Below are 56,077 nucleotides of genomic sequence, written 5' to 3'. Positions count from 1 at the left end.
CCCGTGCGCTGCCGCGCACGGGGGCTTGGGGTTCGATGAACTACGTGCCTCCGGCGACCTTGAAGCGGCCGGCAATCCGTCGTTCTATATATATGGCGAGTTTACTTGCCGCCAGCCACGGCCTGCAGCTGCTCCACCGGCACCGCGTCGGCCATCGCCGTGTAACCGGCGTCGCTCGGGTGAATGCCGTCGCCGCTGTCGTAGCGGCGCTGCAGCACACTCGGGCGCGCCGGATCGCGCAGTACCGCGTCGAAGTCGACCACACCATCGAACCCGCCGCCGCTTCGGATCCACCGGTTCACCTCGAGCCGGATCGCCTCGCGCCCGGCCGGCAACGCCGCGGGCGTGAGCGTCGCACCGAAGATCTTCACCCCCTGGCGGTGTGCAGCCTCGATCAACCGGCGATAGCCGTCGATCAACGATGCCGCCGTGACCTGCGTATGCGGGTTGTCGCAATCCAGCCCCGCGCGCGGCGGCATCGCCGCAAAGTTGATGTCGTTGATACCGATCAGCACGATCGCCGCCTTCACCCCCGCGCGCGACAGCGCATCGCGCTCGAACCGCGACGCCAGCGACGTGCCGTAGCACGCCGAATCGCTCAGCAGACGATTGCCGCTGATCCCGAGATTCACGACGCCAAGCGAATCCGAACCTGCCGCGGACAGCCGGCGCGCCAGCGCGTCGGGCCAGCGACGGTTGCGGTTCAGGCTCGAGCGCAGCCCGTCGGTGATCGAGTCGCCGATCGCGGCGACGCTCGCCCGCGCGGCCCCGGCCTCGACGGCCAGTTCGGTCACCCACGCATACTGGGTAAAGCGCGCACGGAAGGCACCGCCGCCCGGATCGTTCACGTGATCACCCGGCGCCGATACGAAATTGAGCTGGTTCGACACGCGGTGCCACACGGTCATCCGCTGGTTCGCGCCCATCCGCAGACTGATCGCATACGGCTGCCCGGCCATCACGTCGATCGCCACCGCGTCGCTTTCGAGTTCCTGGCCCGGCGCGAGCGTCACCGACGCCTTGCCGCCGAAGCGCACGGCAGCACTCGCCCCGTCGGCAAGCGCCGCGCCGTCACCCGCGCGCGCAAGACCGGCGCCCTCGATCACCAGCGGCGCGCGACCGTACGCATTGCTCACGCGAATCCGCGCGGCATGCCCCGATACCGTCGGGTAGACGATCTGACGGACGGTCCGTCCGCCCACGTCGGGCGCGCGATAGAGCGGCGGCGGCGCAGCCAGGTCGGGAATCGGCTGCAATGCGGTCGCCCACGCGGCGACCCACCCGGCCGGTGCGGCCGAGGCGGCAAGCGGCGACAGGAACACGGACGCGCCCAGTACGGTCGCGACGAAACTGCTTCGAAATGACATCGGCGAAATCCTTATCGGAAAGCGGGCATTGTGCCGCAGAAGCGGCCCGTCTCACGCGCCGGACCGTCTTCCTGCCCTGGCGATCGCGCCCCGACGCCCCACGTTTACCCGAATCTCCCCGCAAATCCGCGAGAAATTTATTAACCGACCGGTCGGTTGGTTTATACTTCGCACACATTCAACCGGACGAGATCCTCCGCCATGTACACGCAATCCCTCGACATCCCCGGCAACGTCGCATCGCTCGACGCCGCAGCCGAGTCGCCCGAGCAGGCGCGGTTCGACGCGGTCATGGCCGCGGACGGCAAGATCGAACCGCAGGACTGGATGCCCGACGCCTATCGCAAGACGCTGGTGCGCCAGATTTCGCAGCACGCGCACTCGGAAGTCGTCGGCATGCTGCCGGAAGGCAACTGGATCTCGCGCGCGCCGAGCCTGAAGCGCAAGGCGATCCTGCTCGCGAAGGTCCAGGACGAAGCCGGTCACGGCCTCTATCTATATAGCGCGGCGGAAACGCTCGGCGTCTCGCGCGATTCGCTGATCGACGCGCTGCACGCCGGCAAGGCGAAATACTCGAGCATCTTCAACTACCCGACGCCGACCTGGGCCGACGTCGGCGTGATCGGCTGGCTCGTCGACGGCGCCGCGATCATGAACCAGATCCCGCTGTGCCGCTGCACGTATGGCCCGTACGCGCGCGCGATGATCCGCGTCTGCAAGGAAGAGTCGTTCCACCAGCGCCAAGGCTTCGATGCGCTGCTGTCGATGATGAAGGGCACCGACGCGCAGCGTGCGATGGTCCAGCAGGCGGTGAACCGCTGGTGGTGGCCGGTGCTGATGATGTTCGGCCCGAGCGACGCCGATTCGGTCCACAGCAACCAGTCCGCAAAATGGGGCATCAAGCGGATCACGAACGACGACCTGCGGCAGAAGTTCGTCGACGCGACGGTCGACCAGGCGAAGGTGCTCGGCGTGACGCTGCCCGACCCCGACCTGAAATGGAACGAGGCACGCGGCCACCACGACTACGGCGCGATCGACTGGGACGAATTCTGGCGCGTCGTCAACGGCGACGGCCCGTGCAACAAGGAACGCCTCGCGACCCGCGTGAAAGCGCACGACGACGGCGCATGGGTGCGCGAAGCCGCGCTCGCGCACGAGGCGAAGCGCCGCGCCCGCGCCGAACAGCACGCCGCCTGAGCGGCAACCATCGAATACAGGATTCAGGAGAGAGTGATGAACAAGGAATGGCCGATCTGGGAAGTGTTCGTGCGCAGCAAGCAGGGCCTCGACCACAAGCATTGCGGCAGCCTGCACGCGGCCGACGCGTCGATGGCGCTGCGCATGGCGCGCGACGTCTACACGCGCCGCCAGGAAGGCGTGAGCATCTGGGTGGTGCCGTCGTCGGCGATCACCGCGTCGGATCCGGCCGAGAAGGCCGAGCTGTTCGAACCGGCGGGCGACAAGATCTACCGTCACCCGACGTTCTACACGCTGCCCGACGAAGTCAACCACATGTAACGCCCGCGCCATGACGATCACGCCCGAACACCTCTCCTACGTGCTGCGCCTCGCGGACAACGCGCTGATCCTCGGTCAGCGCAACGCCGAGTGGTGCGGCCACGGCCCGATCCTCGAGGAAGACATCGCGCTCACCAACATGAGCCTCGACCTCATCGGCCAGGCCCGCATGCTGTATACGCACGCAGCCGAACTCGAGCGCCAGCTGAACGGCGCGACGAAGACGGAAGACGATTACGCGTACTTCCGCACGGAGCGCGAGTTCGCGAACTTCACGCTCGCCGAGCTGCCGCACTACGGCCCGATCGCCGGCACCGCGCACGCCGACAAGGATTACGCGGTGACGATCGTGCGCAACTTCCTCTACGCGACGCTGATGCTGCACGTGTGGACCGCGCTCGAAACGTCGACGGACGCCCAACTGGCCGCGATCGCCGCAAAATCGGTGAAGGAGACCCGCTATCACGTGCAGCACGCGCGCGAATGGCTGGTGCGCCTCGGCGACGGCACCGACGAATCGCATCGCCGCGCTCAGGCCGCGCTGGACTACCTGATTCCGTACACGCGCGAATGCTTCGCGGCCGACGCGATCGACGACGCGGTCTGCGCATCGGGCATCGGGCCGGCACCGGCCGCGCTCGAAGCCGCATGGCGCGCGGACGTGCACGAAGCGCTCGCGGAAGCGACGCTCACCCTGCCGGCGCCCGTGCAGCACGTGAGCACCGGCAAGCAGGGCGAGCACTCGGAGCACATGGGCTACCTGCTCGCGGAAATGCAGAGCCTCGCGCGCCAGCACCCTGGCGCGACCTGGTAACCCGCCGCCCCAACGGAGCCCGACGATGTCCGTCCAGACCGCCGCCCCAGCCGACCCGACGCCCGCCGCGCACCGCAACGATCCGTTGCTCGCGCGCGCGTGGGACGTGCTCGAAGCCGTGCCCGATCCCGAGATTCCGGTCGTGTCGATCCGCGAGCTCGGCATCCTGCGCGACGTCCGTCGCGCGGACGACGGCCAGCTCGAAGTCGTGATCACGCCGACCTACTCCGGCTGCCCGGCGATGTCGCAGATCGCCGAGGACATCGCCGCGGCAATGCAGGCCGCCGACCTGCCGCCGCACCGGATCGAGACGGTGCTCGCCCCCGCGTGGACGACCGACTGGATCACGCAGGAAGCGCGCGACAAGCTGCGCGCGTACGGCATCGCGCCGCCCGTCGGCCAGTGCGGCAGCGCCGCGCCGCGGGAAAACGTCGTGCGTTTCGTGCCGCGCCCCGTCGCGGCGCCCGTGTGCCCGCGCTGCGGCTCAGCCAACACAGAGCGCCTCGCGCAATTCGCGTCCACGGCCTGCAAGGCGCTGTATCGCTGCGTCGACTGCCGCGAACCCTTCGACTACTTCAAACCTTACTGAAATGAAACAGCCCCCACGCTCTCTTCATTCGCTGCCCCCCGAGGGGGCCGACGCCCCCGTTGGGGCGGCCCGGCGGGGGTCGTCAACCCCGCAATTTCACCCGCTGCGTATCCGCGACGTGCGGCCCGAGACCGCCGACGCCGTTACCGTCTCCTTCGACGTGCCGCCCGAGCTGCGCGACGCGTACCGCTTCACGCAGGGCCAGTTCGTCACGCTGAAGACCCACATCGACGGCGAGGAAACGCGCCGGTCGTACTCGATCTGCGTCGGCACGACCGACTACGACCGCGACGGCGAACTGCGCATCGGCATCAAGCGCGTGCGCGGCGGCCGTTTCTCGAATTTCGCGTTCGACACGCTGCAGCCGGGTCACACGATCGACGTGATGACACCGGACGGCCGCTTCTTCACGCATCTGAACGCGGACCACGGCAAGCAGTACGTCGCGTTCTCCGGCGGGTCGGGCATCACGCCGGTGCTCGCGATCGTGAAGACGACGCTCGAACTCGAACCGCGCAGCACGTTCACGCTGATCTACGGCAACCGCAGCGTCGACGCGATCATGTTCGCGGAGGAACTCGAGGACCTGAAGAACCGCTACATGAGCCGCTTCGTCCTGTACCACGTGCTGTCGGACGACCAGCAGGACGTCGAGCTGTTCAACGGTGTGCTCGACCAGGCGAAATGCGCGGAATTCCTCGCGACGCTGACGCCAGCCGACGCAATCGACGAAGCGTTCATCTGCGGCCCGGCGCCGATGATGGACGCGGCCGAAGCCGCGCTGAAGGCAGCCGGCGTGCCGCAGGCGAAAGTGCACGTCGAACGCTTCGGCACGCCGCTGCCGCAGGCGGGCGCGCCCGTCGTCGAGATCACCGACCAGACGCCGGCTGCCGACCTCGAAATCGTGCTCGACGGCAAGAAACGCAAGCTGCGCCTGCCGTACGAAGGCGTGAGCCTGCTCGACGTCGGCCTGCGCGCGGGCCTCGCGCTGCCGTACGCGTGCAAGGGCGGCGTGTGCTGCACGTGCCGGGCGAAGGTGGTCGAAGGCGAGGTCCGGATGGAGAAGAACTACACGCTCGAGGAACACGAAGTGAAGGACGGCTTCGTGCTCACGTGCCAATGCCACCCGATCAGCGACAAGGTCGTCGTGAGCTTCGACGAGCGTTGAGCGGCGTCGCGCCGGCGCGCCGCGCCGGTTTCTCGTCGTCACACATCTCGCTTACACTAGGGGCCGCCGGCCGGCTGGACGTCTTCACGTCCGCCCGGCCGGCGGTTTTCTTTTGTTGACGACAGACCGATGAGTACCATTCACGTGATTCAGGGCGGCACCGCTGCCGCGTCGCTGCGCGAGGCCCTCGCGCAAGCCGGACGCGACGAGCGCGTCGTCGGATTGCTCGACGATCTCGCGGTCGGTCCGCTGAAGGGCGCCGACGAGACGCCCGACACGCGCGCCGCCTTCTGGCAGCGCGTGCTCGGCGACGCGATTCCCGACTGGAACGCGGAAATCGAAGGCGAATTCGCCCGCCTCGACCAGCTCGCGACCGAGACGGGCCAGGTGGTCGTCTGGCACGCGCCGAGCGTCGGCGACAAACTGCTGCTGCGCCGCGTCGCCTATCACCTGCGCAACGTGCCGCAGCGCCTGAACGAGGTGCGGCTGTCGGCCGCGGACCTCGACGCGCCGCAGCGTGCGGCGCTGACCCGCACCGACCAGGCCTGTTCGACCGGGATGTTCTCGCCGGCGGCGCTCGCGCGCAAACGGCCGCTGGCCGCACCGATCTCGGTGCTGCGCATCGGCCGCCTCGCACTCGAATGGCAGGAGGCGAAGCACCTGAATGCCGAGTTGCGCTACTGGGTCAGCAACACCATCAAGAGCGGCCAATACGCGGACCTCGACGCGCTGATCGTCGCGCACGCGGAAACCGGCTGGCTGCCCGCTCGACGCGTCGTCGGCGGCATCATGGCCGGCGCCGACCGCGGCGGGCTGTTCGTCAGCGACTCGATCGCCTGGTGGCGCTGCCGCGAACTCGCGGCAGCCGGCCGGCTCGAGCTGCAGGACGACGCGCCGGCCGCCCTTTCTTCCACGCAGGTGCGCGCGCCCGCCGCGCCTCGCTAACGCTACTCTTTCGCATTCGACCATGGCCCGTACCCGAGCGCCCGACCACGAATCCCAGCGCGAGCAGATCCTCGATCTCGCCGCCGAGAAATTCGCGCAGACGAGCTACCCGAGCACGTCGATGTCCGATCTCGCGACCGCGAGCGGCACGTCGAAGGCACGTCTCTATCACTATTACGAGAGCAAGGAAGCGATCCTGTTCGACCTGCTCGACCGTTACACGAAGCGGTTGATGCTGATCATCGCCGAGGTTGAAGGTGCGAGCCAGCGGCGCGGCCTCAGCGAACGCGACGCGTTCGCCGAGCTGGTGCGCGCGTTCCTCGCCGAGTACGAGACGTCGCACAGCCGCCATGTCGCGCTGCTCAACGACGTGAAGTATCTCGAGGACGCCCAGCGCGAAATCGTGCTCGACCGCCAGCGCGACATCGTCGCGGCATTCGCGCGCCAGCTCGCGCGCGCCTATCCGGACCGGATCTCGAAGGAAAACCAGACGTCGGTCACGATGATGGTGTTCGGGATGATCAACTGGACGTTCACATGGCTCAAGCCGGGCGGCCGCCTCGGCTACCGCGACTTCGCCGAGCAGGTGATCGACCTGATGGAGCACGGGCTGTCGTCTGGCGCGTGATTGCCGCGCAGCAGCATGCGTTGCGCGGCGGGTACACTGCGACAGGCCGCCGCGCATTTCATGTGATGAATTTTAAATCGCTTATAAATCAAATAGATAGCAAATGAACTAAGCGGATTTAGAATTCGCCCTCGGCACAAATAACGTCAAATACGGGTTTTCCCCAACCCGCTCGGGTAAAATGCTGTTGCATTGCACAAGCTGCTTGTGCGGCTACAGACTGAGGAACCCACGATGAACACGCAACTCGACCGCCGTGCCGATGCTGTCGGCCACGCCGGTACTGCGCCGGTTCTCGTCAGGGAACTGGCTTCCAAAGACCGTGAGCGAATGCTCACCCACTTTCTCTCGCTCAACGAAGAGGACCGCCTGCTGCGCTTCGGCCAGATGGTGCCCGACCACGTGATCGAGAACTATGTCCGTACGATCGACTTCGGTCGCGACACGGTGTTCGGCGTGTTCGACCATGGGCTCGAACTGATCGGCGTCGGCCACCTGGCGTATCTGCCCGCGGAAGGCGACAAGCGCACGGCCGAATTCGGCGTGTCGGTGCTCGAAAGCGCCCGCGGACGTGGCGTCGGCTCGAAGCTGTTCGAGCGCGCGGCGATCCGCAGCCGGAACACCCGCGTGACGATGCTGTACATGCATTGCCTGTCGCGCAATGCGACGATGATGCACATCGCGAAGAAATCCGGGATGCGGATCGAATACGCGTACGGCGAAGCCGATGCGTACCTGTCGCTGCCGCCGGCCGACCACGCGACGATCCTCGCCGAGATGCTGCAGGAACAGGCCGCGGTGTTCGACTACGCGCTCAAGCGCCAGGCACACCGCACGTCGAAGTTCATCGAATCGCTGATGCCTGCCGCGCTGACGGCATAACATCGGCCGACCGGGCTGCCCTGCGGGGCGCCCGGCCTTCCCTTCCTTCTCGCCTTCCCCGCGCCGCACGCTAGCGCACCGACCGGATCGGCAACGCCGTCGTCTCCTTGAAGCACTCGAGCGAGAAGCTCGTCTTCACGTCGATCACCGACGGATGGTGCAGCAAGTGCTCCTGCACGAAGCGGGAGAAGTGCGCCATGTCCTCGACCTGCACGCGAAGCAGGTAATCCATGTCGCCCGTCATCGCATGACACGCGACCACCTCCGGCCAGGTCTGCACGGCCGCGCGGAACAGTTCCGCGTGGGTCGCACCCGCGCGCGCCGACGTCTCGTCGGCACGGACCGGCGCCAGGCCACCACGCTTCTCGAGCCGTACGCTCACGTACGCCAGCAGGTCGAGCCCGAGCTTCTGGGGATCGAGCAGCGCGACGTAGCCGGTGATCACGCCGATCTCCTCGAGCCGCCGGATCCGCCGCAGGCACGGGCTCGGCGACAGGTTCACGCGCTCGGCGATCTCCTGGTTCGACAGGCGGCCGTTCTCCTGAAGAATCGCCAGAATCCGCCGGTCGATGGCATCCAATTCGGCTTGCGCCATTTTCTGCCCTCCGTTGATTATTTTCAGACTGGAAATTGCGCCATCGTAGGCACGGACGATTAAGTTCGCAAGTTTTCGCTCGCGCCTGCCCGCTACACTTTGTCGCACGTACCGATTCGTTGCGCACGCCGACACGTGCGCCGCGTTCGACATCGAACCGGGCCGCACACGCGCACGTCGCGCCGGCCGATCGCCCCGCACAGGAGACACGACATGCAGATCCCCAACTGGGACAACCCCGTCGGCACCGACGGCTTCGAATTCATCGAATACACCGCGCCGGATCCGAAAGCGCTCGGACAACTGTTCGAGCGGATGGGTTTCACCGCGATCGCCCGCCATCGTCACAAGGACGTGACGGTCTACCGCCAGGGCGACATCAACTTCATCATCAACGCCGAGCCCGATTCGTTCGCGCAGCGCTTCGCGCGCCTGCACGGCCCGTCGATCTGCGCGATCGCATTTCGCGTGCAGGACGCCGCGAAGGCTTACCAGCACGCGCTCGAACTCGGCGCGTGGGGCTTCGACAACAAGACGGGCCCGATGGAGCTGAACATCCCGGCGATCAAGGGCATCGGCGATTCGCTGATCTATTTCGTCGACCGCTGGCGCGGCAAGAACGGCGCGCAACCGGGCGCGATCGGCGACATCAGCATCTATGACGTCGACTTCGAACCGATCGCCGGCGCGAACCCGAACCCGGTCGGCCACGGCCTCACCTACATCGACCACCTGACGCACAACGTGCATCGCGGCCGCATGCAGGAATGGGCCGAGTTCTACGAGCGGCTGTTCAACTTCCGCGAAGTGCGCTATTTCGACATCGAAGGCAAGGTGACGGGCGTGAAGTCGAAGGCGATGACGTCGCCGTGCGGCAAGATCCGGATTCCGATCAACGAGGAAGGCTCGGACACGGCCGGCCAGATCCAGGAATACCTCGACGCCTATCACGGCGAAGGCATCCAGCACATCGCGCTCGGCACGAACGACATCTACGGCGCGGTGGACGGCCTGCGCAGCAAGGAAGTGAAGCTGCTCGACACGATCGACACGTATTACGAGCTGGTCGACCGCCGCGTGCCGAACCACGGCGAATCGCTGGACGAGCTGAAGAAGCGCAAGATCCTGATCGACGGCGCCCGCGACGACCTGCTGCTGCAGATCTTCACCGAGAACCAGATCGGCCCGATCTTCTTCGAGATCATCCAGCGCAAGGGCAACCAGGGCTTCGGCGAAGGCAACTTCAAGGCGCTGTTCGAATCGATCGAGCTCGACCAGATCCGCCGCGGCGTGGTCCAGGACAAGGCCTGACGCAGAAGGCCGCGCGGCGCCCGGCGGGCCCGGGCGTCCGCGCGAACATCGGCGGCACAAGGAAAAAGGGCGGGAATCCTGCGATTCCCGCCCTTTCGTCATTCCGGCGCGGCCCGGCGGCCGCGCGAACGGATCAACGCACGTTCGCCTGCGACACGACCGCACGCGCGGCCGCCGGCTGTGCGTCGGCATCCTGCGCCGGCGCGATCTGACGCATCTGCGCGCCGGCTGCCGCCAGTGCGCTCGCGCCGCGCGCGTGCACCGGGCCGGTCATCGCGAAGAACGCGGCGGACACGATCAGGAAACTCTGGATATGACGTGTGTTCATTGCACCTCCTGTAAAACTGCCGGCGCCTCCCCGGTTGCGTCGAAACGAGCCGACGCGACCGGGCACCTCCGGCAGGCCGACAAGATTAACGGCATTTGTCCGATGATGGGCGCGCCTTTACATGCCTTTACATGATGTAACGCATAGTCGCGCCATTTAGTCGGCGTGCCGCGGCACGCCGGCCGGTGGTCGGCGGGTTTATCCCAGTGCTACCATCACTTAAAACCGGCCAATATGCCGGCCACTGCCGACACGTTCACAAGACGTCGACGCAATCGAAGCTTTGGTGATCCCAAACTGGGTGGAGGAGACTGTTAATGAATGCCCCGCTAGACGCAGGCCAACGCGCATCGCTCGAAGCCGCGCTGAAGTCCGTCACGCTTGACGACAAATACACGCTCGAACGCGGCCGCGCGTACATGAGCGGCATCCAGGCGCTCGTGCGCCTGCCGATGCTGCAGCAGGAGCGCGACCGCGCCGCCGGCCTCAATACGGCCGGCTTCATTTCCGGCTACCGCGGCTCGCCGCTCGGCGGCCTCGATCTGTCGCTCTGGAAAGCCAAGCAGCACCTGGCGGCCCACCAGATCGTCTTTCAGCCCGGCCTCAACGAAGATCTCGCCGCCACCGCCGTGTGGGGCTCGCAGCAGGTCAACCTGTACCCCGGCGCGAAGCACGACGGCGTGTTCGGCATGTGGTACGGCAAGGGGCCGGGCGTCGACCGCACCGGCGACGTCTTCAAGCACGCGAACTCGGCCGGCTCGTCGAAGCACGGCGGCGTGCTCGTGCTCGCCGGCGACGACCACGCGGCGAAATCGTCGACGCTCGCGCACCAGTCCGAACACATCTTCAAGGCCTGCGGGCTGCCGGTGCTGTTCCCGTCCAACGTGCAGGAATATCTCGACTTCGGCCTGCACGGCTGGGCGATGAGCCGCTACTCGGGCCTGTGGGTCGCGCTGAAGTGCGTGACGGACGTGGTCGAATCGTCGGCGTCGGTCGACATCGACCCGCATCGCACCGAGATCGTGCTGCCGACCGACTTCATCCTGCCGGAAGGCGGCCTGAACATTCGCTGGCCGGACCCGCCGCTCGTGCAGGAAGCACGGCTGCTCGACTACAAGTGGTACGCGGCGCTCGCCTATGTGCGCGCGAACAAGCTCGACCGGATCGAGATCGACTCGCCGAATGCGCGCTTCGGGATCATGACGGGCGGCAAGGCGTACCTCGACGTGCGCCAGGCGCTGACCGACCTCGGCCTCGACGACGAAACCTGTGCGCGGATCGGCATCCGCCTGTACAAGGTCGGCTGCGTGTGGCCGCTCGAAGCGCAGGGCGCGCAGGCGTTCGCGCGCGGCCTCGACGAAATCCTCGTCGTCGAGGAAAAGCGCCAGATCCTCGAATACGCGATCAAGGAAGAGCTGTACAACTGGCCCGATGCGCAGCGCCCGCGCGTGTTCGGCAAGTTCGACGAGAAGGACGGCGCCGGCGGCGAATGGTCGGTGCCGATGGGCAACTGGCTGCTGCCCGCGCACTACGAACTGTCGCCCGCGATCATCGCGAAGGCGATCGCGACGCGCCTCGAGAAGTTCGAGCTGCCGTCCGACGTGCGCGCGCGCATCGCCGCGCGGCTCGCGGTGATCAACGCGAAGGAAATGGCGCTCGCGAAGCCGCACGTGCAGACCGAGCGCAAGCCGTGGTTCTGCTCGGGCTGCCCGCACAACACGTCGACCAACGTTCCGGAGGGCTCGCGCGCGATCGCCGGGATCGGCTGCCATTACATGACGGTGTGGATGGACCGCAGCACGAGCACCTTCAGCCAGATGGGCGGCGAAGGCGTGCCGTGGATCGGCCAGGCACCGTTCACCGACGAGAAGCACGTGTTCGCGAACCTCGGCGACGGCACCTATTTCCACTCGGGCCTGCTGGCGGTGCGCGCGGCGATCTCGTCGAAGGCGAACATCACCTACAAGATCCTCTACAACGATGCCGTGGCGATGACGGGCGGCCAGCCGGTCGACGGCGTGCTGACGGTGCCGCAGATCACGCACCAGCTCGCGTCCGAGGGCGCGAAGAAGATCGTGATCGTCACCGACGAGCCGGAGAAGTACGACAGCCAGAAAGCCCTGCTCGCACCGGGCGTGACGATTCATCACCGCGACCAGCTCGACGACGTGCAGCGCGAGCTGCGCGAGATCGAGGGCACGACGATCCTGATCTACGACCAGACCTGCGCGACCGAGAAGCGCCGCCGCCGCAAGCGCGGCACGTATCCGGATCCGGCGAAGCGCGTCGTGATCAACGACGCGGTGTGCGAAGGCTGCGGCGACTGCTCGGTGCAGTCGAACTGCCTGTCGGTCGAACCGCTCGAAACGGAATTCGGCACGAAGCGCCAGATCAACCAGTCGAGCTGCAACAAGGACTTCTCGTGCGTGAAGGGCTTCTGCCCGAGCTTCGTCACGGTCGAAGGCGGCCAGCTGAAGAAGCCGAAGGCCGTGTCGGTCGACGGCGGCGCGCTGCCGCCGATTCCGGAGCCGACGCTGCCGGCGATCGACCGTGCGTACGGCGTGCTCGTCACGGGCGTCGGCGGCACGGGCGTGGTCACGATCGGCGCGCTGCTCGGGATGGCCGCGCACCTGGAGAACAAGGGCGTGACCGTGCTCGACGTGACCGGCCTCGCGCAGAAGGGCGGCGCCGTGATGAGCCACGTGCAGATCTCGCACGCGCCGACCGACATCCACGCGACGCGGATCGCGATGGGCGAAGCCGACCTCGTGATCGGCTGCGACGCGATCGTCACGGCCGGCGACGAATGCACGTCGCGGATGCGGCACGACGCGACGCGCGTGGTCGTCAACAGCGCGCAGACGCCGACCGCCGAGTTCATCAAGAACCCGAACTGGGCGTTCCCTGGCCTGTCCGCAGAGAACGACATCCGCGCGGCAGCCGGTGAAGCCGTCGACTTCATCGACGCGAACCGCTTCGCGGTCGCGCTGCTCGGCGACGCGATCTACACGAACCCGTTCGTGCTCGGCTACGCGTGGCAGAAGGGCTGGCTGCCGCTCACGCTCGCGTCGCTCGAACGCGCGATCGAGCTGAACGCGGTGTCGGTCGAGAAGAACCGCGCGGCGTTCGACTGGGGCCGCCGCGCCGCGCACGATCTCGCGAGCGTGAAGCAGGCTGCGGCCGGCGATGCACGCCACGCGCAGGGCGCCACGGTGATCGCGCTGCACACGAAGAAGGCGGTCGACGCACTGATCGCGAAGCGCGTGGAGTTCCTCACCGCGTACCAGAACGCCGCGTACGCATCGCGCTATGCGGCCTTCGTCGACACGGTGCGGGCGGCCGAACGCGCGCTGGCGGACGGCGACGCCGTGCAGGAGCCGTTGACCGAAGCGGTCGCGCGCAACCTGTTCAAGCTGATGGCGTACAAGGACGAGTACGAGGTCGCGCGGCTGCAGTCCGATCCCGCGTTCCTCGCGCGCCTGTCGTCGCAGTTCGAAGGCGACTGGAAACTGAAGTTCCACCTCGCGCCGCCGCTGTTCGCGAAAACGGACGCACACGGCCATCTCGTGAAGAAGGCGTACGGCCCGTGGATGCTGTCGGCGTTCCGGCTGCTCGCGAAGGCGAAGTTCCTGCGCGGCACGGGGCTCGACCCGTTCGGCCGCACCGCGGAGCGCCGCACCGAGCGCGCGCTGATCAGCGAGTACGAAGCGCTGATCGGCGAAGTGCTGGGCAAGCTGAACGCGGCCAACCGCCCGCTCGCGCTCGAGCTCGCGGCGCTGCCGGACGGCATTCGCGGCTACGGCCACGTGAAGGAGAACAACCTGCGCGCGGTACGCCAGAAGTGGGACACGCTGCTCGCGAAGTGGCGTTCGCCGACGGGCGGCCAGTCGCATCAGCAGGTCGCGTGACGGCGCGCGGCGGGCGTTCGCGGCCGGGACGCCCGCGGCCGCGTAGCCCCGCCCACGGCAGTGCATAAAAAAACGCCACGGAACGCAGGTTCCGTGGCGTTTTTCATTGCGCCGCGCATGACGCGCGGCGCACGCGGGCGCGAACTTACTTCGTGTTCGCGTTCGCGGCGGCCACTGCCGTCATGTTGATGATCCGGCGCACGGTCGCGGCCGGCGTCAGGATGTGGACCGGCTTCGCGGCGCCGAGCAGGAACGGGCCGACCGTCACGCCTTCGCCGCCGACCATCTTCAGCAGGTTGTACGCGATGTTCGCCGCTTCGACGTTCGGCATGATCAGCAGGTTCGCTTCGCCCGACAGCGTCGTACCCGGGAACGCGGCCTTGCGGACCGCTTCCGACAGCGCCGCGTCACCGTGCATTTCGCCGTCGACTTCGAGGGTCGGCGCACGCTCGCTGATCAGCTTGCGGGCCTCGGCCATGCGGCGCGACGATGCCGACGGCGCGCTGCCGAAGTTCGAGTTCGACAGCAGCGCGGCCTTCGGCGCGATGCCGAAACGCTCGATCTCGGCGGCCGCCTGGATCGTCATGTCGGCGAGCTGTTCCGCGCTCGGCACTTCGTTCACGTACGTGTCGCACAGGAACAGGTTGCGGCCCGGCAGCATCAGCAGGTTCATCGCCGCGTAGTGCTCGGCGCCCTGCGCACGGCCCAGCACCTGCTCGATGAACTTCAGGTGCGTGTGGTACGTGTCGATCATCCCGCAGATCATGCCGTCCGCGTCGCCCAGGTGCACGAGCATCGCGCCGATCAGCGTGTTGAACTTGCGCAGCGCGGCCTTCGCGACTTCCGGCGTGACGCCGTCACGCGCGCCGATCTCGTGGTATGCCTGCCAGTAGCGGTGGTAGCGCGTATCGTCTTCCGGATTCACGATCTCGAAATCGACGCCCGCCTTCAGCTTCGAGCCGATCTTCGCGAGGCGCATCTCGACGACCGACGGACGGCCGACGATGATCGGCTTCGCGATCTTTTCCTGCAGCACGAACTGCGCGGCGCGCAGCACGCGCTCGTCCTCGCCCTCGGCGAACACGATGCGCGCCTGCTTCGTCTTCGCGGTCGCGAACACCGGGCGCATCACCATGCCGGTGCGGTAGACGGTCGCGCCGAGTTGCTCGCGGTATGCGTCCATGTCCTGGATCGGACGCGTGGCGACGCCCGAATCCATCGCGGCTTGCGCGACGGCCGGCGCGATCTTGATGATCAGGCGCGGATCGAACGGCTTCGGAATCAGGTAGTCCGGCCCGAACTCGAGCGAGTGGCCTTCATACGCCTTCGCGACTTCCTCGCTCTGGTCGGTTTCCTGGGCCAGCTCGGCGATCGCGCGCACGCACGCGAGCTTCATTTCTTCCGTGATCGTCGTCGCGCCGACGTCGAGCGCGCCGCGGAAGATGAACGGGAAGCACAGCACGTTGTTGACCTGGTTCGGGTAGTCCGAACGGCCGGTCGCGACGATCGCGTCCGGGCGCACGGCCTTCGCGTCTTCCGGGCGGATTTCCGGCTCCGGGTTCGCGAGCGCCAGGATCAGCGGGCGCTCGCCCATCGTCTTGACCATGTCCTGCTTCAGCACGCCCGCGCTCGAGCAGCCGAGGAACACGTCCGCGCCGACGATCGCGTCGGCGAGCGTGCGCGCGTCGGTGGTCGCCGCATAGCGCTGCTTCGACGGGTCGAGGTTGCCGCGCCCTTCGTAGATCACGCCCTTCGAATCGGCGACGAGGATGTTCGACTTCGTGAGACCCAGGTTCACCAGCAGGTCCAGACAAGCGATCGCTGCCGCGCCCGCGCCGGAACACACGAGCTTCACTTCGGACAGCTTCTTGCCGACGACCTTCAGGCCGTTCAGGATCGCGGCCGACGCGATGATCGCGGTGCCGTGCTGGTCGTCGTGGAAGACGGGGATCTTCATGCGCTCGCGCAGCTTCTGCTCGATGTAGAAGCATTCCGGCGCCTTGATGTCCTCGAGGTTGATGCCGCCGAGCGTCGGCTCGAGCATCGCGATCGCCTCGACGAGCTTGTCGGGGTCGGACTCGGACAGTTCGATGTCGAACACGTCGATGCCCGCGAACTTCTTGAACAGGCAGCCCTTGCCTTCCATCACCGGCTTCGCGGCCAGCGGGCCGATGTTGCCGAGGCCCAGCACGGCCGTGCCGTTCGTGATGACGCCGACGAGGTTGCCGCGCGACGTGTACTTCTGCGCGTCGAGCGGATCGGCGTGGATCGCCTCGCACGCCGCGGCGACGCCCGGCGAATACGCGAGCGACAGATCGAGCTGGTTCGACAGCGGCTTGGTCGGGGTGACCGAAATCTTGCCGGGTTTCGGGTTCAGGTGATAAGCGAGAGCGGCCTGCTTCAGTTGTTCGTCCATGATTGACCTGCGAGAGACATGCGAAATTTTTGACGGTTCAGTACACAGCACCTTGGGCCGCGTCTGCTTGAATCGAGGGGGTGGTCGACTGCGAGACGGCACGCGACGCGCCGGGTCGGCACGCCATCGAACCTTGGCGGGTGGCAAGAGGAAAGTACAAAGTACTGAACGATTTCTAAGGGTCGCCTAGTGTACACCCCCTAAATGCCGCCTGTTGGTGCAGCGCGGCATCCTTGCCATCAGCATCGGGCTGGTCGTGCCCCGTTTGTTTCACCGGTGGCGAGCCGCGCGCCGAACCTGCGCGAATTCCGCCGAAAACCGGCCTGAATCGGGTAAAATAGCGGGCTACGCGCGCAGCGATGCGATTGTTGGCCCGATGGGTCCGTCGATCGCACCCCGGCCCCTCGGGCAGGTTCCCCTTGCTGCGCCACCGGGCCCGCGCCCGCTCTTCGCTCATCACCCAAGGAATGCCCATGACAGGCTACGATCGTCAGTCGATCTCGGATACGACCGCCAAAATCCTGCTCGAAGTGCAGGCGGTGCACTTCAACGCCGAAAAACCGTTCATCTTCACGTCCGGCTGGGCAAGCCCCGTCTACATCGACTGCCGCAAGCTGATCTCGTATCCGCGCGTGCGTCGTGCGCTGATGGAAATGGCGGAAACGACGATCATGCGCGACGTCGGCTTCGAGCAGATCGACTCGGTGGCGGGCGGCGAGACGGCCGGCATCCCGTTCGCGGCATGGCTCGCGGACCGCATGATGGTGCCGATGCAGTACGTGCGCAAGAAACCGAAGGGCTTCGGCCGCAACGCGCAGATCGAGGGTCATCTGGAAGAAGGCTCGCGCGTGCTGCTGGTGGAAGACCTGACGACCGACAGCCGCAGCAAGATCAACTTCGTCAACGCGCTGCGCACCGCGGGCGCGACGGTGAACCACTGCTTCGTGCTGTTCCACTACAACATCTTCAAGGAAAGCGTGTCGGTCCTGAAGGACATCGATGTCGACCTGCACGCGCTGGCGACCTGGTGGGACGTGCTGCGCGTCGCGAAGGCGTCGGGCTACTTCGAGACCAAGACGCTCGACGAAGTCGAGAAGTTCCTGCATGCGCCGGCCGAGTGGTCGGCCGCGCACGGCGGCGCGACGGCCCCGAAGGAGTAACGCCGAGCCGGCACGCAGCCGGCACCCTGGCTGAAAAAACCGCTCGCCTGGCCGCGAGCGGTTTTTTTTCGTCCGTCGATCGGCATCGCGGCCGGCCCGAATCGCGGGCCACGGCATGCATCGCTCATCGAACCCTAATGCTAGACTTGATCCATCGTCGCCATCAGCTGCGCGGGCAACGCACAACGCCAACAATGCCGGGAGCATCGGCCCGGCCCACGTGACGGGAGAAGCGCCATATGCGTGTGGATCGCCGGATCACTTCGCCTGCGTCCCCGGGTCGTTCGTCTCCGTTCATCGCCGTCCTGCTCTGCGCCGCCGCCGCGTGCGCTGCGTTCACCACCCTGCCCGCGCGCGCGGAAGGCCCGTTCACCGTGTCGAGCGACGAGCTGACGCCCGGCGGGCGCGTCGGCGCCGCGAACGTGTTCGACCGCGGCGACTGCAAGGGCGACAACCGTTCGCCGCAGCTCAGGTGGCGCAACCCGCCGCCCGGCACGCGCGGCTACGCGATCACGATCTTCGATCCCGATGCACCGGGGCACGGCTGGTGGCACTGGGCCGTCGCCGGCATCCCGGCGAGCGTCACGAGCCTGCCGGCCGACGCGAGCGCGTCGGGCTTCCTGCGTCGCATCGGTGCGAGCGAGGCGCGCAACGACTTCGGGATCGACGGCTACGGCGGCCCGTGCCCGCCGCCCGGCAAGCCGCACCGCTACGTGATCACCGTCTACGCGCTGAAGGGCACGGACCTGCGCATCGGGCAAGGACGCCCCGCCCCGATGTTCGAGCACGAAATCGGCACGCTGACGATCGGCACCGCACAGCTCACGGTCACGTACGGGCAGTAAGCGCTCGCGTGTCCGCCGTGAGGCGTGTGCCGTGTGTCTCCGGTTGCCGGTCGCCGATCTCCAGTTTCCGGTCGCCGGTCGCCGGTCGCCGGTCGCCGGTCGCCGGTCGCCGGTCGCCGGTCGCCGGTCGCGATTGTCCGCGCCTGCGAATTTCTGTGCGCCGCCCGCGCGCTTTTCTCCCGTCATTTCGGCTTGCTAGACTCGGCGGCACCGGTCGCGGCATCCCGCCGCGCATCCGTCGCGCCGCCCGACCGCGGCGCGTGACGCGGCTGGCCGCGGTGCCCGCCGTTTCGTCCCCTTCCGGAGAACGCTTCATGTCGAACATCGTCATCGTCTATCACAGCGGCTACGGTCACACGCAGAAACTGGCCGACGCCGTCCATGCAGGCGCGCAGGACGCCGGCGCCACCGCACGCCTGATCGCCGTCGGCGAGCTCGACGACGCGGGCTGGGCCGCGCTCGACGCGGCGGACGCGATCGTCTTCGGCGCGCCGACCTACATGGGCGGCCCGTCCGCGCAGTTCAAGCAGTTCGCCGATGCCACGTCGAAACCGTGGTTCACGCAGAAATGGAAGGACAAGATCGCCGCGGGCTTCACGAACTCCGCGACGATGAACGGCGACAAGTTCTCGACGATTCAGTATTTCGTCACGCTGGCGATGCAACATGGGATGGTGTGGGTCGGCACGGGCATGATGCCGGCCAACTCGAAGGCGGCCACCCGCAACGACATCAACTACGTCGGCGGCTTCACGGGCCTGCTCGCGCAGTCGCCGGCGGACGCGACGCCCGACGAGGGCCCGCTGCCCGGCGACCTCGAGACCGCGAAGGCGTTCGGGCGGCGCGTCGCCGAAGCGACCGCCCGCTGGCTGGCCGGCGGCCGCTGAACGCGGCGGCACGCGCGAGCGCTCGCGCCGCCGGTGACACGGCAACGCGGCGCAGGCGCGTGACAGGGACACAAGACGGCCCGCGGGCCGTCTTTTTTTCGCCCCGTGCGGTGCAGGCCCGCCGGATGACGTCTTAAAATGGCGGTTTCAGGGCGCCGCGGCTCCCGTTTCATTCAGTGAGAGCGAAATGAGCACCAAAGTTTTTGTCGACGGCCAGGAAGGTACGACCGGCCTCAAGATCTTCGAATACCTGTCGGCGCGCAGCGACATCGAGATCCTGCGCATCGATGAAGCGAAGCGCAAGGACGTCGACGAGCGCCGCCGCCTGATCAATGCGTCGGACGTCACGTTCCTGTGCCTGCCGGACGTCGCATCGCGCGAATCGGCATCGCTGGTCGAGAACCCGGACACGACGCTGATCGACGCGAGCACCGCGTTCCGCACGAGCGCCGACTGGGCATACGGCCTGCCGGAACTGACCCGCGCGCAGCGCGAGAAGATTCGCACGTCGAAACGCATCGCCGTGCCGGGCTGCCACGCGTCGGCCTTCGTGCTCGCGATGCGTCCGCTCGTGGATGCCGGCATCGTCGCGCCGACCTTCGCCGCGCACAGCTACTCGATCACCGGCTACAGCGGCGGCGGCAAGTCGATGATCGCCGAATACGAAAACGCGGCGCCGGGCGGCAAGCTCGCGAGCCCGCGTCCGTACGCGCTCGCGCTGGCGCACAAGCACCTGCCGGAAATGGCCGCGCACACGGGCCTCGCGCACGCGCCGATCTTCACGCCGATCGTCGGGCCGTTCCTGAAGGGCCTGGCCGTGACGACCTACTTCTCGCCCGAACAGCTCGCGAAGCGCGCAACGCCGCAGGACGTGCAGCGCGTGTTCGCCGAGTACTACGCGGACGAGCCGTTCGTGCGCGTCGCGCCGTTCAACGCGGAGGCGAACCTCGACAGCGGCTTCTTCGACGTGCAGGCGAACAACGACACGAACCGCGTCGACCTGTTCGTGTTCGGCAACGAGGAGCGCTTCGTCACGGTCGCGCGCCTCGACAACCTGGGCAAGGGCGCATCGGGCGCCGCGATCCAGTGCATGAACCTCAACATCGGCGCCGCCGAGGATCAAGGCCTCAAGCGCTGATTCAACTTGCATGCGATGCAAAGCCGGCCGCTGGCCGGCTTTTTATTTGCCCGCATCAAGCAATAAATAAAAATCCGGATCACGCATTTACAAATATTTACAAGCTTTCCATTGCGTAATTGCCGGCAAATTAATTTACCCCTTTCTCCAGTCAATCCCGAATAGGGATAAACCGGATATCGCCGCTTTAAACGCTGCCGTTATACGCGTGAAGGCCTCGAGCGCCGTCCGTGCGTGGCAGCCGCCCCACTCCGGCAGCACTCCAGCGCCCTCCGCGCGTTTTAATTCTTACTGAAAGCGCTATCCCGCAAGGATTCATCGCGCGCACGTTGTTTCAATCGTCTTTTTTAGACGAGTTCATCAATTGACAGCAAAAATCCTGGCAGCGACATTAGCTCGCACAATTAAACGATTGGAGACAGCGGCATGTCGCACGCCTTATCAAAGGGGGTGGCAACGGCCTTTGCCATCGCCCCTTTCCTGATTGCCTGTGGGGGAGGAGACGGCGGCTCGCCCGCGCCGATCGAGGCCCCTCAATGTTCCGGATCGAGCTGCGGCACGCAAGGGCCGCCGCCGTCGCAGCCCGTCAACGGCGCGCTGTGCCCGGCCGATGCCGACATCGTGAAGAGCACCTACCTCGGCGGCGCCGGCAGCGGCGAGATCGTCAGCGTCAACATCGACGCGGTCGCGATGACGTACACGCTCAAGTGGCTCGAATCGCCGATTCCGCTCGCGACCGGCACGGTCACGCCGAGCCGCGCCGGCACCACGATCAACGGCAAAGTCATCCACCCGCCGACCGGCGCGCTGCCGACCGCGGAGCAGACGCGCTGCGCATTCGTCTTCACGCCGGGTTCGGGCAAGGCACCGAACGGCTCGACCTATTCGACGGCCGCCGACTTCAACCAGGCGAACCCGCCGATGCTGCTGGTCGGCATGGGCGTCGCGGGCGGCGGCATCCCCGGCGCGACGGTGCAGTACGACGGGCTGACGATCACCGTCGCCGGCGTCCCGATCTACAAGAACGTCGGCCAGGTGCCGAACCGCCACTTCGACTTCTACCCGTTCCTCGGCTTCGCGAACACGACGACCGACCTCACGAAGCTGCCGGGCACCTACAACGCGCTGCTCTACCACCTCGTGCCGTCGGGCAACTACGCGACGAAGGGCACGAATTCGAGCGAGACGTTCGATGCGAACGGCGCGTGCACGTCGACGAGTGCGGGGGGCTGCCAGACGACCGGCGATCCGTGGACCGTCAACACCGCGAACGGCGGCTACCTCGACAGCACGAAGGCACCGCAGATCCTGCCGCAGACGGCGCTGCCGATCGTCGGCACGACCGGCAAGTCGGCGACCGCGCACATGGTCATCGGCCAGCTCAACGGCGCAACCGTGCCGGTGGTGGTCCGCACGGGCTACGTGTATCTGGGCACCGACCTCGCGCTGCACACCGACGCCAAGGTCGACGACGAATCGGGCATCGCGGTGCTCGGCAAGGCAACGGCGATCCAGTCGGGCGCGATCGACGGCGGCTACGCGGGCGCGGATTCGAACTTCAAGTACACGGCGGCACTGATCCGCGGCAGCAACGCGTCGTTCATCAACCCGACCACGCAGGCCGAGGAAGACGCCTTCACGCTCGACTACGGTCAGGGAACGCCGGGCCTGCTGAACACGACGACGACGCCGGCGAACGGTGCGACCTATCCGTCCGCATCGGGCGTGGTGATCGCGACGGGCGGCCTGTACGCGGCGCTGATCCAGGGCACGGTGAACGGCGGCGTCACGTCGACGTCGGCGAACTCGAGCACGTCGTCGACACCGTACCTCGGCGTGGGCGCGCAGATCAGCAAGTAACGATCGAGGACGCGGCGGCCGGTGCGCCGCCGCGGGATGCAGGGAAGGCACGCAACGACGGCGCCCGGCACGGCGCAGCAGCACGAGCACAAGCAACAGAAGCGGCCGACAGGGAGCCGGCCGCCCGACAAGACAAATCTGGAGGAGCAACATGAAGCGCAACCTCGTTCTCGCGGCGGCCCTTGCCGCCCCCCTTCTTTCCGCATGCGGCGGTGGCGGCGGCGACAACCCGCCCCCGCTCGTCGAAGACCGGCTCTGCCCCGCCACGCTCGACTACAACACCGTGTACACCGGCGGCGCGGGCAGCGGCGAACTGGCCAAGGTCCAGCTCGACACGACCAAGATGACCTGGCAGGTCACCTATGTCGAATCGCCGGTGCCGCAAAAGACCGGCACCGTTACGCCGACCCGCGCAGGCACCGTCGACAGCGGCACGCTCACGCAGGAAACGATGCTGCCGACCAACAAGCTGAACCAGTGCGCATTCCGGCTGAACGGCGCGAGCCTCGATGCGTCGCGTCCGGCGCGCATCTTCGTCGGCTTCGGTGTCGCGGGCGGCACGATTCCCGGCAAGGAGATCCAGTTCGACGGCGTGCTCGGCCAGGCCGCGGTGCCCGACACGAAATTCCCGTACTACCCGTTCATCGGCTTCTCGTCGATCGAAACCGACATCACGAAGGTCGCGGGCACGTACAGCCACATCGGCTTCGGCGAAGTGCCGTCGCAGAAATTCGCGCCGGCGTCGATCGATGCGAAGGTGACGATCAACGCGGACGGCACGTGGACCAAGTGCGACACGACCGGCCAGTTCGCCGGCGGCGCGTGCATGCAGCAGGGCACGAACTTCGTGCAGTCGGCCGACGGCAGCGGCGCGTTCCAGAGCAACAACTACCGGAGCCAGCTCAGCCCGACGCTGTCGGCGACGCCGCAAGGCAAGGGCTTCATGATCGTCGGCAAGCTGCGCAACCAGCTGGTGCCGATCCTCGTGCGCACGGGTGTCGCGAACCCGAACCCGACGCCCGACAGCAACGGCGTGCCGGGCCTGACCGCCGACGACGAATCGAGCATCTCGATCCTCGCGCCGCAGACCGCGATCGCGGCGGGGTCGCAAAACGGCGAATACATCGGCGTAGACAGCCAGTTCGACTACCGGACCACCGCGCTGATCAACAACCAGGCCACGCTGCTCGATCCGTTCCAGCCGTCGCAGGCCTCGCTCGCGACCGCGCTCGACCTGGATTACACGCAGAAGGTGCCGGGCACGGTCACGACGATCCACACGGGTTCGGGCAGCACGTCGCCGACCGGCAAGTTCATCTTCACGGGTGGCGTGTTCGGTTTCCTCGACAACGCGGGTTCGACGCCGTATTTCACGATCGGCGCGTTCGTCCAGTAAGCGGGGGAAGCCGTGATGAAGAAGACCCTTCTCTGCGCGGCGGCCGGCGCCGCCGCCCTGGCGCCGCTCGCGGCGCACGCGCAGAGCGCCGGCAGCAACGTCGTCACGCTGGGCTGGTTCCACGTGATGCCTCAGCAGAGCAGCACGCCGATGACGACCAACGTCGCGCCGACGCCGATCAACACGCCGCTGCGGCTGCCGCCGTCGTTCACGTCGCCGGGCACCGGGCTGCGTACGAGCGGCGCCGACACGGTCGGCCTGACGGTCAGCCACTTCCTGACCGATCACATCGCGGTCACGTCGGTGGCGGGCGTGCCGCCGGTGTTCAAGGTGTCGGGTCAAGGCACGATCAAGCCGCCCGGCCCGGCCGGCGCGCTCGGCACGCAGAACATCGGCCTCGCCTCGGTGAACCCGATCGTGAAGAGCGTGCGGCAGTGGAGCCCGGCGGCGATCCTGCAGTACTACTTCGGGGCGGCGACCGCGAAGTTCCGGCCGTTCCTCGGCCTCGGCGTGTCGTACAACTGGTTCAGCGACCTGCAACTCAACACGAACTTCATCAAGCAGACGCAGGACAACCTCGGCGCGATTCTCGCCGCGGGCGCGGGCAAGCCGGGTACGACATCGGTAGAGGCGAAGGCGTCGTCGTCATGGCAGCCGGTGTTCAACGCGGGCCTGCAGTACAACATGACCGAGCATTTCGGGCTGGTCGCGTCGGTGACCTACATCCCGCTGAAGACGACGTCGACGGTGACGATCAAGGCGGCCGACGGCACGGTGCTCTCCGAGTCGAAATCGGACCTGAAGGCCGATCCGATCATCAGCTACGTCGGGATGACCTACAAGTTCTGACGGCGGCGACGGAGGATGAGCGGACGGCCCGCGCAAAAAACGCGGGCAAAAAAAAGCCCGCCTAAGAGGCGGGCTGAATCCATATCAGAGGAGACATGGAGGAGACAGGTGTAACTATAGCGAATCAATTTCTGCATTGCAACATTTCCGTAGAGAAAATAAGGATTTTCCCTCGACTGCGCACTCTAGATCGCTAGTTCGAATCCGACCCCTTCCCGTTCTCCCGGTCGAGCACCTCGCCCAGCGTGTCGCGCAGCAGCGCGACCGGCCGCGTCAGGCGGCCCGGCAGCGCGCCGTGCACGATCCACACGTTGATCCGCGTTTCCAGCCCCGCCGTTTCCACCACCCTCAGCGCATCGCGATGCTTGCTGCGCGCCAGTGCGTTCGGCGACGCGATCCCGATGCCGGCACCGCGCGCGACGAGCGACAGCTGCAGCTCCGAGCCGAACGCCTCGACCGCGACGTCGAACGGCAGCCCCGCGGCGCCGAGCGCACGGCTCAGTGCCGAACGCATCCCGCAGCCGTCCTGGCTCAGCACCCACGGAAAACCCGATAGCACGTCGAGCGACAGCGGACCGGCCGGCAGCGGGAAATCGCGCGCGGCGACCAGCACCGTCGGCTGCGTGCCGAGCGGCGTGGCCGTCAGCGTATCGGGCAGCGCCGCGCTGGCCGGCACCATGACCGCCGCGACATCGAGCGTGCCGCGCTCGATGCCCTGCACGAGCGCCGGCGACCAGCCAGCCGTCACGCGCAGGGTCAGCCGCGGAAACGCGTCGCGCAGCCGGTCGATCGGCCGCTCGAGCGCCAGCTCGGACAGGAACGGCGGCACGCCGATGCGCAGTTCGCCCGACGGCTCGCTGTCGGGCGCGCCGGCCGCCATCAAAGCGTCGACCGCCCCCAGCACGTTGCGCGCGAGCGCATAGACGTCGCGCCCGGCGGCGGTCGGCTTCAGTGGCTTGCTCTGCCGCTCGAGCAGTGGCATGCCCAACAGCGTCTCGAGGTTCTGCACGCGTCGCGTGAGGCCCGGCTGCGTGAGATGGAGCTTCGCCGCGGCCGCGACCATCGACCCGCTGTCGACCACCGCGACGAACGCCTGGAGATCACGCGTATTCAAATCAAACTCGCATAATCATGTTAGACATATTTCAATTGTCGCATAAACATCCGGCACCTACGATGGGGATTCCTTCGCTCGACGCTCCAGGCTTCCGATGAACTGCCCTGCCGACTCCTGCCCCGCCCCCGGCCGCGCCGCGCGCGGTGCCCCGCCCGTGCTGAGCACGGGCATGACGCTCTTCTTCGCCGCGACGGTCGGCGTGATCGTGATGGACCTGTTCGCCGCGCAACCGTTGACGGGCCCGATCAGCGCCGACCTGCACCTGCCGCCCGGTCTCGCGGGCCTCGTCGCGATGCTGCCGCAACTCGGCTACGCAGCCGGCCTCGTGCTGCTCGTGCCGCTCGTCGACCTGCTCGAGAACCGCCGGTTGATCGTCGCGACACTCGTCGCGTGCGCGGCCGCGCTCGCGCTGCCGGCGTTCACGCGGTCCGGCACCGTCTTCCTGCTCGCGACGCTGGCCGCCGGCGCCGCGTCGAGCGTGATCCAGATGCTGGTGCCGATGGCCGCGTCGATGGCGCCCGAAGCGCAGCGCGGCCGCGCGGTCGGCAACGTGATGAGCGGGCTGATGCTCGGCATCCTGCTGTCACGGCCGCTCGCCAGCCTGATCGCGGGCACGGCCGGCTGGCGCGCGTTCTACGCGCTGGCCGCGCTCGCGAACGCGGCGATCGCGGCAGTGCTCGCGCTGCGCTTGCCGCCGCGCGTGCCGCCGGCTTCGGCCGGCTATCGCGCGCTGCTCGCGTCGATGGGCCGGCTGCTGGCCGACGAAGCGGTGCTGCGCCGGCATGCGCTATCGGCCGCGCTCGCGATGGCCGCATTCAGCGCGTTCTGGACCGCCGTCGGGTTGCGGCTTGCGCAGCCGCCGTTCGGCCTCGACCTGCACGGCATCGCGCTGTTCGCGTTCGCCGGCGCGAGCGGCGCGATCGTCACGCCGCTGGCCGGCCATGCCGGCGATCGCGGCCACGGCCCGGCCGCGCAGCGCATCGCGCACGTGACGATGCTCGCGGCGCTCACCGTGCTCGGCATCGCCGGCGCCGGCTGGTTCGGCTTCGATGCGCACGCGCATCGCGGCGTCGCGCTGGCGCTGCTGGCCGGCGGCGCGGCGCTGCTCGACGCGGGCGTGATCGTCGACCAGACGATCGGCCGCCGGGAAATCAACCTGCTGAACCCGGCCGCACGCGGGCGGCTGAACGGGCTGTTCGTCGGGTTGTTCTTCGTCGGCGGCGCGCTCGGCGCGGCGCTGGCGGGCAGCGCATGGGCGTGGGGCGGGTGGAGCGCCGTGTGCGGCGTCGGCTTCGCGTTCGCGGGCGCGGCCGCGGCGTTCGGCTTGTCGGGCGGGCGCCGGAGCGGCACCGCGGCGTGGCCGCGCGCGTAACGCGGGCCCGGATATGAAAACGCCCCGCCCTCTGACGAGGCGCGGGGCGCCCGACGGGCCGCGTGGGCCGCGCAGGCCGAAATTAGTGACGGACCAGCGCCATCATCGCGCCGAAGCCGACGAAGATACCGCCCGTCAGCCGGTTGAACACCTTCGCGACGCTCTGGCTCTTCAGCGTCGCGCCGATGCGCGTGCCGAACGACGCGTAGACGAGATACCAGCTGACCTCGATCACCGCGAACGTGACGACGAGGATGCAGAACTGCGGCAGCGTCGGCTCGGCTGCATTGATGAACTGTGGCAGCAGCGCGGCCGCGAACAGGATCGCCTTCGGGTTGCTGCCCGCGACCAGGAAACCGTTGCGGAACAGCGCCCAGCGTGATGCCGACGCGCCTTGCGAAACCGCATCGACGTCCGCGGCCGGCGCGTCGTCGACGCGTGCGCGCCACGCCTTCACGCCGAGATAGATCAGGTAGGCGGCGCCCGCGAAGCGCAACGCATCGAACGTCGCCGGCCACGCCTCGAGCACCGCCCCGAGCCCCGCCGCGGACACCGCGAGCATCAGCACCAGCGCGCTCAGGCAGCCGGCCATCGTCGACGCCGAGCGGCGCAGCCCATGCTGCGCGCCGTGCGTCATCACGAGCAGCATGTTCGGACCGGGAATCGCCGACACGACGAACACCGTCGCCACGAAAAGCCACCACGTATGCAGGTTCATGACCGCCCCGACCGAAAGAGAATTGAAATGTCGATTATGCCGTGCGCGCGACGTTTTTGTCCCGCGTCGGCTCAGCGGCCCGCGCGGCGCAGCGCGACTTCGCCGAGCACCGCGAAGTCCTGTTCGCCGCCGCCGTGCGCGAGCGCATCGAGCAGGCTGTCGCGCACGACGCTCGCCACCGGCAGCGGCACCGACGCCGCGTCGCCGGCCTCCAGCGCGAGCCGCACGTCCTTCAGCCCGAGGCGCGCCTTGAAGCGCGCGGGTTCGTAGCTGCGCTCGGCGATCATCCCGCCGTAGCCTGCGTAGACCGGCCCCGGGAACACGCTGTTCGTGACCACGTCGAGGAAATCGCGCATCGCGACGCCGTGCGCGCCGAGCAGCGCGGACGCCTCGCCGAGCGTCTCGATCGCCGACGCGAGCGTGAAATTCGCCGCGATCTTCGCGACGTTCGCATGCTGCGGCAGCGAGCCGAACCGCCAGGTCTTCTGGCCGATCGCGTCGAACAGCGGCTGCACGCGGTCGATCGCCTCGGCCGGGCCGCCGGCCATGATCGTCAGCCGCGCGGCGGCTGCGACGTCCGGGCGCCCCATCACGGGCGCGGCGACGTACTCGAGGCCGCGCGACGCATGCGCGTGCGCGAGCGACTCGGCGAGCGCGACCGACACCGTCGCCATGTTCACGTGGATCAGGCCGCGCGGCGCCTGCGCGAGCAGCGCGTCGTCGAATACTTCGCGCGCGGCCGCGTCGTCGGCGAGCATCGAGAACACGGCATCGCCGCGAAACGCATCGGCCGGCGTCGCGACGATCTGCGCGCCCAGCGCGGCGAGCGGCTCGGCGCGCTCGCGCGACCGGTTCCAGACCCGCAGGGCGTGCCCCGCCTTCAGCAGGTTCGTCGCAATCGCCTGCCCCATTTCGCCCAGCCCGATAAATCCGAGATCCATTTCCCCGCTCCTTCGACCCGTGAAGCGGGGAGTTAAACACAGATGGCGGCGGCCTGCAGCCCCCGGCGACCGGCCGTGCGCGGTGCGATACTGCGCCAATGGCGACCGCGACCTTCCGCTTCCACGGCGAACTGAACGCGTTTCTCGCGCGCGAGCAGCGCGAGTGCGCATTCGCGCACGCGTTTGCGCGCGACGCGACGGTCAAGCACGCGGTCGAGGCGCTCGGCGTCCCGCATACGGAAATCGGCCGGCTCTGCGTGAACGGCGCACCGGCCGCCCTCGACCGGCCGCTCGGCGACGGCGACCGCGTCGACATCCATCCGGAGCGCGCGCAGCCGGCGGCCGCCTCGCCGCTGCCGCAACCGGACCGCTGGCGCTTCGTCGCCGACGCGCATCTCGGCGGCCTCGCGCAGCTGCTGCGCCTCGCCGGCTTCGACACCTGCTACGACAACCACTACCGCGACGACGAACTCGCGGCGCTCGCCGCGCGCGAAGGCCGGATCGTGCTGACCCGCGACCGCGAGCTGCTGAAGCGCCGCGCGGTCGTGCGCGGCTGCTACCTGCATGCGCAGCAGCCGGACGCGCAGCTGCGCGAGCTGTTCGCGCGGCTCGATCTCGCGCCGCACATGCGGCCGTTCCGGCTGTGCCTGCGCTGCAACGCGCCGCTGCACGCGCTCGATGCGGCGGACGCCGCGCCGCGCGTGCCGCCGGGCGTGCGCCAGCGGCACCGGCGCTTTGCCGCGTGCGACGTGTGCCGGCGCGTGTTCTGGGAAGGGTCGCACTGGCGGCGCATGCGCGCGGTGGTCGATGCGATGCGCGCGCCGCCGCCCGATGCCCTCGACGTCGCGGACGTGGCGGACGCCTGAAAAAACAAAACCCCGCAGGCCGGAGCGTGCGGGGTTTCGCGACAGGGAGCCGGCAGCGCCGGCCCGGTGAAGCGTGCTTAGTTCTGCGTGCCTGCGTCGTTCGTGCCGGCGGCCGAAGCGGCTGCAGCCTTCGCCTTGCCCTTGGCCGAACCGTGTTGCTTCAGCTGGTGCTTCGGCTTGCTGTGATCCTTCTTGGCCGGTGCCGGTGCAGCGGCCGACGTGTCGGCTGCCGGCGCCGACGCCTGTGCGAATGCCGAAACCGATGCGAGAGCGAATGCTGCGGTCATGATCGAAGCGAGCGTCTTCTTCATTGTTCTTCCTTTAGCGGAGAAAAAGTCAAACGTACCGGTAAGAGATGCGAGGCATCCGCATCGGAACATCAGTCGCGCCGGGCTCCCGGTCGCCACCGGACGGGTCGGCTCTCGCCTTTCCGCCTCGGCAAATACTGACGCACAGGCTCCATAACGCATCGCCCGCGCGGCGAGTTGACATGCAGCTTGCATCGTTCGGGTTTCCCCGGGGGGCACGGGTTTCGCGCCCGCGCGACGCGCCGCCGGGACCTGCGTCAATCGTCCGACAAACCGGCTCTCGCGCCCGTCGCGCCGACGCTATACTGGCCACCTTCCGTCCCAACCGGACGCGGCCGGTCACGAGACCGCCGCCGTCGCAAGGCGCCCAAATTGCCCGATCACAATCTGGACAAACTGAAAATCGACCGGCGTCCGATCGCACCCGCGCCACGCCGGCGCCGGTGGGTCCGCTACGCGGTCGCCGCCGCGCTCGTCATCGTCGCGATCGTCGCCGCGCTGGCGCTCACCGGCCGGCCGACGGTCGACACGACCTCCGTCACGTCCGCCTACCCGTACCAGAACGACACCCAGCTCAACGCGACCGGCTACGTCGTGCCGCAGCGCAAGGCGGCGGTCGCGTCGAAGGGCCAGGGTCGCGTCGAGTGGCTCGGCGTGCTCGAGGGCACGCGCGTGAAGAAGGACGAGATCATCGCGCGGCTCGAAAGCCGCGACGTGCAGGCGTCGCTGGCACAGGCACGCGCGCAGGCGCAGGTCTCCCGTGCGAACCTCGGCGTCGCGCAGGCAGAGCTGAAGGATGCGGAGATCGCGCTGCGCCGCACCGCCGCGCTCGCGCCGAAGGGCGCGGTGCCGGCCGCGCAGCTCGACATCGACACGGCCCGCGTGAACAAGGCACGCGCGTCGGTCAACAGCGACGAAGCCGCGATCGCGTCCGCCGAAGCCAATGCGCAGGCCGCGCAGGTCGCGGTCGACCAGACGGTGATCCGCGCGCCGTTCGACGGGATCGTGCTCGCGAAGCACGCGAACGTCGGCGACAACATCACGCCGTTCTCGTCCGCGTCGGACAGCAAGGGCGCGGTCGTGACGATCGCCGACATGGACACGCTCGAGGTCGAGGCCGACGTCGCCGAATCGAACATCGCGAAGATCCGCGCGGAGCAGCCGTGCGAGATCCAACTCGACGCGCTGCCCGACATGCGCTTCGCGGGCCGCGTGTCGCGCATCGTGCCGACCGTCGACCGCTCGAAGGCGACCGTGCTGGTGAAGGTGCGTTTCGTCGACCGCGACGAGCGCGTGCTGCCCGACATGAGCGCGAAGATCGCGTTCCTGTCGAAGCCGGCGTCGCCGCAGGACCGGCAGCCGGTGACGGCCGTGCAGGCGAGCGCGGTGGTCGAGCGCGACGGCCGCCCGGTCGTGTTCGTCGTGAAGGACGACACGGTGCGTGCGACGGCGGTGACCCGAGGCGCGCGGATCGGCGAACTCGTCGCGATCCGCGGCGTGAAGCCCGGCGATACGGTCGTGCTCGCGCCGGGCGCGAAGCTGAAGGACGGCGCGAAAGTCGCCGTCGCGAAGAAGTAGCGTGGCGCGCGTGAACGACGCCTCGCCGCCCCTCGTCGAGATCAGCCACGTCGCGAAGTCGTACCGGCGCGGCAACCAGGTCGTGCCGGTGCTGACCGACATCACGCTCGACATCGGCGCAGGCGACTTCGTCGCGCTGATGGGGCCGTCGGGTTCCGGCAAGAGCACGCTGCTCAATCTCGTCGCCGGCATCGACCGGCCCGACAGCGGCGAGCTGCGCGTGGGCGGCCTCGACATCTCGCGGCTGGAGGAAGCGCAACTGGCCGAATGGCGCGCGGCGAACGTCGGCTTCATCTTCCAGTTCTACAACCTGATGCCGGTGCTCACCGCGTTCGAGAACGTCGAGCTGCCGCTGATGCTCACGCACCTGTCGCGCCGCGAACGGCGCGAGCGCGTCGAGCTGGTGCTCGACATGGTGAATCTCGGCGACCGGACCAGCCATTACCCGTCCGAGCTGTCGGGCGGCCAGCAGCAGCGCGTCGCGATCGCGCGCGCGCTGATCACCGACCCGGTGCTGATCGTCGCCGACGAGCCGACCGGCGACCTCGATCGCGCGTCGGCCACCGACGTGCTCGCGATGCTGCAGCGGATGAACGCGGAGCTCGGCAAGACGATCATCATGGTGACCCACGATGCGCACGCGGCTGCCGCCGCGCAGTCGCTCGTGCATCTGGAGAAAGGAGAGTTGATCGATGGGCACGCCGTCTGACGGACGGGAGCGCGCACGATGATGGTGTTCAAGCTGATCGCGCGCAACGCGCTGCGGCACCGGCTGCGCACGCTGCTGACCGTGCTCGGGCTGACCATCGCGGTGCTGGCGTTCGGGCTGCTGCACACCGTCGTCGACGCGTGGTACGCGGGCGCGGCCGCCGCGTCGAGCGGCCGGCTCGTCACGCGCAACGCGATCTCGCTCGTGTTCCCGCTGCCGGTCAGCTACGAGAACCGGATCCGCGGCGTCGACGGCGTGACGGCCGTGGTCCGCTCGAACTGGTTCGGCGGCATCTACCGCGACCCGAAAAACTTCTTCGCGAGCTTCGCGGTATCGGAAAACTACCTCGACCTGTATCCGGAATTCATCCTCCCGGCGCAGCAGCGCGCCGACTACGTCCGCGACCGCCGCGGCTGCCTCGTCGGGCGTCAGCTCGCGACGCAGTTCGGCTTCAAGGTCGGCGACGTGATTCCGCTGAAGGGCACGATCTACCCGGGCACGTGGGATTTCGTCGTGCGCGGCATTCTCGACGGCCGCGACGACTCGACGATCACGCGCCAGCTGGTGTTCCACTGGGACTACCTGAACGAGACGGTGCGCAAGCGCACGCCGAAGCAGGCCGACCAGGTCGGCGTGTTCGTGCTCGGCGTCGCGCACCCGGACGACGGCGCCGCGATCGCGCGCAACGTCGACGCGGTGTTCAGGAACTCGCTCGCCGAAACGCTGACCGAGACCGAACAGGCGTTCCAGCTCGGCTTCGTTGCGATGTCGAACCAGATCATCGCGGCGATCCGCGTCGTGTCGTACGTGGTGATCCTGATCATCATGGCCGTGATGGCGAACGCGATGGCGATGAGCGCGCGCGAACGCACCGCCGAATATGCGACGCTGAAGGCGCTCGGCTTCGGCCCCGGTTTTCTCGCGCTGCTCATGTTCGGCGAATCGGTCGTGATCGCGGTGGTCGGCGGCGGGCTCGGGATGCTCGCGACGCCGCCGGCCGCGAGCCTCTTCAAGCAGGCCGCGGGCGGCATCTTTCCGGTGTTCAGGGTGTCGGACGGGACGATGGCGCTGCAGGCCGCGTGCTCGATCGCGGTCGGCTTCGCGGCCGCGCTGGTGCCGGCGTGGCAGGCGGCACGCGTGCGCGTGGTCGAAGGCCTGCGGGCGATCGGCTAGAGGCACGCATCGATGGCCATTCCGCTCACCTACATCGCGCGCAACCTGTGGACCCGGCGGCTCACCACCGCGCTCACCGCGGGCGGGATGGCGCTGGTGATCTTCGTGTTCGCGACCGTGCAGATGCTCGACGCGGGGCTCACGCAGACGCTCGTGTCGACCGGCGAACCCGACAACGTCGTGGTGATCCGCAAGGGCGCGGAAACCGAGATCCAGAGCGCGATCGACCACCAGCAGGCCAACGCGCTCGAGATGCATCCGGCCGTCGCGCTCGGCCCCGACGGCCGGCCGCAGGTGTCGAAGGAAGCCGTCGTGCTGATCTCGCTCGTGAAGACGTCGACCGGCAAGCCGTCCAACGTCGTGATCCGCGGCGTGTCGCCGGCCGGCCTCGCGCTGCGCCCGCGCGTGAAGCTGGTCGCGGGCCGCACGTTCGCGCCGGGCTCGTCGGAGATCGTCGTCGGCAGCGCGATCGCGAGAGGCTTCAGCGGCACGCAGCTCGGCGACCGCCTGCATTTCGCGCAGCGCGACTGGACCGTCGTCGGCATCTTCGACGCGGGCGGCAGCGGCTTCGATTCGGAGATCTGGGGCGACGTCGACCAGCTGATGCAGTCGTTCCGGCGCACCAGCTATTCGTCGATGGTGCTGCGCATCCCGAGCGCCGACGGTTTCGCGCGCTTCAAGGCCGACATCGACGTTGACCCGCGCCTCACCGACGAAGCGAAGCGCGAGCAGACGTTTTACGGCGACCAGTCGAAGGCGCTGTCGACCTTCATCAACATCCTCGGCATCACGCTGTCGACGATCTTCTCGATCGCCGCGATGATCGGCGCGATGATCACGATGTATGCATCGGTCGCGAACCGCACCGCCGAGATCGGCACGCTGCGCGCGCTCGGCTTCAAGCGCATGAACGTGCTCGCCGCGTTCCTGCTGGAGGCGCTGCTGCTCGGCTTCGTCGGCGGCGTCGCGGGGCTCGCGTGCGCGTCGCTGATGGAGTTCGCGTCGTTCTCGACGACCAACTTCCAGACTTTCTCCGACCTGTCGTTCCGTTTCGTGCTGACGCCCGCGATCGTCGTGAAGACGCTGCTGTTCTCGCTCGTAATGGGGCTCGTCGGCGGGTTCCTGCCGGCGATGCGCGCCGCGCGGCTGAGCATCGTCGACGCGCTGCGCGCGCAGTGACGCGTGCGGCCGCTCACGCGCGGCGCTCGCTCGGCACCCACGCGCCGTGGAACCCGGCCGGCACGCGGCGCGGCAGGTGCACGGTCGCGACCGGCGCCGCGTCGATCGCGCGCGCATCGAGGATCACGACGTCGCTCGTATCCGTCGCCGCGCGGTAGACCACCACCAGCAGCCAGCCATCGTCCTCGTCGGTGCCGCCCGGGCGCGGCACGAACACCGGCTCGCCATTCTGGTCGCCGGCCGGCACCGCGTAACGCGTCGTCGTGCCGCGCATGTGATCGAAGCGCATCACGCCGCGCATCTCGGTGTGGTTCGGCTGCTCGGCCGCATACAGGTAACGGTAGCGGCGCCCGGTCCGGCTTTCGTTGATGCGCGGCAGCTCGATGCCGCCATCGGCGAGCGGCCCCTCGTCGACCAGCCCGTTCGCGGTATCGATCACGTAGCGCCACAGTTCGCCGACCGGGTTGTCGGCGAACCGGCCGGTGCGCGCGTCGAGCCGCAGGAACCACGGATAGCGCACCGCATCGAGCACGATGCACGACGCATCGCAGTCGTACGCGTTCACCACGTGCTGGACGAAGCACGGCTCGATCCCGAACCAGCGCACGTCGCCGCCGTGGCGCGGCATCACGCCGATCCGCGCGTCGCGGTCGTCGTGCCAGCGCAGCGGCATCCGGTGCCCGTGCTTCAGCATCGCGAAGTCGTAACCCACGTTCAGGTCGAGCAGCAGGCTGCGGGTCTCGGTGATCGCGAGGTCGTGCATCATCGACGGCGCGCGCACGTCGACCGTGAGGTCGACGCGCTGCACGCCCTGCGCGTCCGCGACACCGTAGCGCAGCCACGGCGCGCGCCAGTCCGCGCGAAACAGGATCAGTTCGCCGGTCACCGGATCGACCTTCGGATGCGCGGTCATCGCGCCGCCGAACGCCGCGTGCCGCGCGGGCGCACCGAGCGTGTCGAGCGCGGCCGTGATCGCGAGCGGCGCGCCGCCTTCGGCCAGCGCGAGCAATTCGCCCGCGTGCTGCAGCACGTTCACGTTCGGATTCGTGTCGGGCAGATGCGGCGCCTGCTCCGGTGCGTGAACATCGGCCCAGCGGCGCGTGCGGGCCCAGCGGTTCCGGTAACCCGCGGCGCGGCCGCGTTCGAACGCGATCGCGTGCAGCATCGCCGCTTCCGGCCACCACGACAGCACGTCGTTGCCTTCGAAACGGCCGCCCGGCGGATTCGGGCCGTTGCGCAGCAGCGTGCCGTCGAGTTCGGGCGGGATCGTGCCGGTCACGCGCAGGTCGACGAGGTCGGCTTCGTCGGCGACCGGCGCGATCGCGCCGCGGTTCAGATCGAACGTCGTCATCGCGTCGTGTGCTCCTTCAGCAGTCTTCGGTCGACGGCGGCAGATCGCCGCGCGCCAGTGCGAGCGCATGGTCGCGCACGTCGTCCGGCCAGCCGGCGACCCGCTCGGCCAGCCGCGCGAGGTCGTTCGCGTACAGCGCGCGCGCGGCCTCCTCGAAACCGGGCAGGTCGCCCGCGATCGCGGACATGAAGTGATAGGCGCGTGCCTGCGCGTCGCGGCGCCGGTCGGCCGCCGCATGCGTGCGCCGCGCGTCCTCGACGAGCTTGCGCAGCGCGACGGACGCGCCGCCCGGCTGCGCGGCGAGCCACTCCCAGTGACGCGGCAGCAACGTGACCTCGCGCGAGACGACGCCGAGCTTCGGACGGCCGCGGCCGCGTTGTTCGCCCGCCCCGCCTCCCTCCGCGGCGGGCGCGGATGCATCGCCCGGCGCTGCCGCGTAACGCGCGCGGATATCGTCCGCCGTGCCGCGCAGGTCGAGGTCGATCGAGCGGCCGGTCGCGTCGTCGAAGATCACGATCGTGCCGGACATGGCGTCGCCGGCCGCCTGCCGGACCGCGACCGCCACCGTCGCGAGCGGGCCCGACGCGACGCGCCGGTGGCCGTCGAACGCCGTGTAGGAAGGGAGAAGTGTGGAGAGCGTCATCGTGGTCGCCCGTGGGCAGAAATCGGAATGACGCTATTTTTATCCGGGTATAAATTGAATGTCAATATCACCCGGGTAAAAATTTGCCGACGCCGTACGCGTCGGGTGAGCGCGCTGTCCGGTCTTCAGGGCGTCGCGGCCGGCATCGCGGTCATGCGTGCGCGGGCGAGCGCATCGTCGAGCGACACGTGTCCTTCGAATGCCGACGACACCGGTAGCGGCCGGTTTTCCTCGATCGCGTGAGCGAACTGCACGCCGGCGTCGTCGGCGAGCCGTGCGCGCAGCGCGGCGACGTGCGGAAACGCATCCTGCTCGAACACCGCGTGATAGTCGGCCCAGCGGGCGATTCCCGCGAAATACGCGTCGGCCAGCGTGCGTTGCGCGCCGAGCAGCCACGGACCGTCGCCGCGCTCGAGCAGCGCTTCGAGGTGACGGTGCGCCTTCAGCACCTTGCCGCGACCGTATGCCTGCAGCACGGTTTTCTCGGCGCCTTCGGCGCCGTGTTCGTACACGTACCAGAGCGCACCGAACGCGCTGAAGAACGTCGTGTTCAACCACGCGAGCATGCGGTTCAGACGGTCGAAATCCGCGCTGCCCTGGCGGAACGCGAGGCCGCTATCGAGCGCCTGTGCGCCGACATGGCCGAGGATCGCGACGCTTTCGGTCAGCACGTCGCCGTTCGCGGTCACGAACGCCGGTGTCTCGGCGGCGGGGTTCAGCGCGAGGAACGCGTCGCTCGTCACGAGGCCCGGCATCGTGATGCGCGACAGCCGGTAAGGCCGGCCTGCCCATTCGAGCGCCACGATCGAGCCGAACGAGCAACCGGCGGGAATGCCGTAGAGAAGGATCGGAGACATGGGGATTTCGCAGAAGTTGATCGAGCAATCATGCTCCCATGACGAACGATCGCGCAGTAGCCGCTAGAATCGAAACCCGTCGTTTCTCCTGGTGGACGCTGACAGTGAATCTGAACGATCTCTACCTCTTCGTACAGGCGGTCGACGCGGGCAGCATGTCGGCGGCCGCACGTCGGCTCGATCTGCCGAAATCGACGGTCAGCAAGCGCGTGGCCGAGCTCGAGCGCACGCTCGGCGCACGACTCGTGCATCGCACGTCGCGCAGCTTCCGGCTGACGCCGGTTGGCGCCGAATTCTTCGAGCATGCGCGCGCGGCGGTGATCGAGGCCGAAAGCGCGCGCGACGCCGTGCTGCGGCAGGTGGCCGAACCGGCCGGCGTCGTGCGGATCACGAGTTCGGTGCCGGTGGCGCAGCACATCCTCGCGCCATGCCTGCCGGCGCTGGCGATCGCGCACCCGAAGCTGCTGCTGCAGATTCATGCGAGCGACCGGCTCGTCGACATCGCGCAGGAAGGCTTCGACATCGCGGTCCGCAGTCATTTCGCGCCGCTCCCCGATTCCGCACTCGTGCAACGGCCGCTGGCCACGTCGCCGATCGTCGCCGTTGCGTCGCCGGCATATCTCGCGCGTGCCGGCACACCGGACGCACCGGCCGACCTCGCGCGGCACGACGGGCTTCATCCGGGTCCTCAGCCATGGCGGCTGCAGCGCGCCGGCGACACCGTCGACGTCGCCCCGCGCATCCGGATGCAGGCGGACGAGTCGACGCTGCTGCTGCAGGCCGCGACGGCCGGCCTCGGGATCGCATGCCTGCCCGACTGGATCGCCGGCGCCGCGCTCGCGTCGGGCGCGCTCGTGCGCGTGCTGCCCGGCTGGCGGGCCGGCACCGTCACGACCACACTGCTGATGCCGCACCGGCGCGGCCAGTTGCCTGGCGTGCGCGCCGCGGTCGAGTTTCTCGCGGAACACGTCGCGGCCCACCACGGCGCCGGCCCGGACGACGCGCACGCGTGAACGGGCCTTCCGCCGAATCGCGCCCACAATTCGCGCCCGCCTCCAATCGATTCAATTCCTGAATCGATCAAGTCAGTAATTGGCATGAAAGCGCATATTTCGCCGTGACAGAATGATCCGGACGCCGTGCCCCCGGGCATCGGCGTCCGGCGTCCGGCCTCCGGCCGGCAACACCACCACGAAAAAACGCGCGCACCCGACGCGCAGCCGCACGACGGCACCTTCCGCCCTTCGGAGGAGACACTGATGAATCCGCTTCACGCATTGCCGGCGTCCGCGTCGGCAACGGCCCGGCGCACCCGCGTGCGCTGGCTCGTGCTGACCGTGCTGTTCGCGGTCACGACGATCAACTACGCGGATCGCGCGGCGATCGCGATCGCGGGCCCGGCGCTGGCCCGCGCGCTGCACCTGAGCCACGTGCAGATGGGCTTCATCTTCTCGGCGTTCGGCTGGTCGTACGTGATCGCGCAACTGCCGGGCGGCTGGCTGCTCGACCGCTTCGGGTCGCGCATCGTCTATGCGTTCAGCATCTTCTTCTGGTCGCTGTTCACGCTGCTGCAGGGCGGCATCGGCTTCTTCGGCGGCGCAGCCGCGTTCGCGCTGCTGTTCGGATTGCGCTTCCTGGTCGGCGCGGCCGAGGCGCCGTCGTTCCCGGCCAACAGCCGGATCGTGTCCACCTGGTTCCCGGCCGCGGAGCGCGGCACCGCGTCGGCGATCTTCAATGCCGCGCAATACGCGGCGACCGTCGTGTTCGCGCCGCTGATGGGCTGGCTCGTGCACGCGTACGGCTGGCAGTCGGTGTTCGCGGTGATGGGCGTGCTCGGCTTCGCGTTCGTGCTGGTGTGGAACCGCACGATGTACGACCCGAAGGCGCACCCGCGTATCAACGATGCGGAGCTCGACTACCTCGCCGAAGGCGGCGCGCTCGTCAACATCGACCAGGCGACCGGCGCGCGCGACGGCGGGCCGTCGATGCGTCACGTGAAGGCGCTGCTGAGGAACCGGATGCTCGTCGGCGTGTACGTCGCGCAGTACTGCATCAACGCGCTCACCTACTTCTTCATCACGTGGTTCCCCGTCTATCTCGTGCAGGCGCGCGGGATGTCGATCCTCAACGCGGGGCTCGTCGCGTCGATCCCGGCCGTGTGCGGCTTCCTCGGCGGGATTCTCGGCGGCATCGTGTCCGACGCGCTGCTCAAACAGGGCCAGTCGCTGTCGGTCGCGCGCAAGGTGCCGATCGTGACCGGCATGCTGCTGTCGATGTCGATGATCGTCTGCAACTACACCGACTCGCACGTGCTGGTCGTGCTGTTCATGGCGCTGTCGTTCTTCGGCAAGGGGCTCGGCGCGCTCGGCTGGGCCGTCAACGCCGACACCGCGCCGCGCCAGATCGCCGGCCTGAGCGGCGCGCTGCTCAACACGTGCGGCAATCTTTCCAGCATCACCACGCCGATCGCGATCGGCTATATCGTCGACCGCAGCGGCTCGTTCAACGGCGCGCTGGTGTACGTCGTCGCGCACGCGCTGGTCGCCGTGATCTGCTACCTGTTCGTCGTCGGCGAGATCCGCCGCGTCGAGCTGAACTGAACGGCGCGGGCCGCGCCGGCGGGTCCGGCGGCCCGTGCATCACCGGAACCAGGAGCGAACCGATGTCCGAATCCCGCCGTGCCGGCACGCCGCGCGTCACGCGCATGCAGGTGATCCCCGTCGCCGGCCGCGACAGCATGCTGCTGAACCTGTGCGGCGCGCACGCGCCGTATTTCACGCGCAACCTCGTGATCCTCGACGACAGCAGCGGCCACACGGGCGTCGGCGAAGTGCCCGGCGGCGAAGGCATCCGCCAGGCGCTCGAGCGGATGACCGGCCTCGTGGTCGGCCAGTCGATCGGGCGTTACCAGGCGACGCTCAACGCGGTGCGCGCGGCGTTGTCCGGCGCCGGTGCGACGGCCGGCCGGACGATCCGGCACGAGGTGACGTCGGCCGGCGAGGCGGCCGTGCTGCGCCAGCCGCACGAGATCAACCTGCGACTCGACAACGTGATCACCGCGATCGAGGCCGCGCTGCTGGACCTGCTCGGCCAGCATCTCGACGTGCCGGTCGCGGCGCTGCTCGGCGAAGGCCAGCAGCGCGACGCGGTGCCGATGCTCGCGTACCTGTTCTACATCGGCGAGCGGCGCCGCACCGACCTGCCGTATCGCGACGAGACGCACGCCGCCGATCCGTGGTTCCGGTTGCGCAACGAAGCCGCGCTCACGCCGGCCGCGATCGCGCGGCAGGCCGAGGCCGCGGTCGAGCGCTACGGCTTCGCCGATTTCAAGCTGAAGGGCGGCGTGATGGCCGGCGCGGACGAAATGGAAGCGATCGCGGCGATCAAGGCGCGCTTTCCCGACGCGCGCGCGACGCTCGACCCGAACGGCGCGTGGTCGCTCGACGAAGCGGTCGCGCTGTGTCGCGGGCAAGGTCATCTGCTCGCGTACGCGGAGGACCCGTGCGGGCCGGAAGCCGGTTATTCGGGCCGCGAGGTGATGGCCGAGTTCCGGCGCGCGACCGGCATTCCGACCGCGACCAACATGATCGCGACCGACTGGCGGCAGATGGATCATGCGGTGCGGCTGCAGGCGGTCGACATCCCGCTCGCCGATCCGCACTTCTGGACGATGCAGGGCTCGGTGCGGCTCGCGCAGCTGTGCCGCGACTGGGGGCTCACGTGGGGTTCGCACTCGAACAACCACTTCGACGTGTCGCTGGCGATGTTCACGCACGCGGCCGCGGCGGCGCCCGGCACGATCACCGCGATCGACACGCACTGGATCTGGCAGGAAGGCGACGCGCGGCTCACGCGCGAGCCGCTCGAGATCGTCGGCGGCCAGGTGGCCGTGCCGGAGCGGCCGGGGCTCGGGATCGAGCTCGACATGGCGCAGGTCGAGGCCGCGCATGCGCTGTATCGCGAGGTCGGCGGCACGGCGCGCGACGATGCGATGGCGATGCGGTATCTGGTGCCGGGCTGGACGTACGATCCGAAGCGGCCGAGTTTCGGGCGGGGGTGACGGCGGCGGAGCGGGACACGCGGAAAAACAAAAGGGCCCGGTCTTGCGACCGGGCCCTTCGGAATCCGTTGGTGGAGCGGAGGAGGATCGAACTCCCGACCTTCGCATTGCGAACGCGACGCTCTCCCAGCTGAGCTACCGCCCCAACAGACGACCATCATACACATGCATTTCCGCGCTTGGCAATAGGGGTTCCGTCACCCCGGCGCGTCACTTCGACGGCGCGCCGGCCAGCACCCATTCGACCACGGAGCGCAGATCCGCGTCGCTCATGCGCGGGTGTGCCGGCATCGGAATCGCGCCCCACACGCCGGAGCCGCCGTCCTTCACCTTCTTCGACAGCTTCGCGACGGCCTGCGGATCGGACTTGTAGCGCGCGGCGATGTCCTTGAACGACGGACCGACGAGCTTGCGGTCCACTGCGTGGCAGCCCATGCAAGCATTGCCGCGCGCGACCTTCAGGCCGTCGCCGACGTCCGCATGCGCCGTGCCGAGCGCGCCGGCCGCGAGCGCGGCCGCCGCGGCGCCCTGCACCATCCATTGCTTCAACTTCATCTGCGTCGACTTCATTGCGGCGTGGCCTTCGGGTTACCCGGATGCACGCTCGACGAATTCGAGATCGGCGCCGGCGGTTGCAGCGGCGTGGACTGGACCGACGCATCGGGCACGGCACCGACCGTCGCGGCATCCGCGGGCGCGGCGGCGGGCTGCGCGCCGGATGCCCCGCTCGGCGACGCGGCCTGCAATGCCTGCGCGTCCTGCGGCTGGATGTACTGGAACACCTTCACGACCTTCTCGACGCCCGGCACCTGGCTCGCCGCATCAGCGCCGCGATTGCCTTCGTCGACCGTCACGAGGCCCATCAGATAGATGTTGCCGCGCTCGCTGACGACCTTGTAGTAGTTCGCCGACAGCCCCTTCGTCGCGATGAACTCGGACTTCACGCGTCCTTCGAGATACGAGTCGTTCGCGCGCGACGACAGCGACGATGCCGGCTCGACCGACAGCTCGTTGACGATGCCGTTCACGTTGTTGATGCCGCGCACGATTTCCTCGGCGCGCTGCTTCGATGCGTCGTTCGGCACTTCGCCCGTCAGCAGCACGCGGCGGTTGAACACCGTCACGTTCACGTGCGACTGGTCCGGCAGCCCGTTGTTGATCTGCGTGAGCGACTTGACCTGGATCTCGCGATCCTCGGTCTGCGCGCCGAGCGTGCGGCGATCGGTCGCGATCAGCGCGCCGCCGCCGGCCGCCGCACCCAGCACGCCGAGCACGCAACCCTGCAGCGACATCGCGAGGCCCGCCGTCAGCGCGGCGAGCAACGTGGTTCTGACGAGCGTCTGTTTGACGCGGCTTTGGTTCATCGACGGCTCTCCTTCGTTCAATCCTCACCCAGCAGCATCGCGTCGATGCCGTCGCACAGGCAGTGGATGGTCAGCAGATGGACTTCATGGACGCGCGCCGCGCGCGAGGCGGGCACGCTGATCGGAATATCGGTATCGGACAGCGCGGCCGCGACGGCTTGGCCGTCGCCACCCGTCAGCGCGACGACGGTCATCTCGCGCTCGTGCGCCTCGTCGATCGCGGCCAGCACGCGCGGCGACGCACCGCTCGCGTCGAGCACCAGCAGGATGTCGCCGGTCTGCCCGAGCACGCGCACCTGCTGCGCGAACAGCTGGTCGACGGCGGATGCCCCCATGAGGCCGCCCTGCGACGCATCGGTGGCCAGCGCGATCGCGGGCAGGCCCGGACGCTCGCGCTCGAAGCCGCCGACGAGCGACACGGCGAGGTAGTGCGCGGCGGCAGCCGACGGGCCGTCGCCGCACGCGACGATCTTGTTGCCGTTCGCCAGCGCGGCGAACATCGCATCGACCGCGGCTGCGATCGGCAGCGACAGCGCGTCGGCCGCTTCGGCGTGTAGCGCGGCGCTGTCACGGAAATGTTGCTGAATACGTTCGACTGACATCGATTCCTGGTGAACTGGGCGCGTGGGCACACCGCGCGCAACGTCATGGGTGCGGCGAGTTTACCGCACTCCGGCACCCTCTCCGGGGGTATGACGAGAACTCTTTACATCTCGTCACAGCTCGCGGCTACGCATCGTCGGCACGAAATGCATCGCGCAGCCACTCGAGCCGGCCGGCCTCGAACGCGACGACGTCGAAACGGCACGCGGCACCCGCGCCATGCCGCACCCAGAAATGAAGCGCGGCCGCGACCAGACGCCGCCGCTTGCGCCAGCCGATGCTCGCGGCCGCGCCGCCGTGCCGCGTGCTGCGCCGCGCGCGCACCTCGACGAACACGAGCGTGCCGTCGGGCGTGCGCATCACGAGGTCGAGTTCGCCGCCGCGCATCGTCACGTTCGCCGCGACGAACGCGAGACCGCGGCGCTCCAGGAACTGCCGCGCGCGCTGCTCGAACGTCGCGCCAACCGACCTGGATCGTGTCGTGCCGGAAAAATTGCCGCCGCCGCGCGGCAAACCGCGCTCGCCGCCCGGCGCGGCAGGCGCCGCGTGGCACAATGCCGTCCTTGTTCCGCTTGCGCCGCGATTGCGCGCATTGCCTGCCATGACTGCCCTCCTCGAACTCGCGCAAACACAGCACTACCCGGACGCCGCGCTCTACGTGGTCGCGACGCCGATCGGCAACACCGCCGACATCACGCTGCGCGCGCTGCACGTGCTCGGCCTCGCCGACCGCATCGCGGCCGAAGACACCCGCAACACGGGCCAGCTGCTGGCCCGCTACGGGATCTCGAAACCACTCGTCGCCGTGCACGAGCACAACGAACGCGAAGCCGCGCTGCGCGTGATCGAGCTGCTGCGCGCCGGCGAACGCGTCGCGTACGTGTCGGACGCCGGCACGCCCGGCATTTCGGACCCGGGCGCGCGGCTCGTCGACGCCGTGCGCGCGGCCGGCTTCGCGGTGATTCCGCTGCCGGGCGCGAGCGCGGCCGTGACCGCGCTGAGCGTGGCGGGCGACTGGGCCGGCACGTTCACGTTCGCGGGCTTCCTGCCGCCGAAGGCGAAGCAGCGTGCGAGCGCGCTGCAGGCGCTCGTGCGGCACCCGTACGCGCTGGTCTTCTACGAAGCGCCGCACCGGATCGCGGACACCGTCGCCGCCCTCGCCGACGTGTTCGGCCCCGCGCGCCGGCTGCTGATTGCGCGCGAGCTCACCAAGCTACACGAGCAGCTGTTCCAGGGCACCCTGGCCGAAGGACAGAGCTGGCTCGACGGCGATGCGAACCGGCAGCGCGGCGAGTTCGTGCTGGTCGTGGAAGGCGCGCCGGCCGACGGCGGCGAAGCCGACGACACCGCGCACGACGCGCTGCTCAAGCTGCTGCTGGAAGAAGTGCCGGTGAAGAGCGCGGCGAAGCTCGCGGCCGCGTTGACGGGCGCGTCGCGCAACGCGCTGTATGCGCGCGCGCTGGTGCTGAAGGAAGGCTGACGCGCGAGCACGGACGGCCTCCGCCGCCCGGCACGCGGAAATGCAAAAGGGCTGCCCGAAGGCAGCCCTTTTGCGTAGGCGGACGAACCGCCGCGTTACCTCGCCGAGACCGACGCCAACATTTCGTCGCGTGCCTCGCGCGCTTCCTGCGGCGACAGCCCTTCGATCTTCACGCGGCCCGTGCCGGCGTGCACGAGGCCGATCATCCGGGCAGCGGCATACGACAGGTCGAGCACGCGGCCGCGCTTGTACGGCCCGCGATCGTTGACCTTCACGACGACCCACTTGCCGGTCGACGCGTTCGTCACCCTGATGTACGACGACAGCGGCAGCGTACGATGCGCGGCGGTCAGCGCGTTCATGTTGAAGCGCTCGCCGTTCGCGGTGCGGCGGCCGTGGAAATCCCGGCCATACCACGATGCCCGGCCCGTCTGGCGGAACTCGGACACATCCTTGCCGTCGATCGGCTCGGCATCCGCCAGCGACGACCTCTTCGCGTCCTTGCTGTCGGCAGCCGGCATCGATGCCAGCGCGGAATCGAAATTCAGTTGCTGCTTGTCGTCATCCGCTTTCGCGGCCGCGGCCGTCTTGTTGACCGCGTTCTTCTGGTTGGCGCTGCCGGTGGTCTGGCTGGATGGCACCGCACAGCCCGTCAGCGCAAAAAATAAAGCAATGGTCCCGAATCGAGTCGGAAATCGAAAATTCATCGACGTGTCGCCTTCTGGTTCGGGCCGCACCAGTACAACGCTGCTGAACAACGCAGATATGCGGCCCGGACGGCAAATGCGTGCACGCCCCGCTCGGCTACGCGAGCAGGCGGCTAGCATGGGCGCGGCTTTCGTCTATGCCGCAACCGTCCTGATTAGTTTTCACGTCTGGCGCAACCTGTCCCCGGCAGCCTGACCAGACCCCACATGCCGCCATCGAACATGGCTTTCAGGTTCGCGCGCGTCGCGTACAGCCAACGCACAGGAACGGCGGCACAGGCCTCATCCGGCGGCGCGGCAGCAGGGCCGCAGACGGGCGCGCAGCACCCGGCCGGACAAGACGTGAGCACCGAATGCTCGGTGCTGGATACACCGCCGGACTCCCCGGCGGTCGATGCTTGACGGTGAATCCGACACCCCGTTTAACGGGGTCGAAACACCAGCGAATTGCGTGAAATTCACGCGCAATGGGGCGCATTATACATAAACCAAAAGCCTGTCTCGAAAAGGCCCCCGTCCGGACCATTGATTCTCGCTATGGCTGTAACAATCGGGATGCTCCGGGATTGCCCGCACGAGCGGCGTCCGACACCGCACCGCAGGGCCGGCATGCCGCGCGCGCGACCGGTACAATCGCTCCTTTTAGCCGCCGCGGTGCCTCCATGAAAGTCACGCTCATTCCGGTCACGCCGTTCCAGCAGAACTGCTCGCTGCTCGTCTGCGAAAAGACCGGCCGCGCCGCCGTCGTCGATCCGGGCGGCGATCTCGAACGGATCGAACAGGAGATCGCGCGGCAGAACGTGCAGGTCGAGAAGGTGCTGCTCACGCACGGCCACGTCGATCACTGCGCGGGCGCGAAGGCACTCGCGACGCACTACGGCGTGCCGATCGTGGGACCGCAGGAAGACGAGCGCTTCTGGATCGAGCAACTGCCGATGCAGAGCCAGCGCTTCGGCTTCCCGGCCGCCGAAACGTTCGAGCCGGACCACTGGCTGAACGACGGCGACACCGTGCAGTTCGGCGACGAGACGCTCGAGGTCTATCACTGCCCCGGCCACACGCCCGGCCACGTCGTGTTCTTCAGCCGCGCGCATCGCGTCGCGATCGTCGGCGACGTGCTGTTCGCCGGCTCGATCGGCCGCACCGATTTCCCGCGCGGCAACCACGCGGACCTCGTGCGCTCGATCAAGGAGAAGCTGTGGCCGCTGGGCGACGACGTCACGTTCGTGCCGGGCCACGGCCCGGTGTCGACCTTCGGCGACGAGCGCCGCACGAATCCGTTCGTGTCCGACAAGGTGTTCGGATGAACCAGACCGCCATCCCCGAAATCTACGTCAGCACCGACGTCGAGGCCGACGGGCCGATTCCCGGCCCGCACTCGATGCTGAGCTTCGCGTCGGCCGCCTATACGGAGGACAAGCAGCTGATCGCGACGTTCTCCGCGAACCTCGAGACGCTGCCCGGCGCGCAGGCCCATCCGGTGCAGGAAGCGTGGTGGAAGACGGAGCCGCAAGCGTGGGCCGCGTGTCGGCGCGACCTGCAGGCGCCGGCGGCCGCGCTCGTCGCGTACGTCGAATGGGTCGAGGCGCTGCCCGGCAAGCCGGTGTTCGTCGCGATGCCGGCCGGCTTCGATTTCACGTTCATGTTCTGGTACATGATGCACTTCGCCGGACGCTGCCCGTTCTCGTGGTCGGCGCTCGACATCAAGACGCTCGCGTTCGCGATGACGGGCCTGCCGTACCGCAAGGCGATCAAGCCGCGCTTTCCGAAGCACTGGTTCGACGATCATCCGCACACGCACGTCGCGCTCGACGACGCGATCGAGCAAGGCGCGCTGTTCTGCAACATGCTCGCCGACCTGCGCCGCCAGCAAGCCGCGCTCGCGGGCCTCGCGGTGGCCGACACCGACCGGTCGGAACAGGCGGGAGCGGGACAAAACCCAACGGATCCGCGGGCAAATTAGCGAATCTCGCTCAACGGCGCGCCGCCAGATTGCCTTTCCTTTCCCGGGCCTCTAACATTCAGCGTGTTGTAGCTGCCGCATGGAGGCGCAGGTGACGCTCGATTCCTTTTCGCAAAAAATCCTTCGCCTGTTGCAGCTCGACGCGCGCCGTTCCGTGCAGGAAATCTCCGACCAGGTCGGCCTGTCGAGTACGCCGTGCTGGCGCCGCATCAAGGACATGGAACAGTCCGGCGTGATCCAGCGCTACACCGCGCTGCTCGATCGCGAGAAGCTCGGCCTGCACGTCTGTGCGCTCGCGCACGTGCACCTGACCCGCCACAACGAAGGCGGCGTCGAACAGTTCGAGCGCGAGATCGCGACCTGCCCGGAAGTCACCGAGTGCTACAGCACGACGGGCGAAGCCGATTACATCCTCAAGATCGTCGCCCCCGACATCAAGGCCTACGACGTCTTCCTGCACGAAAGGATCTTCAAGATCCCGGCCGTGTCGCAGGTGCGCACGAGCGTCGTGCTGCGCGAAATCAAGTTCGACACGCAACTGCCGCTGTAACGCGCGGCTCGCGGTCGCGGGCGCCGCTCACGCCTGCGCCGGCAGCCCGCGCGTGAAGCCGATCCGGCGCGCGCCGAACTGGCGCTTCAGCGCGTCGACATCGAGCCGGCCGGCCAGCGCCGCGTCGGTATCGCCCGCGCCTGCGTCGAGCGTCACGTCGATCTCGAGCCCCGTACTCAGGTAGTGCAGGTTGATCGCGGCCGGATGCAGCCCGCGCTGCGCGAGCGCGGCCTCGAGCCGCGCCGCAATCTCGGCGCGCGGCGGCAGCGCGAGCGCCGGACGGCGCGCCACATCGTTCTCGGGGTCGACGTGGATCAGCGCGTCGAGCACGCGCGGGTCGCGCAGCACGCGCGCTCGTGCGGTTTCCGCGATGTAATGCCCTTCGGAGACGGAGATCATCGGATCGACGAGGATGTGCGCGTCGACGAGCGCCGCATCGCCCATCTTGCGCGTGCGCAGGTCGTGCACGTCGCGCACGCCCGGCGTCGCGGCGAGCAGCGCGCGGATCTCGGCCGTGTCGGTAGTGTCGAGTGCGCGATCCGACAGGTCCTGCAGCGCGTCATAGCCGAACGTCCAGCCCATGCGCGCGACCATGAAGCCGACGATCGCGGCGGCGATCGGGTCGAGCAGCCGCACGCCGGCGAGACTGCCGACGATGCCGATCGCGACGACGAGCGACGATGCGGCGTCCGAGCGCGCATGCCATGCGTTCGCGACGAGCATCGCCGAACGCACGCGCCGCGCCTCGCGCAGCATGTAGCGGAACAGCGCCTCTTTCGACACGAGCACCGTGAGCGCGACGATCAGCGCGGAAAAATGGACGGCCGGAATGTTTTCGAGATTCACGAGACGGTTGCCGGCGCGCCAGAGCATGCCGATGCCGACCGCGATCAGGATCGCGCCGAGAAACAGCGACGCGACGGTCTCGTAGCGGCTGTGTCCGTAATTGTGATCGGCATCCGGCGATGCGCCGCTATGGCGATTCGCAACCAGTACGACAAAATCCGAGATCAAATCGGAAATCGAATGGATACCATCGGCAATCAATGCCTGCGAATGCGCAACCACGCCGACGACGATCTGAAACGTCGCAAGCACCACATTCAGCACGATACTGACGAGGGTGCTCTTGCGCGCGACCGCGTGCTTATCTGCGCTTTGTGCGTCGTCGGAAAACGTGGACATGAAATACGAGATATCGGTTGGGACACGTAATTCTACCAAACGACCCTCGCGGGGCATTCCGATAACCCCAAATTTTCCATTTAAATCAACCGCTTATGCGAACGGGTCGCATTTTCATTCACGCGCCGTTTCTGACATTTTCATGACAGAACGCATACATTCCGATCCCACGATACAAAAAAGCCGCGCTCCTGCACGGATACGCGGCTCTTTTCGAGGCAATGATTTAAACAGTCGTTTAAATCGAGAACTGTTCGCGGTCCTTGCCGGCGATCCAGCGCGGCGGCTTGCCACGGCCCGACCACGTCGCGCCCGTTTCCGGATCGCGGTACTTCGCTGCCACGCCTGCGCGCGGACGACCGACCTTGCCTGCCTTCGCGCGGCTGAGGCCGAGTTCGGCGAGCGAAAAGCCGTAGTCGGCAATTTTCTGCTTCACGTCATTCAGCACTTCGGCGTATTCGCGCGACTTCGCTTCTTCGATTTGCTTCTCCAGCTTCTCCCGCTGGGCCAGCAGGTCCTTGTAAGAAGACATAGTTTCCCTTTCGATATGACCAATGGCGCCGATCTGCTGCCGGCTCACCATTCATGAAATATTTGTGCCTCGGATTTTGAAGGCAGAGATTAGCACAAAAAAGATTTGATAGAAGCAGGATTCACGAAAATCCCGAGACCAATTGTAATTCACGCATGTCATTTTGACCGGCCACGGCCTTTTCTCAAATTTTTACGCGCTTGCATAGAGATTAGGACATTACCCGATCCGGAAATAGGTCTATCAACATACGCAATTACCCGCATTCGGAAAAATCAAAGCTTTCATCCGGCGACATGTTTGCGAAAATCGTACGGCGCGTGACGCTAAACAGACAAAGCTGAATCCGCGGCCTCACGTCACATCCCGCGCGCTGGCCATCAACCGCTCGCGCAGTGCGCCGGCATCGCCGGGCACCGGGTCGAACGGCGTGCGCACACGGCGGCCGTCGCAGCGCCAGTCGGCGCCGTGACGGTCGACGCCGAGCAGGTCGAGCCCGGCGCGGCGCGCAGCGCTCGAGTCGTATGCGTCCCACAGCGCCCGTTCGTCGTCGAACCCGAGCGGCGGCAGCGCATCGAGGCCGGTGCCGTCCACCCAGCCCATCCGGCCGAATCCGCCGATATAGCGCAGCCGCTCGATCTCGAGCGCCCAGAACGTGAAATCGCCGAGCGCGAGATAGCGCGCGGCGTCGGGTTCGTAGCGCAGGTAGCGTGCGGCGACATGCGGCGCGTCGCCGAGCGGCACGAAGCGGCCGAGCAGCGTCGCGCGCTCGGCGTTCAGCACGTCGCCGTCCGGCGCGTCGACGACCAGGAAGCCCGCGCGCGGATCGGCGGCGAGGTTGCGTGTGTGCTCGGCGAGGCCGCTCACGAGAATCACGGGCCGATGATCCGCATCGGGTGCGAACGGCACGACCGTCGGATAGGGAAAGCCTTGCGGGTCGCGCGCGTGGGTCGCGAGCGTGCCGAGCGCGCAGCGATGCAGCAGGTGCAGGGCAAGGACGGGATCGATGTTCACGGTGACTCCTGCGATCGGAAGGCCTGGTGGCAAGGGTGGCGAAGGCGGGCCGCGCCGGAACGCGTCGGGCACGCCGCCTGCGCATCGATGTTACCCGCGGCGGCGGCTTGCCGGGCATCGGCCGAATGGCCGACGCGCCGCGTGAAGGCAAAGTGCGCGCCGATCACGACCGGCGGCACGGCCAGCGCGCCGGCAAGACCGTAAACGGTTCGATAGAATCGGACGAATCCGACGGGCGCGACGCGCCCGCGCATCGTCCATTCAAGAGCGTTCCGTGTCCGAATCCTCCTCCCGATCCTCGTCCGACTTTTCCGCGCCGCCCGACGCGCATCGCGTGCTGGCGTTGCCGGTCCGCCAGCGCGCACGCACGGCCACGATGGCGCTGTTCTTCGTCGCCGGCATGATGTACGCGTCGTGGGGCGTGCACGTGCCGACCGTGCGCGACAAGTTCGCGTTGAGCGCCGGGCTGCTGTCGATCGCGCTGTTCGCGGTCGCGGGCGGCTCGATCGCCGCGATGCTGACGATCGCGCGCTGGATCGCGCGCGTCGGCTCGCGCACCGCGTGCCTCGCGGGCGGGCTCGTGATGTCCGCCTGCGCGGCGCTGATCCTCGTGGTCCCCGATTACTGGATGCTGCTCGTCGTGCTCGCGCTGTTCGGCTTCTCGATGGCGACGCTCGACGTCGCGATGAATGCCGAGGCAAGCGCGGTCGAGATCGCGCTCGGCAAGCCGATCATGTCGTCGCTGCACGGGATGTTCAGCATCGGCGGGATGTCGGGGGCGGCAGCCGGCGGCGCGCTGTTGTCGGCCGGCATGGCGCCGGCCGTGCATCTCGCGCTCGCGGCGGCCGTCAGCGCCGCGGTGCTGCTCGCCGCGAGCCCGGCCGTGCTGCCGCACGTGCCGCATCACGAACACGCGCACGGCGGCGGCAATCGCTGGCGCTCGCCCGCGCTGTGGATGCTCGGCGGCATCGCGCTGATCGCACTGATCGCCGAAGGCGCGATGTACGACTGGGCGACCGTCTACATGCGCGACGTCGTCGCGGCGAGTCCCGCGCTCGCGAGCGCCGCGTATGCGGCGTTCTCCGGCGGGATGGCGGTCGCGCGTTTCGCCGGCGACGCGGTGCGCGCGCGCTTCGGCGCGCCGCAGCTGGTGTTCGCGAGCGCGTCGCTCGCGTGCGCCGGGATGATCGGCGCACTGCTGCTGCCGAACCCGATCGCCGTGCTGACGGGCTTCACGCTGATGGGCCTCGGCCTCGCGAACATGATGCCCGTGCTGTTCGCCGCCGCCGCGCGCGTGAAAGGCATCCACGCGGCCGAAGGCCTCGCGCACGTGGCCGGGCTCGCGTATTTCGGACTGCTGTTCGGTCCGGTCGTGATCGGCGCGGTCGCGCAGACGGCGAACCTGACCATCGGGCTGGCGGTCGTCGCGCTGTGCGCGGCGCTCGTCGCCGCGGTCGCGCCGAAGGTCCTCGCACACCTGAAGATCTGACCGCGCGGCGGGCGCGCCAAAAAGAAAGCGCGCCTGCGTTGCCGCAGGCGCGCTTTCACCCCTTCTGTCGACCGCTGTTCAGCTTACATCTTCACTTCGTCGAGCAGCGTCTTCTTGCCGCTCTTGTAGTTGTACAGCGAGATCACGCCGTGCTGCAGGTCGCCCTTCGAGTCGAAGGTCGTCGTGCCGATCACGCCCGAGTAGTTCGTCGCCGGCATCGCAGCGAGAATCTTCGCCGGATCCGTCGAGTTCGAGCGCTTCATCGCATCGACGATGATGTACACGGCGTCGTACGTGAACGGTGCGTAGATCTGGATCGGCTGGCCGAAGCGCTTCTCGTACTTCGCCTTGAACGCCGCGCCGCCCGCCATCTTCTCGAGCGAAGCACCGGCTTCCGAGCACACGACGTTGTCGGTCGCGTCGCCGGCCAGGTCGGCCAGCTTCTCCGTGCACACGCCGTCGCCCGCGAGGATCTTCGCGCGCAGGCCGAGCTGCTTCGCCTGTTTCGCGAACGGGCCGCCGGTGGCGTCCATGCCGCCGTACATGATCGCGTCCGGGTTCTCGCCCTTGATCTTGGTCAGAATCGCGCGGAAGTCGACCGCCTTGTCGTTGGTCGCATCGTGCGACATCACCTTCAGGCCGAGCGCCTTCGCCTTCTTCTCGAACTCGTTCGCGAGACCCTGGCCGTAGGCGGTCGAATCGTCGACCACCGCGACGCTCTTGATGCCCTTCGAGTGCGCGTAGTTCGCGAGTGCCGGGCCTTGCTGCGCATCGGTCGCCACCACGCGATACGTGGTCTTGAAGCCTTGCTGCGTGTACGCCGGGTTGGTCGCCGACGGCGAGATCTGCACGATGCCCGAATCGCTGTAGATCTTCGAGGCCGGGATCGACGTGCCCGAGTTCAGGTGGCCGACCACCGCGACGACCTTGTCGTCGACGAGCTTCTGCGCAACCTGCGTGGCCTGGCGCGGGTCGGCCGCGTCATCCTGCGCGTCGAGTTGCAGCGTGATTTTCTGGCCGCCGATCGTGAGACCCTTGGCGTTGATCTCCTCGACTGCGAGACGTGCACCGTTTTCGTTGTCCTTGCCCAGGTGTGCAATACCGCCCGTCAAGGGCGCGACGTGGCCGATCTTGACGACTTGATCGGCGGCCGCGTTGCTTGCCGCTGCAACGCACAGCATCGCCGCTGCGGTGATAGGCAACAGCTTTTGCATCTTGATATTCATGTAAGTCTCCAGTTTCGGTCCCAATAAACGCCATCGCCCGGTGCCCCGCTGCCATCCCTGTGTTTGCATTCACTGGACGATTCGCCGGTTGCATCGTTCATGCACTTGGCCTCAAGCACGTGGGAAGCAACCGCTTTTAGCAGCCGCCCGCCCGTACTTGCGCGCAAGTGTAGGTGATCAAATTAATTTGTGGGACTTTTTTGGGGTAGTGGTAACACTACCGATACGGGCGCTTTGGAATGACTGCTCGAATGTCGCCGCAAGCCCCGCCGGATAAGGGTTTCCGCTAGTTCCACGCGGCCTGGCGAAAGGTTGATTTAAAGCATTCCCGTGTCATTTCGATTCGGTATTTTGTGCGCGGGATCATTGAATGAAACGCGCGTGACGACGCGCGCGTTTCGTGTGCCGACGCGAGCCGCTCCGGCGGCCGTCGAATCGTTTACGCAGGCACCGCGCGCCATTCGGCGTCGAGCGCGTCGACGAGCTGCGACGTCGTCAGCGCGGCGTCGCGCCGCCTGGCGAGCGGCGCGCCCTGCCCGGCCCACAGCGACAGGTAGTCGCCGTCATTCGCGCGCGCGGCGGCCTGGCGCAGCGGCTGGGTCAGCGCGTTCTGCACCGGATACGGCGCGGCATCGGCCACGCGTTCGCCGAGCCGCATCATCAGCGCATTGCGCAAGCCACGCGCATGGCGGCCGGTGATCGCGCGCGTGACCTGCGTCGACGTATCGGCGCTCGCGAGCAGCCGCGCCTTCCAGTCCGCCGCGATCGCGCTTTCCGCACACGTCAGGAACGCGGTGCCGAGCTGCGCGCCCTGCGCGCCGAGCGCGAGCGCGGCGGCGATCCCGCGGCCGTCCATGATGCCGCCCGCGGCGAGCACGGGCAGCCCGGTCGCATCGACGAGCTGCGGCACCAGCGCGAGCGTGCCGATCAGCGCATCGTCGGCCGGGCCGATGAAGGTACCGCGATGGCCGCCGGCTTCGGCGCCCTGCGCGGACAGCGCGTCGGCGCCAGCCGCCCGCCACGCGAGCCCTTCGGCGACGTGCGTCGCGGTGCCGATCACGTAAGTGCCGGCGGCCTTCAGGCGCGCGACGTCGGCCGCGTCGAGCACGCCGAACGTGAAACTCGCGACCGGCACGCGCAGCGCGACGAGCGCGTCGAGCTGCGCGCGGAAGTCGGGTGCGTAACGCGCGGGCGCGCTGCCCGGCGGCAGCCCGAGCGTCGCGTTCAACGGATCGATCGCGGCGAGCGCGCGAGCGACGGTCGCCGCGTCGGGCGCGGCGTCGGGCGCGGCGTCGGGCAACACGAACAGGTTCACGGCGAACGGACGCGAAGTCGCCGCGCGAATCGCGGCGACTTCGGTCGCGAGACGGTCCGGCTCGAACGCGCCGGCGCCGAGACTGCCGAGCGCGCCGGCGTTGGACGCGCCCGCGACCATCGCGGCCGTGGTCGCGCCGACCATCGGCGCCTGCACGAGCGGCAGGCGCAGGCCGAAGCGTTCGGAAAACGGGGTGGAAAATGCACGGGCTGGCATGGCGAATCCTTCGGGGGCGATGCGCGAAAGCGCTTTGTAAAGGCCGACACGTCGACTCTATCGAAGCCGCACGCCGCCGAAAAATGAATAATCGAGATCGAAACGATCGCTGCGCGAGAAGCGGGTTCGGCACGCGGGTTCGAGCCGCGCATACCCGGCCGGCGCGCCGCTTGCGCGCGCTGCAGCGTCCGGGGATTGGTGGCACACTGGGCCGCCTCCATTTCCATCCGCGGCGCGCATGTCGCGCGCCCGTTCGCCAGGAGTTCAAACGTGACAGCCCAATGGATCGACATCCCGACCGGTAACGACAGCTTCGGCGGCTATCTCGCGCTGCCCAAGCGCGGCAAGGGCCCCGCCGTCATCATCATCCAGGAAATCTTCGGCGTGAACGCGCACATTCGCGCGGTCGCCGACCAGTACGCGGCCGACGGCTTCGTCGCGCTCGCGCCGGACGTGTTCTGGCGCACGCAGCCGCGCGTCGAACTGACCTACGAAGGCGCCGATCGCGACAAGGGTATCGAGCTGATGAAGAAGACCGACGTGGGCCTCGCGGTCGCGGACATCGGCGCGGCCGCCGACGCGTTGCGCGCGCGCCCCGAAGTCGCCGGCAAGGTCGCCGCGATCGGCTACTGCTTCGGCGGCCAGCTCGCGTACCGCGCGGCCGCGGCCGGCAAGGTCGATGCGGCGGTCGCCTACTACGGCGGCGGCATCCAGAATGCGCTCGACCTCGCCGGCAAGATCACGCAGCCGATCCTGTTCCACTACGCGGAGAACGACCACGCGATCCCGCTCGCCGCCGTCGAGCAGGTGAAGGCCGCGTTCGCGGGCCGCCACAACGCGTCGTTCCACCTGTACCCGGGCGCCGAGCACGGCTTCAACTGCACCGACCGCGCATCGTACAACCAGCGCGCCGCGGCGCTCGCGCACGGCCGCACGCTGACGTTCCTCGCCGAA

55 protein-coding genes and 1 tRNA gene (1 of these 56 cut by a window edge) are annotated in these 56,077 nt (G+C 68.1%); 33 read left to right on the top strand and 23 right to left on the bottom strand.

The window, feature by feature from the left end; genetic code table 11:
- Positions 1-101: 101 nt before the first annotated feature.
- On the bottom strand, positions 102-1,367 hold the full coding sequence (locus DIE17_RS07825) for an SGNH/GDSL hydrolase family protein (RefSeq protein WP_124489241.1): 1,266 nt from the start codon (positions 1,365-1,367) through the stop codon (positions 102-104).
- 201 nt (positions 1,368-1,568) lie between these two features.
- Here DIE17_RS07825 and paaA point away from each other — a divergent pair, with 201 nt between their 5' ends.
- The 8 genes from paaA (at position 1,569) to DIE17_RS07785 (ending at position 7,914) form a co-directional block, all read left to right on the top strand.
- Positions 1,569-2,567, top strand: coding sequence for a 1,2-phenylacetyl-CoA epoxidase subunit PaaA (gene paaA / locus DIE17_RS07820; RefSeq protein WP_044846317.1), 999 nt, complete (start codon positions 1,569-1,571; stop codon positions 2,565-2,567).
- A 36-nt stretch (positions 2,568-2,603) separates the two neighbouring features.
- Positions 2,604-2,888: a 1,2-phenylacetyl-CoA epoxidase subunit PaaB gene (paaB, locus tag DIE17_RS07815; RefSeq protein ID WP_006752453.1), complete on the top strand. Its 285-nt coding sequence runs from the start codon at positions 2,604-2,606 to the stop codon at positions 2,886-2,888.
- Positions 2,889-2,898: 10 nt separating this feature from the next.
- Positions 2,899-3,702, top strand: coding sequence for a 1,2-phenylacetyl-CoA epoxidase subunit PaaC (gene paaC / locus DIE17_RS07810; protein ID WP_124520506.1), 804 nt, complete (start codon positions 2,899-2,901; stop codon positions 3,700-3,702).
- A gap of 25 nt (positions 3,703-3,727) precedes the next feature.
- Positions 3,728-4,291 carry a 1,2-phenylacetyl-CoA epoxidase subunit PaaD gene (gene paaD / locus DIE17_RS07805; RefSeq protein ID WP_124520505.1) on the top strand — a complete coding sequence of 188 codons (564 nt, stop codon included), beginning with the start codon at positions 3,728-3,730 and terminating at the stop codon, positions 4,289-4,291.
- Positions 4,292-4,322: 31 nt separating this feature from the next.
- The gene (gene paaE, locus DIE17_RS07800; protein ID WP_044846378.1) at positions 4,323-5,459 is read left to right on the top strand and encodes a 1,2-phenylacetyl-CoA epoxidase subunit PaaE; all 1,137 of its coding nucleotides are present in this window, start codon (positions 4,323-4,325) and stop codon (positions 5,457-5,459) included.
- A gap of 129 nt (positions 5,460-5,588) precedes the next feature.
- Positions 5,589-6,404, top strand: a complete 816-nt coding sequence (locus DIE17_RS07795; protein ID WP_124489238.1) for a DUF1835 domain-containing protein — start codon at positions 5,589-5,591, stop codon at positions 6,402-6,404.
- Positions 6,405-6,426: 22 nt separating this feature from the next.
- Positions 6,427-7,032, top strand: a complete 606-nt coding sequence (locus tag DIE17_RS07790) for a TetR/AcrR family transcriptional regulator (protein WP_059682891.1) — start codon at positions 6,427-6,429, stop codon at positions 7,030-7,032.
- A 234-nt stretch (positions 7,033-7,266) separates the two neighbouring features.
- Positions 7,267-7,914, top strand: a complete 648-nt coding sequence (locus DIE17_RS07785; protein ID WP_044846322.1) for a GNAT family N-acetyltransferase — start codon at positions 7,267-7,269, stop codon at positions 7,912-7,914.
- A gap of 70 nt (positions 7,915-7,984) precedes the next feature.
- Here DIE17_RS07785 and DIE17_RS07780 read toward each other — a convergent pair whose 3' ends face one another.
- Positions 7,985-8,509 (bottom strand): Lrp/AsnC family transcriptional regulator, encoded by a 525-nt coding sequence (locus DIE17_RS07780; RefSeq protein WP_011655746.1) that lies wholly within the window; start codon positions 8,507-8,509, stop codon positions 7,985-7,987.
- Positions 8,510-8,722: 213 nt separating this feature from the next.
- On the opposite strand from DIE17_RS07780, the gene hppD reads away from it, so the two are divergent.
- On the top strand, positions 8,723-9,820 hold the full coding sequence (hppD, locus tag DIE17_RS07775) for a 4-hydroxyphenylpyruvate dioxygenase (RefSeq protein ID WP_124489237.1): 1,098 nt from the start codon (positions 8,723-8,725) through the stop codon (positions 9,818-9,820).
- A gap of 133 nt (positions 9,821-9,953) precedes the next feature.
- On the opposite strand, the gene DIE17_RS07770 is transcribed toward hppD, so the two are convergent.
- Entirely contained in the window at positions 9,954-10,148 is a 195-nt protein-coding gene (locus tag DIE17_RS07770) for a hypothetical protein (RefSeq protein WP_124489236.1), read from the bottom strand.
- Between the two features lie 317 nt (positions 10,149-10,465).
- Here DIE17_RS07770 and DIE17_RS07765 point away from each other — a divergent pair, with 317 nt between their 5' ends.
- Positions 10,466-14,056, top strand: a complete 3,591-nt coding sequence (locus DIE17_RS07765; RefSeq protein ID WP_124520504.1) for an indolepyruvate ferredoxin oxidoreductase family protein — start codon at positions 10,466-10,468, stop codon at positions 14,054-14,056.
- A gap of 145 nt (positions 14,057-14,201) precedes the next feature.
- Here the strand turns inward: DIE17_RS07765 and DIE17_RS07760 are convergent, their stop codons facing one another.
- Positions 14,202-16,472: an NADP-dependent malic enzyme gene (locus DIE17_RS07760; protein WP_124489234.1), complete on the bottom strand. Its 2,271-nt coding sequence runs from the start codon at positions 16,470-16,472 to the stop codon at positions 14,202-14,204.
- A 473-nt stretch (positions 16,473-16,945) separates the two neighbouring features.
- Here DIE17_RS07760 and DIE17_RS07755 point away from each other — a divergent pair, with 473 nt between their 5' ends.
- The 7 genes from DIE17_RS07755 to DIE17_RS07720 all read left to right on the top strand — a co-directional run bounded on the left by DIE17_RS07755 (position 16,946) and on the right by DIE17_RS07720 (position 24,607).
- Positions 16,946-17,632: an orotate phosphoribosyltransferase gene (locus tag DIE17_RS07755; protein WP_006752465.1), complete on the top strand. Its 687-nt coding sequence runs from the start codon at positions 16,946-16,948 to the stop codon at positions 17,630-17,632.
- A gap of 239 nt (positions 17,633-17,871) precedes the next feature.
- On the top strand, positions 17,872-18,477 hold the full coding sequence (locus DIE17_RS07750; RefSeq protein ID WP_044846328.1) for a YbhB/YbcL family Raf kinase inhibitor-like protein: 606 nt from the start codon (positions 17,872-17,874) through the stop codon (positions 18,475-18,477).
- Positions 18,478-18,791: 314 nt separating this feature from the next.
- Entirely contained in the window at positions 18,792-19,364 is a 573-nt protein-coding gene (locus tag DIE17_RS07740) for a flavodoxin family protein (protein ID WP_044846329.1), read from the top strand.
- 187 nt (positions 19,365-19,551) lie between these two features.
- The gene (argC, locus tag DIE17_RS07735; RefSeq protein ID WP_124489232.1) at positions 19,552-20,502 is read left to right on the top strand and encodes an N-acetyl-gamma-glutamyl-phosphate reductase; all 951 of its coding nucleotides are present in this window, start codon (positions 19,552-19,554) and stop codon (positions 20,500-20,502) included.
- A 426-nt stretch (positions 20,503-20,928) separates the two neighbouring features.
- Positions 20,929-22,362: a DUF2957 domain-containing protein gene (locus DIE17_RS07730; RefSeq protein ID WP_124520503.1), complete on the top strand. Its 1,434-nt coding sequence runs from the start codon at positions 20,929-20,931 to the stop codon at positions 22,360-22,362.
- A 151-nt stretch (positions 22,363-22,513) separates the two neighbouring features.
- Positions 22,514-23,758, top strand: a complete 1,245-nt coding sequence (locus DIE17_RS07725; RefSeq protein WP_124489230.1) for a DUF2957 domain-containing protein — start codon at positions 22,514-22,516, stop codon at positions 23,756-23,758.
- Between the two features lie 15 nt (positions 23,759-23,773).
- A complete protein-coding gene (locus tag DIE17_RS07720; RefSeq protein ID WP_044846333.1) occupies positions 23,774-24,607 on the top strand; it encodes an OmpW/AlkL family protein in 834 nt (277 codons plus the stop codon).
- 193 nt (positions 24,608-24,800) lie between these two features.
- On the opposite strand, the gene DIE17_RS07715 is transcribed toward DIE17_RS07720, so the two are convergent.
- The gene (locus DIE17_RS07715; protein WP_044846334.1) at positions 24,801-25,721 is read right to left on the bottom strand and encodes a LysR family transcriptional regulator; all 921 of its coding nucleotides are present in this window, start codon (positions 25,719-25,721) and stop codon (positions 24,801-24,803) included.
- A 97-nt stretch (positions 25,722-25,818) separates the two neighbouring features.
- On the opposite strand from DIE17_RS07715, the gene DIE17_RS07710 reads away from it, so the two are divergent.
- Positions 25,819-27,096 (top strand): MFS transporter, encoded by a 1,278-nt coding sequence (locus tag DIE17_RS07710; protein WP_124520502.1) that lies wholly within the window; start codon positions 25,819-25,821, stop codon positions 27,094-27,096.
- A gap of 82 nt (positions 27,097-27,178) precedes the next feature.
- On the opposite strand, the gene DIE17_RS07705 is transcribed toward DIE17_RS07710, so the two are convergent.
- Positions 27,179-27,814 carry a LysE family translocator gene (locus DIE17_RS07705; protein ID WP_044846336.1) on the bottom strand — a complete coding sequence of 212 codons (636 nt, stop codon included), beginning with the start codon at positions 27,812-27,814 and terminating at the stop codon, positions 27,179-27,181.
- A gap of 71 nt (positions 27,815-27,885) precedes the next feature.
- On the bottom strand, positions 27,886-28,926 hold the full coding sequence (locus tag DIE17_RS07700; RefSeq protein WP_260426303.1) for an NAD(P)-dependent oxidoreductase: 1,041 nt from the start codon (positions 28,924-28,926) through the stop codon (positions 27,886-27,888).
- On the opposite strand from DIE17_RS07700, the gene DIE17_RS07695 reads away from it, so the two are divergent.
- A complete protein-coding gene (locus tag DIE17_RS07695) occupies positions 28,854-29,621 on the top strand; it encodes a Mut7-C RNAse domain-containing protein (RefSeq protein ID WP_124520500.1) in 768 nt (255 codons plus the stop codon). The genes DIE17_RS07700 and DIE17_RS07695 overlap by 73 nt on opposite strands.
- A 77-nt stretch (positions 29,622-29,698) precedes the next feature.
- On the opposite strand, the gene DIE17_RS07690 is transcribed toward DIE17_RS07695, so the two are convergent.
- Positions 29,699-29,932, bottom strand: coding sequence for a hypothetical protein (locus tag DIE17_RS07690; RefSeq protein ID WP_044846339.1), 234 nt, complete (start codon positions 29,930-29,932; stop codon positions 29,699-29,701).
- 369 nt (positions 29,933-30,301) lie between these two features.
- Between DIE17_RS07690 and DIE17_RS07685 the strand changes: the two genes are divergently transcribed.
- From DIE17_RS07685 to DIE17_RS07670, 4 genes are read left to right on the top strand one after another with little or no spacing between them, the layout of a single operon-like run.
- Positions 30,302-31,507 carry an efflux RND transporter periplasmic adaptor subunit gene (locus DIE17_RS07685; protein ID WP_044846340.1) on the top strand — a complete coding sequence of 402 codons (1,206 nt, stop codon included), beginning with the start codon at positions 30,302-30,304 and terminating at the stop codon, positions 31,505-31,507.
- A 10-nt stretch (positions 31,508-31,517) separates the two neighbouring features.
- The gene (locus tag DIE17_RS07680; protein WP_124520499.1) at positions 31,518-32,216 is read left to right on the top strand and encodes an ABC transporter ATP-binding protein; all 699 of its coding nucleotides are present in this window, start codon (positions 31,518-31,520) and stop codon (positions 32,214-32,216) included.
- A gap of 18 nt (positions 32,217-32,234) precedes the next feature.
- The gene (locus tag DIE17_RS07675; protein ID WP_124520498.1) at positions 32,235-33,389 is read left to right on the top strand and encodes an ABC transporter permease; all 1,155 of its coding nucleotides are present in this window, start codon (positions 32,235-32,237) and stop codon (positions 33,387-33,389) included.
- Positions 33,390-33,401: 12 nt separating this feature from the next.
- The gene (locus DIE17_RS07670; protein WP_124520497.1) at positions 33,402-34,568 is read left to right on the top strand and encodes an ABC transporter permease; all 1,167 of its coding nucleotides are present in this window, start codon (positions 33,402-33,404) and stop codon (positions 34,566-34,568) included.
- A 13-nt stretch (positions 34,569-34,581) separates the two neighbouring features.
- Here the strand turns inward: DIE17_RS07670 and DIE17_RS07665 are convergent, their stop codons facing one another.
- From DIE17_RS07665 to DIE17_RS07655, 3 genes are all read right to left on the bottom strand, one after another.
- Positions 34,582-35,919 carry a carotenoid oxygenase family protein gene (locus DIE17_RS07665; protein ID WP_124489225.1) on the bottom strand — a complete coding sequence of 446 codons (1,338 nt, stop codon included), beginning with the start codon at positions 35,917-35,919 and terminating at the stop codon, positions 34,582-34,584.
- A 16-nt stretch (positions 35,920-35,935) separates the two neighbouring features.
- Positions 35,936-36,562, bottom strand: a complete 627-nt coding sequence (locus tag DIE17_RS07660; protein ID WP_124520496.1) for a DUF2239 family protein — start codon at positions 36,560-36,562, stop codon at positions 35,936-35,938.
- 125 nt (positions 36,563-36,687) lie between these two features.
- Positions 36,688-37,419 carry a glutathione S-transferase family protein gene (locus DIE17_RS07655; RefSeq protein WP_124520495.1) on the bottom strand — a complete coding sequence of 244 codons (732 nt, stop codon included), beginning with the start codon at positions 37,417-37,419 and terminating at the stop codon, positions 36,688-36,690.
- Between the two features lie 38 nt (positions 37,420-37,457).
- On the opposite strand from DIE17_RS07655, the gene DIE17_RS07650 reads away from it, so the two are divergent.
- From DIE17_RS07650 to DIE17_RS07640, 3 genes are all read left to right on the top strand, one after another.
- Entirely contained in the window at positions 37,458-38,432 is a 975-nt protein-coding gene (locus tag DIE17_RS07650; RefSeq protein ID WP_124520494.1) for a LysR family transcriptional regulator, read from the top strand.
- A 246-nt stretch (positions 38,433-38,678) separates the two neighbouring features.
- Positions 38,679-40,019 carry an MFS transporter gene (locus tag DIE17_RS07645; protein ID WP_124520493.1) on the top strand — a complete coding sequence of 447 codons (1,341 nt, stop codon included), beginning with the start codon at positions 38,679-38,681 and terminating at the stop codon, positions 40,017-40,019.
- A 62-nt stretch (positions 40,020-40,081) separates the two neighbouring features.
- Positions 40,082-41,479, top strand: coding sequence for an enolase C-terminal domain-like protein (locus tag DIE17_RS07640; RefSeq protein WP_124520492.1), 1,398 nt, complete (start codon positions 40,082-40,084; stop codon positions 41,477-41,479).
- Positions 41,480-41,548: 69 nt separating this feature from the next.
- On the opposite strand, the gene DIE17_RS07635 is transcribed toward DIE17_RS07640, so the two are convergent.
- The 5 genes from DIE17_RS07635 to DIE17_RS07615 form a co-directional block, all read right to left on the bottom strand.
- Positions 41,549-41,624, bottom strand: a tRNA-Ala gene (locus DIE17_RS07635).
- Between the two features lie 65 nt (positions 41,625-41,689).
- Positions 41,690-42,049 carry a c-type cytochrome gene (locus DIE17_RS07630; RefSeq protein ID WP_124486880.1) on the bottom strand — a complete coding sequence of 120 codons (360 nt, stop codon included), beginning with the start codon at positions 42,047-42,049 and terminating at the stop codon, positions 41,690-41,692.
- Entirely contained in the window at positions 42,046-42,843 is a 798-nt protein-coding gene (locus tag DIE17_RS07625) for a BON domain-containing protein (protein WP_124486879.1), read from the bottom strand. The genes DIE17_RS07630 and DIE17_RS07625 overlap by 4 nt, the downstream gene beginning before the upstream one ends.
- Positions 42,844-42,860: 17 nt before the next feature.
- Positions 42,861-43,445, bottom strand: a complete 585-nt coding sequence (locus tag DIE17_RS07620) for an SIS domain-containing protein (RefSeq protein WP_124520491.1) — start codon at positions 43,443-43,445, stop codon at positions 42,861-42,863.
- A gap of 127 nt (positions 43,446-43,572) precedes the next feature.
- Positions 43,573-44,001 (bottom strand): YraN family protein, encoded by a 429-nt coding sequence (locus tag DIE17_RS07615; protein ID WP_124486891.1) that lies wholly within the window; start codon positions 43,999-44,001, stop codon positions 43,573-43,575.
- 46 nt (positions 44,002-44,047) lie between these two features.
- Between DIE17_RS07615 and rsmI the strand changes: the two genes are divergently transcribed.
- Entirely contained in the window at positions 44,048-44,926 is an 879-nt protein-coding gene (rsmI, locus tag DIE17_RS07610; protein WP_124520490.1) for a 16S rRNA (cytidine(1402)-2'-O)-methyltransferase, read from the top strand.
- A gap of 95 nt (positions 44,927-45,021) precedes the next feature.
- On the opposite strand, the gene DIE17_RS07605 is transcribed toward rsmI, so the two are convergent.
- Positions 45,022-45,633 (bottom strand): septal ring lytic transglycosylase RlpA family protein, encoded by a 612-nt coding sequence (locus DIE17_RS07605; RefSeq protein ID WP_124520489.1) that lies wholly within the window; start codon positions 45,631-45,633, stop codon positions 45,022-45,024.
- Here DIE17_RS07605 and DIE17_RS37310 point away from each other — a divergent pair.
- The 4 genes from DIE17_RS37310 (at position 45,548) to DIE17_RS07590 (ending at position 48,146) form a co-directional block, all read left to right on the top strand.
- Positions 45,548-45,829 (top strand): hypothetical protein, encoded by a 282-nt coding sequence (locus tag DIE17_RS37310; RefSeq protein WP_185640971.1) that lies wholly within the window; start codon positions 45,548-45,550, stop codon positions 45,827-45,829. The genes DIE17_RS07605 and DIE17_RS37310 overlap by 86 nt on opposite strands.
- Positions 45,830-46,295: 466 nt before the next feature.
- Complete coding sequence (locus DIE17_RS07600) at positions 46,296-46,940, top strand: MBL fold metallo-hydrolase (RefSeq protein WP_044846354.1); 645 nt, start codon at positions 46,296-46,298, stop codon at positions 46,938-46,940.
- On the top strand, positions 46,937-47,596 hold the full coding sequence (locus DIE17_RS07595; RefSeq protein WP_044846355.1) for an exonuclease: 660 nt from the start codon (positions 46,937-46,939) through the stop codon (positions 47,594-47,596). Before DIE17_RS07600 ends, DIE17_RS07595 begins: the two co-directional genes overlap by 4 nt.
- Before the next feature lie 79 nt (positions 47,597-47,675).
- The gene (locus tag DIE17_RS07590; RefSeq protein ID WP_006477376.1) at positions 47,676-48,146 is read left to right on the top strand and encodes an Lrp/AsnC family transcriptional regulator; all 471 of its coding nucleotides are present in this window, start codon (positions 47,676-47,678) and stop codon (positions 48,144-48,146) included.
- Positions 48,147-48,173: 27 nt separating this feature from the next.
- On the opposite strand, the gene DIE17_RS07585 is transcribed toward DIE17_RS07590, so the two are convergent.
- From DIE17_RS07585 to DIE17_RS07570, 4 genes are all read right to left on the bottom strand, one after another.
- Positions 48,174-49,331 carry a cation diffusion facilitator family transporter gene (locus tag DIE17_RS07585; RefSeq protein ID WP_044846356.1) on the bottom strand — a complete coding sequence of 386 codons (1,158 nt, stop codon included), beginning with the start codon at positions 49,329-49,331 and terminating at the stop codon, positions 48,174-48,176.
- Between the two features lie 238 nt (positions 49,332-49,569).
- Complete coding sequence (locus tag DIE17_RS07580; RefSeq protein WP_096508184.1) at positions 49,570-49,863, bottom strand: H-NS family nucleoid-associated regulatory protein; 294 nt, start codon at positions 49,861-49,863, stop codon at positions 49,570-49,572.
- 354 nt (positions 49,864-50,217) lie between these two features.
- Entirely contained in the window at positions 50,218-50,877 is a 660-nt protein-coding gene (locus tag DIE17_RS07575; protein WP_124520488.1) for a HugZ family protein, read from the bottom strand.
- A complete protein-coding gene (locus DIE17_RS07570) occupies positions 50,874-51,131 on the bottom strand; it encodes a hypothetical protein (RefSeq protein WP_124520487.1) in 258 nt (85 codons plus the stop codon). The genes DIE17_RS07575 and DIE17_RS07570 overlap by 4 nt, the downstream gene beginning before the upstream one ends.
- Before the next feature lie 20 nt (positions 51,132-51,151).
- Here DIE17_RS07570 and DIE17_RS07565 point away from each other — a divergent pair, with 20 nt between their 5' ends.
- The gene (locus DIE17_RS07565) at positions 51,152-52,366 is read left to right on the top strand and encodes an MFS transporter (protein ID WP_124520486.1); all 1,215 of its coding nucleotides are present in this window, start codon (positions 51,152-51,154) and stop codon (positions 52,364-52,366) included.
- Positions 52,367-52,449: 83 nt separating this feature from the next.
- Here DIE17_RS07565 and DIE17_RS07560 read toward each other — a convergent pair whose 3' ends face one another.
- Together DIE17_RS07560 and DIE17_RS07555 are read right to left on the bottom strand one after the other, a co-directional pair.
- Positions 52,450-53,592 carry a branched-chain amino acid ABC transporter substrate-binding protein gene (locus tag DIE17_RS07560; RefSeq protein WP_044846361.1) on the bottom strand — a complete coding sequence of 381 codons (1,143 nt, stop codon included), beginning with the start codon at positions 53,590-53,592 and terminating at the stop codon, positions 52,450-52,452.
- Between the two features lie 439 nt (positions 53,593-54,031).
- Positions 54,032-55,123, bottom strand: a complete 1,092-nt coding sequence (locus tag DIE17_RS07555) for a nitronate monooxygenase family protein (RefSeq protein ID WP_124520485.1) — start codon at positions 55,121-55,123, stop codon at positions 54,032-54,034.
- Between the two features lie 270 nt (positions 55,124-55,393).
- On the opposite strand from DIE17_RS07555, the gene DIE17_RS07550 reads away from it, so the two are divergent.
- Positions 55,394-56,077, top strand: partial view of a dienelactone hydrolase family protein gene (locus DIE17_RS07550; RefSeq protein WP_124520484.1) — the 5' portion only. 9 nt of this gene lie beyond the right edge of the window; the window shows 684 of its 693 coding nt (coding positions 1-684); its start codon is at positions 55,394-55,396; the stop codon falls past the right edge of the window.

It is taken from the genome of Burkholderia sp. Bp9099 (genome assembly GCF_003857805.1).
GTDB lineage: Bacteria > Pseudomonadota > Gammaproteobacteria > Burkholderiales > Burkholderiaceae > Burkholderia.
Note: the sequence above shows the minus strand (reverse complement) of the source record. Positions and strands in the feature narration are given on the sequence as shown.

Coding starts and splice junctions, on each gene's coding strand:
- DIE17_RS07825 (WP_124489241.1), bottom strand. CDS start 1,367: ATGTCATTTCGAAGCAGTTTCGTCGCGACCGTACTGGGCGCGTCCGTG.
- paaC (WP_124520506.1), top strand. CDS start 2,899: ATGACGATCACGCCCGAACACCTCTCCTACGTGCTGCGCCTCGCGGAC.
- DIE17_RS07655 (WP_124520495.1), bottom strand. CDS start 37,419: ATGTCTCCGATCCTTCTCTACGGCATTCCCGCCGGTTGCTCGTTCGGC.
- DIE17_RS07555 (WP_124520485.1), bottom strand. CDS start 55,123: ATGCCAGCCCGTGCATTTTCCACCCCGTTTTCCGAACGCTTCGGCCTG.
- hppD (WP_124489237.1), top strand. CDS start 8,723: ATGCAGATCCCCAACTGGGACAACCCCGTCGGCACCGACGGCTTCGAA.
- DIE17_RS07785 (WP_044846322.1), top strand. CDS start 7,267: ATGAACACGCAACTCGACCGCCGTGCCGATGCTGTCGGCCACGCCGGT.
- DIE17_RS07600 (WP_044846354.1), top strand. CDS start 46,296: ATGAAAGTCACGCTCATTCCGGTCACGCCGTTCCAGCAGAACTGCTCG.
- DIE17_RS07695 (WP_124520500.1), top strand. CDS start 28,854: ATGGCGACCGCGACCTTCCGCTTCCACGGCGAACTGAACGCGTTTCTC.
- DIE17_RS07795 (WP_124489238.1), top strand. CDS start 5,589: ATGAGTACCATTCACGTGATTCAGGGCGGCACCGCTGCCGCGTCGCTG.
- DIE17_RS07760 (WP_124489234.1), bottom strand. CDS start 16,472: ATGGACGAACAACTGAAGCAGGCCGCTCTCGCTTATCACCTGAACCCG.
- DIE17_RS07740 (WP_044846329.1), top strand. CDS start 18,792: ATGTCGAACATCGTCATCGTCTATCACAGCGGCTACGGTCACACGCAG.
- DIE17_RS07645 (WP_124520493.1), top strand. CDS start 38,679: ATGAATCCGCTTCACGCATTGCCGGCGTCCGCGTCGGCAACGGCCCGG.
- DIE17_RS07570 (WP_124520487.1), bottom strand. CDS start 51,131: ATGCGCGGGCGCGTCGCGCCCGTCGGATTCGTCCGATTCTATCGAACC.
- rsmI (WP_124520490.1), top strand. CDS start 44,048: ATGACTGCCCTCCTCGAACTCGCGCAAACACAGCACTACCCGGACGCC.
- DIE17_RS07750 (WP_044846328.1), top strand. CDS start 17,872: ATGCGTGTGGATCGCCGGATCACTTCGCCTGCGTCCCCGGGTCGTTCG.
- DIE17_RS07765 (WP_124520504.1), top strand. CDS start 10,466: ATGAATGCCCCGCTAGACGCAGGCCAACGCGCATCGCTCGAAGCCGCG.
- DIE17_RS07675 (WP_124520498.1), top strand. CDS start 32,235: ATGATGGTGTTCAAGCTGATCGCGCGCAACGCGCTGCGGCACCGGCTG.
- paaB (WP_006752453.1), top strand. CDS start 2,604: ATGAACAAGGAATGGCCGATCTGGGAAGTGTTCGTGCGCAGCAAGCAG.
- DIE17_RS07690 (WP_044846339.1), bottom strand. CDS start 29,932: ATGAAGAAGACGCTCGCTTCGATCATGACCGCAGCATTCGCTCTCGCA.
- DIE17_RS07620 (WP_124520491.1), bottom strand. CDS start 43,445: ATGTCAGTCGAACGTATTCAGCAACATTTCCGTGACAGCGCCGCGCTA.
- DIE17_RS07650 (WP_124520494.1), top strand. CDS start 37,458: ATGACGAACGATCGCGCAGTAGCCGCTAGAATCGAAACCCGTCGTTTC.
- paaD (WP_124520505.1), top strand. CDS start 3,728: ATGTCCGTCCAGACCGCCGCCCCAGCCGACCCGACGCCCGCCGCGCAC.
- DIE17_RS07720 (WP_044846333.1), top strand. CDS start 23,774: ATGAAGAAGACCCTTCTCTGCGCGGCGGCCGGCGCCGCCGCCCTGGCG.
- DIE17_RS07630 (WP_124486880.1), bottom strand. CDS start 42,049: ATGAAGTCGACGCAGATGAAGTTGAAGCAATGGATGGTGCAGGGCGCC.
- DIE17_RS07585 (WP_044846356.1), bottom strand. CDS start 49,331: ATGTCCACGTTTTCCGACGACGCACAAAGCGCAGATAAGCACGCGGTC.
- DIE17_RS07560 (WP_044846361.1), bottom strand. CDS start 53,592: ATGAATATCAAGATGCAAAAGCTGTTGCCTATCACCGCAGCGGCGATG.
- DIE17_RS07640 (WP_124520492.1), top strand. CDS start 40,082: ATGTCCGAATCCCGCCGTGCCGGCACGCCGCGCGTCACGCGCATGCAG.
- DIE17_RS07670 (WP_124520497.1), top strand. CDS start 33,402: ATGGCCATTCCGCTCACCTACATCGCGCGCAACCTGTGGACCCGGCGG.
- DIE17_RS07725 (WP_124489230.1), top strand. CDS start 22,514: ATGAAGCGCAACCTCGTTCTCGCGGCGGCCCTTGCCGCCCCCCTTCTT.
- DIE17_RS07580 (WP_096508184.1), bottom strand. CDS start 49,863: ATGTCTTCTTACAAGGACCTGCTGGCCCAGCGGGAGAAGCTGGAGAAG.
- DIE17_RS07660 (WP_124520496.1), bottom strand. CDS start 36,562: ATGACGCTCTCCACACTTCTCCCTTCCTACACGGCGTTCGACGGCCAC.
- DIE17_RS07710 (WP_124520502.1), top strand. CDS start 25,819: ATGAACTGCCCTGCCGACTCCTGCCCCGCCCCCGGCCGCGCCGCGCGC.
- DIE17_RS07605 (WP_124520489.1), bottom strand. CDS start 45,633: ATGAATTTTCGATTTCCGACTCGATTCGGGACCATTGCTTTATTTTTT.
- DIE17_RS07700 (WP_260426303.1), bottom strand. CDS start 28,926: ATGCGCACTCGCGCTGCTCGCGCGCGAGAAACGCGTTCAGTTCGCCGT.
- DIE17_RS07755 (WP_006752465.1), top strand. CDS start 16,946: ATGACAGGCTACGATCGTCAGTCGATCTCGGATACGACCGCCAAAATC.
- DIE17_RS07730 (WP_124520503.1), top strand. CDS start 20,929: ATGTCGCACGCCTTATCAAAGGGGGTGGCAACGGCCTTTGCCATCGCC.
- argC (WP_124489232.1), top strand. CDS start 19,552: ATGAGCACCAAAGTTTTTGTCGACGGCCAGGAAGGTACGACCGGCCTC.
- paaA (WP_044846317.1), top strand. CDS start 1,569: ATGTACACGCAATCCCTCGACATCCCCGGCAACGTCGCATCGCTCGAC.
- DIE17_RS07590 (WP_006477376.1), top strand. CDS start 47,676: ATGGAGGCGCAGGTGACGCTCGATTCCTTTTCGCAAAAAATCCTTCGC.
- DIE17_RS07790 (WP_059682891.1), top strand. CDS start 6,427: ATGGCCCGTACCCGAGCGCCCGACCACGAATCCCAGCGCGAGCAGATC.
- DIE17_RS07595 (WP_044846355.1), top strand. CDS start 46,937: ATGAACCAGACCGCCATCCCCGAAATCTACGTCAGCACCGACGTCGAG.
- DIE17_RS07665 (WP_124489225.1), bottom strand. CDS start 35,919: ATGACGACGTTCGATCTGAACCGCGGCGCGATCGCGCCGGTCGCCGAC.
- DIE17_RS07780 (WP_011655746.1), bottom strand. CDS start 8,509: ATGGCGCAAGCCGAATTGGATGCCATCGACCGGCGGATTCTGGCGATT.
- DIE17_RS07705 (WP_044846336.1), bottom strand. CDS start 27,814: ATGAACCTGCATACGTGGTGGCTTTTCGTGGCGACGGTGTTCGTCGTG.
- DIE17_RS07625 (WP_124486879.1), bottom strand. CDS start 42,843: ATGAACCAAAGCCGCGTCAAACAGACGCTCGTCAGAACCACGTTGCTC.
- DIE17_RS07770 (WP_124489236.1), bottom strand. CDS start 10,148: ATGAACACACGTCATATCCAGAGTTTCCTGATCGTGTCCGCCGCGTTC.